Here is a 57,671-nt window from a genome sequence, read left to right as displayed (position 1 = left end):
CAGGCCCAGGGTTCTTGAACATCACCCTGGCCGATACAGCGGTGTGGCAATCCGTCGCAGCGCGCCTGTCCGATGACCGGCTCGGCGTCCCCACCGCCGAAGACGGGCAACGGGTCGTCATCGACTACTCGGCGCCGAACGTGGCGAAGGAAATGCACGTCGGGCACCTGCGGACCACCATCATCGGTGACAGTCTGGCCCGGGTCTTCGGGTTCCTCGGCGCCGATGTCGTCCGCGCGAACCACCTGGGTGACTGGGGAACACAGTTCGGCATGCTCATCCAATACATCGACGAGCACCCCGAATCTCCCTGGCATACAGAGGAACTCGATAGGGAAACCAGCTCGGTGTCGGCGCTCGACAGCCTGTACAAGGCGGCCAGGAAACAATTCGACTCGGATTCAGGCTTTGCGGACCGGGCCAGGACCCGTGTGGTTGCCCTGCAAGCCGGTGACCCTGACACGGTGTCCCGTTGGCGGGAGATCGTCGCGGAGTCCGAGAAGGCGTTCGGCGCGATCTACGACCGGCTCGGTGTGCTGCTCACTCCGGACGACTACTTCGGTGAGTCGTTCTACAACGACAAGCTCGCCGATACCGTCTCCGAGCTGCTGGACAAGGGCGTCGCGGTCGAGAGTGACGGTGCGGTCGTCGTGCTGTCCGAACAGGTCAAAGGCCCCGATGATCAGCCGGCGGTCCTGATGGTCCGCAAACGCGACGGTGGCTACGGCTACGACAGCACCGACCTGGCCACCATCCGGTACCGCATCACGTCACTGCACGCCGACCGGCTGCTGTATGTCACCGACTCGCGGCAGGCTCTGCATTTCCAGCTGGTATTCGAAGCGGCACGGCGGGCAGGCTGGCTCACCGAGGCGATCGAAGTTGCTCATGTCGCTTACGGCACCATCCTCGGGCCGGACGGCAAACCGTTCAAAACCCGTGCGGGCGGGACGGTTCGGTTGATGGATCTGCTCGACGAAGCTGTCGGGCGTGCGCGTGTGGTGGTCGCCGAGAAGAACCCGGACCTGTCGTATGCCGAGCTCGATGCGATCGCCGAGCAGGCGGGAATCGGTGCGGTGAAGTACGCGGATCTGTCGACATCCAGGGTCAAGGACTACACCTTCGACCCGGACCGCATGACCACGCTCAACGGCAATACCGGTGTCTATCTGCAGTATGCCCACGCTCGGGTCTGTTCGATCCTGCGCAAAGCTGATGCCGCAACCTCGGCGATCGTGGATATCGGCGGGCCGATGGAACCAGCGGAGCGGGAACTCGCTTTGTGTCTCGATGGCTACGGCACTGTCCTCGCCGAGGTGGCCGACACGTTGGAGCCACACCGGCTGGCGGGCTATCTCTACGAACTGGCCCGCGTTTACACCAGCTTCTACGACTCGTGCCCGGTCCTCGCGGCTGACGAACCGATACGTTTGAACCGAATCTCGTTGTGCCAGTTGACTGCCCGCACCCTGGCACTCGGATTGGGGCAGTTGGGAATCGCGGCACCGCAGCGGATGTGACCTGCCCGTCGGGTGGACTGGTCAGCGGTCGGGGTGGATCAGTAGCCGTTGCCCAACGCGTTCGTTGCCTGCGCTTGAGCTATTTGCTGGTCCTCGTACTTTTTCACGGAGATTTCGATGGTGTCCCGGATCAACGTCAGCACCTCGATGTGCTCTTTGAAGGCGGTGTCGAAATCACGCTCTCCGCCAATGGCCTTCATGCCGAGCATCTTTGCAAGCTCGTCAGCTGCATTGAACCGGCCGAGACCAGACACCGAGGAGACGTACTGTAGGTCGTTCTTCAGTTGGACAAAGAGGTCGATCTGCTTGTTGCTTGCGTCGCGACAACTTGTCGCGACCGAGGGGTCGAGGTAGAGGCGGCCTGCCTTCGCCTCTTCGTTCAGATACTGCCAGCGGGACTTCTCGTCTTCTGAAGTCATGACACCCCCCTAATTTCGAAAGTTCTATTTGGGAAAGAGCGGGATGATCGCTTCCGCGATCGGTTGCAGTCGTTGGCATGGCGGCACTGACTTCTCTTTGACGCCGCTGTTGAGCATGTCGAGTTGCGTGAATCCAGTCGACGTCGGGAAGACGATCGAGCAGTCTTCGTTAGCGTCGTAGTGGCTTTGCCGGAACTGCACACCGTCGCGGCCTGCGATCACGACGTCCTTGAACTCGATGTTGGTCGACTTCGCCCGCACTTCGTCGACCGTGTGGATCGTTGAAAAGACACCGATGCCAAAGCCGGAGGGGTAGTTAGCGTCATCCCACGCGCAGATCTTCCAGCCTGGCTCTTCTGCCCCGAGGATGCCGGATCGCTTCGACGCCACGTCGAGCCCCAATCTGGTCAACATCGAGTCCGGGATCTGACTGCACGGATCCCACAGTGCCGCGGCAGCCGCCGCTGGGTCAGCCGAACTCGGCTGTGCGTTCCCGCTCTCGGTGGTGGAACACCCCGACACCGCGAGTACCCCACACACCACCGTGGTCACCACTGCAGACCGTCGCCGCACGAGCATCCTCCGTCTTTCCCGATCACTGAGCCATACCGTCCGGCGGACCCCGCTCCAACCCCATGGCCGCTCCGAGTCCTCCCGACACCCGGCCACCCCGTCATTCCGCATAGCCTACGACACCGCCCCACAATTTCACGCTGGCGAGTTCCCGCCGTTCGTGAGACGCCCACAGCCGAGCCATGCTCCGCCGTGTGAGCCCAATGTGCCAAGAAGATGGCACTCCCTCACATCCTTAGACGCACCGAAGCTCCTTCCGGTTCCATCGATTTCACCGCACATACCAACCCTGTCGTATCCGCTACGCTCGGCGATTGGCACTGCGTGCCGCAGGTCTTTCCTGCCGGTTCATTTCGGTGGTGGCGACCTGGTCGATCAGGTTCGACATCGCAGGTCACGGGCCAGGAAGTGCCCGCCGACCGGGGTGGCATCACACGAGGGGCGGGGCACTGAATATGACAGGCGTAGGCGGGGAACTCAGCATTTCCCCGGACAAGATCAAAACCCACGCCACCAACGTCACCTCTGCCGGTTCAGGGTTGACCGAAGCCCTCGAAGCAGCCCAAGCCGTCTCTGCGCCGTCGGATGCGTTCGGGAAACTGTGTGCCTTCCTCGGTCCGTTGTTCGTCGATTCGGTCGAAACCGATGGCATCGACGCGATCCAGGCCGCCATCGATGCCTTCGGTGACACCAGTTCGAACCTGACCGCGGTCGCGGACGCGTTCACAGGCCGTGACACCACCAACGCCGCCGCGCTCAAGACTCAAGAGTCCGGTCTGTAATGGCCGCCAACCCGCTGATCGCTGCGAAGGAAGACACCACCGACTGGTCCACCGGGATCAGCTTGGTCAGCTCGGTCACCGACCTGTCCGACGCGATCTCGGGAGGTTCCTGGATCGAGGTCGGTCTCGGCGTCGCCGGTCTCGGTGCCGAAGCCGTCTCCCTCGTCGTCGACCCCCTCGGGACCTTGGCCGGTTACGGCGTCGGCTGGCTGATCGAACACTGTCAACCATTGCAGGATGCTTTGGATTGGATCGCGGGTGACCCTGCCCAGATCGAGGCTTATGCCAAGACCTGGGACAACGTTGCCGCCCGGATCAGCGAGGTAGCGACCGCCCAGAACGCCGCAGTTACAGCCGATGTCGCGGACTGGACCGGTCAAACCGCCACCGCCTACAAATCGGCGGCGTCGAACACCACCAACTTGCTCACTGCGGCCAACACCGCCGCGACTGCGGCAGCTTCAGCGATCCGTATGGCGGGTGGGATCGTGGCCGCGGTCCGCGAAACTGTGCGTGACCTGGTCGCACAGACTGTCGGTCGTCTTGCGGTGTGGGCGGCGGAGTTGGTGTTCTCGGTCGGTTTGGCGACTCCGTTGGTCGCGGTCCAGGCGACTGCGTATATCGCGAAGACTGTGGCGACGATTTCGAAGTTGTTTTCGAAGTTGGCCAAGACGATGTCGAAGCTGAAGCCGTTGCTCAAGCAGTTGAAGTCGGCGTTCGGTGATATCGCGAAGGCGTTCAAGAAGACCCCGTCGAAGACCTCGAAGAACGCTGACACCACCACCACTAGTCCTGCGGCGACGAAGAACACCGACACCTCGACAACACCGTCGACTACGAAACAGCCGGACACGCCCACGAATCCGGCCAGCACACCTGATACACCGTCGAAGACAACTGACAACCCGGACACCCCAGGGACCACGAAACCGGCGAGCACGCCGGAGACGAGCAAGCTTCCCGACCAGTCCGGCTCCGAGAAGCCGGACCTGAACAAGACCGCGAAGCAAACCACCGACTGTGGTGACCCGGTCGACGTCGCGACCGGTGAGTTCCTCCTTCCTGCAACCGATGTCGAACTCCCCGGCGTGTTGGCGTTGGTACTCACCCGTCGCCATCGCTCGTCGTATCGGTTCGGTCGCTGGTTCGGGCCGTCGTGGGCGGCCACGCTTGACATGCGGGTGACCGTCGACCAAGTCGGAGTCCGATTCGTCGGACCCGACGGCGAGGTGTGGCAGTTCCCCCACACCGTTCCCGACGTCCCGGTCCGCCCGGTGCACAACGGAATCCGCGCGACCATAACGCGCACCGAAACTGGCGGCTATCTTGTTCACGACTCGGACCGCGAACTTACTTGGGGTTTCATCCCGGACCCTGCACTGCCGGGGTTCGGCACTGAAGGCGACGGCTACGCGATCACTGAGATTACCGACCGCCACCACAATCACATCCGATTCCACTACAGCCCCGAGGGCACGCCTACCCATATCACCCATTCCGGTGGCTACCGTGTCGAAATCACCACCGAAGGCGCTCGCGTCACTGGTCTAGCCGTCGTAGGCGCAGATCCAGACGGTGCTCCCGCAACAACCCGAGTTCGTGAATTCATCTACACAACAGGTAATCTCACCACGGTCATCGACGGCGTCGGCGCCGCCACGCACTACCGGTATGACAGCGACGCGCGGATGCTGTCATGGCGTGACTCCCGCGGTACGGAATTGCACAACACCTACGACCGGACCGGACGGGTCGTGAAGCAGGTCGGGTCCGACGGAATCCTGTCCGCGACCTTCGCATACGAAGTCCTTCCCGAATTCCGGCGGGTCCGCACACACCACACCAACTCGCTTGGCGCCACTACAACCTTTGAGTTCGACGAAGACCTGTGTCTTCGGAACCTGATCGATCCGCGTGGCGCGTCCTCGGTCACCGACTACAACGAGTACCGCCAGCCGGTCCGCTATGTCGACGCTTACGCCAACATCACCACCTATCTCTACAACCTCGATGGCGATCTGGTCCTGCTCCGCCGCCCAGACCGGGAAGTGATTTCGATCAGCTACGCCGCACCGCGCCGTCCGGCCATTGTGAGCGATGTCGACGGCACGACGATTACCCGGACATATGACGACGACGGCAACCTCACCAGCATCTCCGATGCCGACGGTGTGACCACCACGTACACCCACCATCAGTGCGGCGCTCCGGCTTCGATCACGATGTCGACGGGCGCCACAACCCATATCGACATCGACGCCGCTGGCCTGCCGATCCGGATCACCGAACCCGGCAACGCGGTCACTGTTGTCGAGCGCGACATGTTCGGTCAGCCCACCATCATTACCGACCCGGTCGGTGGTATCAGCACGCACTGGTATTCCGCCGAGGGAAAGCTGCTCTCCCACACAGACACCGATGGCACGACGCAGTCGTGGACCTATGACGGCGAAGCGAACCTACTTACCCACACCAACCAGATCGGTGCGCTCACCCGCTACACCTACGGCACCTTTGACCTGGTCAGTACCCGCGAAGCGCCCGACGGCGCTATCACCGCCTACTCCCACGACACCGAAGGCAGACTCACCTCGGTCACCAACCCGCTCGGCGACACCTGGACTTACGAATACGATCTGGCGGGCAACGTCCGCACTGAAACCGACTACAACGGATCGGTCACCCAGACCGAGTTCGACCTGCTCAATCGACCTGCCATCATCACGACACCTGCGGGTGTTCAACGCCGCCTCACCTACGATGTCCTCGGCCGATTCACTGGCGTCAGCACCGACACCAGTGAATGGATTACCAACACCTATACCCCGACCGGCCGGCTCGCGACTGCTCGAAACGGCAACCACAACAGCACCATCCACACTGTCACTTTCGAACACACCGCGGCAGGGCGCATGCTCGCCCAACGTGTCGACAGCCAAACCATTGCCTATGACTACGATCGTCACGGTCGCCGAATTGGATACACGACTCCCAGTGGCGCGACAACCACGTACGAACACACGCCGACAGGACAAGTCGCCGCCCTAACCTCACGCGGGCACCGATTCGACTTCACCCACGATGCGATGGGGCGTCAGAATAGCTGGCGCAGTGCGGGGATCGGCCAACACAATACCTACAGTCCCGCCGGCTATACCCTCAGCCGCGAACTCGTCCAGCTCGATCCGCGGACCAGCTCACCCACCCAATTGCTCGAGCGCGACGATTACACCTGGCGTCCGGATGGGTGCGTTACGAGCCAGACCACTACCACGCCCGCATCGAGCCGACGGCGCGACTACACCCTGGATGTTATCGGTCGCATCACCCGCATTGCGAGCCCGGGCGCCGGGACCTCCGAGGAATACACCTACGACGCCTTGTCGAATCTCACCACTGTCGCGGTTCCGGCATCACCGGTACCACCCGATCCCATTGCCGCCGGTTACCAAATGGACGTGCCTTCCACAGACCAGCGTGCGGAGTACCGCAACAACCTCCTCGTCCGCACCGGACGTGCCCGCTACTTCTACGACACGGCTGGTCGCCTTGTCCGCAAAGAAAAGACCCGGATTTCCCGTAAGCCAGCTATCTGGCACTACCGGTATAACGCCTTCGACCAACTTGTCGAAGCAACCACTCCGGACAACACCACCTGGTACTACACCTACGACGCATTCGGTCGCCGAACCAGCAAGCAACACTACGCCAGCAACACTTATACCAAATTCGCCTGGGACGGGGTCCATCTCACCGAACAATCGACCGCAAACTACGCCGGCGCGCGTACCCACACCTGGACCAACCATCCCACAACCCACATCCCCCTGACTCAATCTGTCGACGACAGATTCTGGGCGATCGTCACCAATCTAGAAGGCAGTCCGAGTCACCTCGCTGATCCAGCAACCGGAGAAGTAGGCTCAACGGCGACCGCAACGCTCTGGGGGCAAACGGTCTGGACCGGCCCCGACACCCCGCATCGCTTCCAGGGTCAACAATACGACCCGGAAACCGGACTCCACTACAACCTCCATCGCTACTATGACCCGGAAACCGGCCGCTACCTCACTCAAGACATTCTGGGTCTTACGCCGTCGCCCAACCCCAACATTTATCCAGATAACCCCACGACATGGGCCGACCCTCTTGGGCTAACGCCCTGCCCTGTCAGGGTCTCATCGATGAGCGCGGACTGGGCGACGAAGGGGGCGCATGTGCACATTGGTGGCAAGGAAGTACGTGTGTTTGCCCATCATGACGGGTCGATCGGCGTAGAAGGCTTGCGAATGTCGAACGGTACGCCGAATGATGCTCAGCTACGCCGCGTCGTATCCGAGATATACTCCAATGCCGATCTTCGAGCGGACCTGATTGATAAATCGCGGGCGGCAATGACAGAGATGAACGCGCACAATTGGGGAAACGCAAAGAACAAGGCGGCAGAGATGAACTTCCTCATTAAGGCGCTTGAGCGTATAGAATGATGCATCAGATATTTCTGGATATTCGTCGAGAGTGCGACGTGTGCAAACGAAGAGGAGCGCGAGGTCGATGCTGATGGGGTTTCATGAATTCATTGCAGAAGTAGCGATTTCCGATTCTCTGTTCGGACTCCGCAATGGGGCGAGTGTAAGAAGTGTCGACCAGATAATGGGCGATTCTGAATTTTATGAGGAAGTTGAAAAAAAACGTGCTTGGATGCGACGCGACTACGGGTTGGTTCAAATAGATTTCAATCCCGATAAGGAAGAGGGGTGGGTATCCTTCGGGATAAAGTTGTCAGTGCACCGCCTAGAGTGGGGGACTTCGATCCCCATTCCGGTTGCGGCATTGGTAGCCGATATGCCAGAGAAAATATACTTCGACGATCTACATTCTGTGATCGCGCCGCGCGGCGGCCTGGTGAGGCGTACGGATCTGAACTTCCGCGATGAAATTCACTACCTGACAGAAGCTGGCGCTGACATTGTGGCAACCACAAAATACGAAGGTGGAGAACTGGTGCCGGATTGTGTGTGGGAAGTTAATCTGAAGTCCCGCATGATTGCAAATAAATAATGCTCGATTGCGAGATTGTTCTGTCGTCAGATTTATTCTTGTGAAGGGTTTTGGAACTGAATTCAGTACTACTGGATTCGCTCGTCAGCCGCTCGGTGGTGTCGCGCCAGCGTTTCTTGCGCTGATCGCGGCGTCGATTGCATTGGCAACTCGTTCGGCGGCTTCCTGCCAGCGCCGCAGTTCCTCGACGGCCGGAGCGAGCTGATAGTCGTTGTGGTGTGCCGTCGTCGACAGCTCTGACCACAGCAGTCGCGCTTCGCCGGCCGCTTCCTCACCGATGTACTTGGGTAGCACGAGAAGTTGCGCTCGCACTGTCACTCGCTCCATCTTCGGTGAAACGGCTCGCCACAATTCCCGAATAGCCTGCTCCATGGCGATTCGCAACATCCAGGCGCTGGCTCGGGGCCACATCCCACCAATATCGGATCCTGCGTCCGTGATGAGGTTGTCTGCGGTCCGAAGACGCGAGTTGACGGAGCTCAACGGTTGAGCCACTTGGCGATCCTTTCCGCGCGGTTGATCAGGTCGCCGAGTTCGTCACGGGTGCTGCCATGGGCACCGCTGTTGCACATCCGGACAACGGTCGAGGCCCAGGGGGCGAGCTCGCGGTCGAGGTGGGCGAGAATGTCGGATTCCCTGGTCCGGTCGTAGAACACAGCCAGTGCCAGCTTCTGCACGGTGCGTTCGGCTTTGTCGAGCTGTTCGGTGATGTCGGATTGCCGGAACCCGTGCTCGCCGAGGACTCTCCTGACCTGGGTGGTGGCGGCGGATTCGATCGCGAGTCGGCAGCAGAGCGCGATCATCTCGTCGGCTTCTTCGCGCGGAAGATTACGGGTGAGGCTCAGAGCGCGGGCGTCGTCGATGTAGCGGCGGACCGGGTTGATTGAAACCCGGACTTCGACTACAGATCGTTCCCGGCGCTGAACGTCGAGGACCGTCGCGGGAATCTGCAGGCGCCGCACTGCTTCTGGAAGCCGCAGGTCGTGGGTGAATACGATCACTTGCCTCGTGCGAGCGACGTCGGCGAGCACTCGAGCCAACCCATCGACCTTCGTCGGGTCCATCGACTGGACGGGGTCGTCGATCATCAGGAATCGGAATGGACTCTGTTCAGCTGTGGCTCGGGGGAGAAACAACGAGAGTCCGAGCGAGTGCAGCTCGCCCTGGCTCATGACCCCGAGAGCCGCTCCGGCGACACCGTCGACTGTCACGTCGAGGCTGACCCGTCGAGTTTGTGCCGTGCCTTCCAGTACGACACCGCCGAGCTCGACATTGCTCTGCTGCCGCAGTGTCGTCCAGACCCGCTGCGACAGTTCGGTCAGCGGTCGCATCCGCTCGTCGCGTAGTGCTACAGCCGCGTTCTTGAGCCAGATCTCCGCGGTCTTGACCGTCTTCAGTTCTTCGGCCGCGCCGACGCACGCACTAGCGCTGTCGGCCCAGGTGGCGACCTGTCGGGCAAGGGGTGACCACACGTCGTCGAGCCGAGCCAGTTCGGTGTGAGCACGGGTCTTCAGATCGGCAAATGCCTCGTGAACCCGCCGATGTCGGTCTCGCAGCTGGGCGGGCAGCGCTGCAGGTTCGGCGGTAGCGAGCTCGGCCCATTGCCGCCACGCGTTGACGGCGTCACCCGACTCGATCGGGCAGTTCGACAGGATCGCGGGGAGCGGTCTGATCAGCTGGCGAACGGCGGCCGATGCCGTGCTGTGCTGTCGTTCCGCCTCGGCGAGCTCTGTTGTGCGGGTCCGGATCTCGGCGACGGTCTGTCGAGCATTGCCTCGCCACCGTTCGTCGAGTTCACCTTCGCCGCACACTGGGCATCGGCAGTCGGCGCCATCCGTGAATTCCGACGCCAGCGTCAAGAGCTTCAGCAATTTGGCACTCGACTCGGCGTCCGAGGTTGCGGCTCCGAGGAGGCGACTGGTCGCGGTCGTGAGTTGTGCAAGGGCTTCGGAGACGGCCTCTTCCGTCGGTAGCTCGACGGCTGTCACCGCCGACAGGGCTGATCCGGTTCCGGACGCCTCGCCGGAACCGACCACCGTCCGGGAAATGGCGTCGACATCGACAATGCGTGCCTGCAGCTGTTTTTCGACCACTCGTGCCCGATCGTCTTCGACGATCGCGAGTTCCGAGATCAGTGAGTCCTTGCCGCGCTTGACGTCCTTGAGTGCCTTGTCCAGGTCGAGGCGCTTGCGCTGCAGCGATGCCAGCGCGGTCGTCAGGTCATCGAGGCCGAGCAAGCTGTGTAGCGCGTCATACATTCCGCTCGGTGTCCCGTCGATGAGGGACCCCAGCTCGCTGTAGGACAGGAAGGGTCGGTACAGCTCGAGCGGCTGGGCGAGTTGCGAACGATCCAGTGGGCCGGCCTCACCCGACTTGCGTTTCGCAGTCCACTCTCCTGCGTCGAGAGCTGTGCTCGCACCCCAGCTTCCAGTGATCGTCAACGGGTTGTCAGGGCACTCGGTCTGCAGTTCGACAGCGATTCGTGGTGTCGTGCCCTCGTGCAGGTTTCGCCAACCGTCCTTCCAGATCTTGGACCTGTTCGCCCACCGCTGGTTGTCGCCAGTGAGCGCGAACTCTGCGGCCTCGGCGAAACTGGACTTGCCGCAACCGTTTCGGCCGACCACGAGCGTCAAACCGAGCGAAGGTTGTACGGGTAGACGGGTCTCACGTCCGATCCCTCGGAACCCGTTGACCGTGATCGAGCGGACGAACATCCCTGCCAACGCCCCACCCGCGTCGGACGTCGTGGGGGTAGCGCTCTCGGGGAAGGCTGCCAGTATCGTCTCGGCAACTGCCGTCGGCAACGTCGTGTCGACGGTCACGGCCGCTGTGACAAGGTCGATGAGCCGACCTGTTGAAACATCGGAAGTAGTGGTGGCGGATGGCGATTGCTGCATGGACGATCCCCCTGGTCGAATGAGTGGAGTCCCCACCATCGGTGAGGCTTGGAGCATGCCTATCGCGAGCTGACGAATTTACGGATCTCACCGCAGGTCTACCGAGAGTTGGGCTTCACGCCCTCGGCGAAACCGGTCGGAAATTCTGCGATGGTTCGGCTGCTGAGGTCTGGCGTCATGATCCAAGGTGAGTTGCCGGTCTTCGGCGACACCGTTCGGCGGACACGTTGTTCCTCGGCCGATAGCCATGCCGTCCACATCGCACAGACATAGTTGGCGACCGCCAGCGCACGGAATCGAGGTTCGTCGGCCTCGGGTGCGGCGAGTGCTGCGACCGGCGCAAATTGCGGACAAATCAGTTTCGTCTTTTCTCGCCGTGAATAGTTCGTGGTCGCCTCGAGGATGCGGCCTTGATGAGCAGTGATTCGGTCGAGGAAGTCGTCGAGGAAGTCGATGTGCTGTGCGTGCACCAGCTTGGGTGGGAGTTCGGAGCCCTGAGTGAGAACTACGCACCGATTCGCTGTGAGCGACTGGACCTTCGTGTTGTATTCAGGGTCGTTGTGCTCGATGACCACCGCATTAGTGTGGCGAACGAGGTTTTCGGTGCGGGTGGTCTGCCAGATGGCGGTGACGTCGGCGACCGGTTGCCTATCGACGATTGCGAAGCCGTGCACGGTTTCTCCCTGTGGTTCGGATTGATGGGGGCGCGGCAGTCGTCAGTCGCCGTCTGGTTCCAGCCACCGGACGATCCGTGCAGGAACGGTCCCCGCGGTGGGAATCGCCCGGGTCAGCATTGGTTGGATTCGCCGTACTTCACCACCGACAGCACGGCCTGTCCCTCGCCGATCGGGACGCCCGGCGCCGGGTTTTGTGCCACCACGACCCAATTGCGGTCCAGCACTTGGGCTCGTCCTTTCCCGGTCGCGTCGGTTGAACGGGAGAAGAAGACGCCGGCCGCTTGAATCCGGTTCTGCGCCTCCTGCAGATTCATTCACACCACCGCGGGCATGAGGACGGTAGGAGCAGCGACGGTAGTAGGCGGCGCGACCGGAACAACGGCCGTCGTCGGCGCGGCCGCGACTGCGGTCGTAGTCGGCACCATCCGGATGGGCGTGACCGATGGAGCACCAGTTGTCACCCGAACTGATGATGTGGCAATAGGAGTCGCCGTGTCGGTGCCTTGGCCTACACCGCACCCGGTGACAGCGACCATGGTCACGGCGCTGAATCCCAGTCCACGAACGAGCCTTGCCAACAGACCTGTCGAATTCCACTGTGCGGATTGGTAGTTCATCAAGACTTCTGCCTTCTCTTCGATGTGTATGCCGCCCTCTGGGAGGGCGATTGGACTTCGAGAACATGCTCAGGCGAACGGGGTGCTCACGGTCGTTTCATCGCGTCAAGGATGGCGACGATGATCCAAATCGGCAGCCACAGTCCGCACGTGACAAGTGTCAGGACCAGATGCAGACCGTGATTGACCCCGCGCCGGACGACGATCGGGCCCGCGCCGATCCCGTTGTTCTGGGTGATGGAGACGATCGGCATCGGGTAGCCGGGCGGCATCCCGTATCCATGCGGAACAGGTTGTGGCGCAGCGTGATAGTTGGGTATCGGTGGAGCGGATCGCGGCGGCACCGGGTGCGGTCGAGCGGGTGAGTTGGCGGCCGGGGCCGGGTGACGGGCTAAATAATGATTTGCCGCCAGGGTGGTCGGAGTATGGACCGCAGGCGGGTTTCCGGGGAGGCCATTCGGCGTGTCGATCGGATCGTTCATCGCCGTACTCCACTGAGGTGAGTCAGTCGGGTTCCGTTGAACCGCGCCAGATCTGCGAGATCGCGTACACCAGCCATTCGTGCCAGCGCGATCGCGATGTCGGCGGCGGCGGCCGCGTCGGCACCGGCGTCGTGGTGGTTGTCGAGGGTGATCCCGAGCGCCGCAGCGACCTGATTGAGCTTGTGGCCACCGAGCAGCAGCTGTCGCTTCGACCAGGCGTAGGTGCACCCGTACTGCCATCCCGGCAACATGACGCCGCTGAATTCACAAGCGCGGGTGAGGTTTCCCATGTCGAAGACTGCGTTGTGCGCTACCACCGGTAGGTCACCGATCGTGTCCAGAAGTTCAGGCAATCGCTGCGCGAAGGTGGGCTCCCCGGCCACCGTGCTCGGGGTGATCTTGTGGATTCCCATGTTGCGGGGCGCGAACTCGCCGACCGTCGCAGGTGGGCGGCACAACCACGAATGTGTCGCTACCCGAACGCCTTTGTGAACGACGGCGACGCCGATTGCGCAGATGCTGCCGTGTTTGGGGTTTGCGGTCTCGACGTCGAAGGCCGCGAAGGAGAGGTTGTCAGTCACTCGATTTCCTTTTGGGGTGGGCAGGCGGGGGGCTCGGTCCGCCGCGAGGGAATGGGATGGTTATCGACTGCGCAGCGCCCGTAGCGCCCACCGGACGACCGCGTGGGCCCGGAAACGGAGACGTTTGCCGTGGTCTGAGTAGGTCCGGCCCGCCGGACGTGGTGGCACGACCGCAGTGCCCCGCCGCGCCGGCGATCGCGCGGCGAGCTCGGCAGGGTTCGGCACCCGCCCTGATGCCGGAATATCGGTGAATCGGAGGCTGGTGGGGCGCGGTTCGAGCTGGCTCGTGCGGTATTCGTCCAGGGTCTGACTGGTCAGGTGCCAGCCGTGGCATCCGGGGCACTCGTAGGACCGCTTCTCCCGGCGCTGTGGGCCGAGGTTGGCTAGCACGAGCTCCGCATCGCCGCGATTGAAATACCGACGTTTTCCGCCGGCACACCGAGTGGTGGGTATTCCGGCGTACCGGCGCCGGAGGTCGGCGCCGCTGCGCACCGTGAGTTCACGGGTAGTGCGGTGCGGACGGCGGTGACCGCGATGCTTTCGATGGCTAGCCATGTCTCCCCTTCCCGAACGCTGCGACGTGGCGTTGCCGGTCGCTGTGCATCCGATGCGTGATAACCCCTGTCGCCCACAGTGATTCGTGGACGGGTGCGGCCGATCGGCCTGAGCGGAACTTTACGAGACAGTGAAAGCATTGTCAATCAATAGTTTGCGATTGACTTCCGCTTGCCTCTAGGCAAAGCTGTAGGAACACATAGTGTGTACATGTGGGATGGAGGAGGCTTATGTCGGAGACCGCACCGCTGGTGACCGCCGCGGAGATCTCCCGGTTGGCCGGTGTCACCCGCGCGACCGTGAGCAACTGGCGACGCAGGCATGCGAACTTCCCGGCCGCGTCGGGTGGCAGTGAGTCGCGGCCACTGTTCGACCTGACCGAAGTCCAGCGGTGGCTCGACGCGCACGGGGTCGAGGCGGCGGAAACGCCATCGGCGCGATTGCGGACGTTGCTGCGGACGCACGTACTTCCCGGACAGGTGCCGAGATTGATCGTGTCGCTGCCGGAGCTTCTCGAGACAGAGAGCGCCGCAGTGGAACTCGCGGATATGCCGGCCGCAGTCGGCGCAGCGATCAGGGCGCTGGCCATGGATTCCGGTCCGCGGGCGGTGCTCGACGTGCTGTCCGAGCGTGGGCTGGAGGAGGGGCCGACAACCGGGGTGTATTCGACGCCGATACCGATTGCCCGGCTGATGGTCGAGCTGGTGCTGGCGGCTGGAGTGACACCCGAGCGGATTCTCGACCCCGCCTGCGGTGGAGGAACGCTGCTGGCCGAAGCTGTCGGCACCGGCGCGCACGCGTACTACGGGCAGGACGTATTGCCGGTACAAGCCGAGCGCACGGCTGTCCTGGTCGGGCTACTGGCCCCAGCGGCCGAGGTGACGGTGCATACCGGTGACAGTCTGTTCGACGACGGCTTCGCTGGCCTTCAGGTCGACGCGGTCCTCACCAATCCACCGTACGGGCAACGTGATTGGGGTTCCGAAGACCTCGCGCTCGATCCCCGCTGGGAGTACGGACCGCCGCCGCGCAGCGAATCCGAGCTTGCCTGGGTGCAGCACTCCCTGGCGCATCTGCGTCCCGGCGGCGTCGCGTTGTTGCTGCTGCCGCCCGCGATGGCGATGCGGACCTCCGGTCGGCGTATCCGGGCGGCTCTGCTGCGGGCGGGGGCGTTGCGTTCGGTGATCGCCTTGCCGCCCGGCGCGGCCCAGCCTATGCATATCGGTTTGCAATTGTGGGTGCTGCGACGCCCTGACCCCGCGCTGCCAGTACCGGACGAGGTGTGGCTCGCAGACTGTTCCCTGCTCGCGGGCGTGGAACGCGGCCGGATCGACTGGGAGCTGCTCACCAATGCCGTCGTCGATGCGTGGCGTGGCTTCGAGGAGGGCGTGCCCGGCTCGGCGGTGATCGATGATGCGGCGACGCCGGTGCGGGTGATGGATCTGCTCGACGACGAGGTCGACCTCACGCCCGCCAGGTATGTGCGGGCCGCCCTTGACGCCGCCGGTCTCGCCGACACGGCCCGGCTGGCGCAGGTCCAACTGGCCGAGCGCGTAGACGAGTTGGTCTCTGTGACAAGTCAACTCGGCGACTGGCAGCGGATCGATAGCACCACGTGGCGCACCGCCACCCTCGCCGACCTGGCCGCAGGCGGCGCGCTACGCCGACTACAAGCGCAGCCGCTGCCCGAAGAGCGATCCACCGGTGAGGATGCAGGGCGTCCCGTCCTGGAGGTGCGTGATGTGGTGACCGGTACCGAGCCGACGGGTGTGCTGGGGGAGCAGTCGAGACTGTCCACCCAGCTCATAGAACTCAACGATGTGCTGGTTCCGCGGATCGCCGGAAGCCGATCGGAATCAGTGCGCGCCAGGGTGGCGGGAAAGTCCGATGTGGGCGCCGTCGTCGGTCCCCAGCTCATGGTGTTGCGCACCGAGCCGGCCCGCCTCGATCCCTGGTTCCTCGCCGGGTTCGTCGGCAGCCCCGAGAACTCGCACGCCACCATGGGCACCACGATCCGCAACGACCCGACCCGTATTCGCATACCGTTGCTCCCATTGGCGCAGCAGCAGCGTTACGGCGCTGCCTTCCGTCACCTGCACGACCTGCGGGTCACCGCCCGCCGCGCCGCCGACTCGGTCACCGAATTGGCGGGTCTGCTCGGCACCGGTCTCACAGCCGGCGCACTGGAACCACCGAACACCCCGGGCTCCGAGGAGCCGAAGCCGCAGAGAGGCAGGAAGTGAACACCAACAAGCACTCCGAACTGGCCAACCACGCGTGGTCGGTCGCAGACCTGCTGCGCGGCGATTACAAACAGTCCGACTACGGCAAGGTGATCCTGCCGTTCACCGTGATGCGCCGGTTGGAATGTGTGCTCGAACCGACCCGCGAGAAGGTGCATGCCGTCGCCCAGCAGATGAGTGGCGGCGATGTGGACGTCGACCCGTTCCTGCGCCGCGCCTCGGGCACCGCGTTCTACAACGCCACCGACCTGAGCCTGAAGAAGGTCCTCGGCGACCCCAACCACGTCGCCAAGAACCTGCTCACCTACATCGGCGGCTTTTCCCCGAACGCCGCCGAGGTGCTGGAGAAGTACGAATTCGCCCAGCAGATCCGCAAGCTCGACAGCGCTGACCTGCTTTACAAGGTGATCGGCAAGTTCGCCGACCTCGACTTGCGTCCCGAGGTGGTCTCCAACCACAACATGGGCTACATCTTCGAAGAGCTCATCCGCCGCTTCTCGGAGCAGTCCAACGAGACCGCCGGCGAGCACTTCACCCCGCGCGAGGTAATCGAGCTGATGGTGAACCTGCTCATCGCGCCCGACGCCGAACTGATTAAGATGCCCGGCGTCACCCGCCGCGTCCTCGACCCCGCCTGCGGCACCGGCGGCATGCTCAGCGCCGCTGAAGAACACATCACCGCGCTGAATCCGCAAGCGCGCGTGGAGGTCTACGGCCAGGAACTCAACCCCGAATCTTGGGCGATCTGCCGATCCGACCTGATGATCAAAGGTCAGAACCCTGGCAATATCGCTTTCGGCAACTCGTTCAGCGATGACGGCCACCAGCACCTCAAGGCCCACTACCTTCTCGCCAACCCGCCGTTCGGTGTGGAATGGAAGAAGGTGAAGGAGGCTGTCGAGTGGGAGCACAAGAGTCTCGGTGAGGCTGGCCGGTTCGCCGCCGGGCTACCCCGCATCAACGACGGCTCGCTGTTGTTCCTGCAGCACATGTTGAGCAAGATGAACCCGGCCTCGGCTGGCGGTAGTCGGGTCGCCATCGTCTTTAACGGCTCACCGTTGTTCACGGGCGCCGCTGAGTCCGGTGAATCCAATATTCGCAAGTGGATCATCGAGAACGATTGGCTGGAAGCGGTTGTCGCGCTACCGGATCAGCTGTTCTACAACACCGGTATCTCGACATATTTCTGGATCCTCACCAATCGTAAGGCCCCCGCGAACCAGGGCAAGGTGGTGCTACTGGACGCGCGGGAGTACTCGGAGAAGATGCGAAAGTCGCTCGGCGACAAGCGTAAACGAGTGTCAGATTCGCAGATCGAGGACATCACGGTGCTGTACCGCGACGCCATCGATGCGGCAGCCGATCCGGAGCACGCGCAGCACGGTAAAGTGAAGGTGTTCGACAATAGTGACTTCGGGTACCGGCGGATCACCGTCGAACGCCCTCTCACGTTGCGGTTCGAGCTCACGGAGGAAGCGCTCGACAAGCTGGAGAGCTCCGGTCCGATCGGAAAGCTCTACTCCGATACCGCAGCCTTCCGGAAGCTGTTGCAACCGTTGGCCGGGACCGGATGGAAGACCAAAACCGAAACTATCAACACGCTGAAAGACGCAGTGGTCGGAGCCGGCGAACCATGGCCCTCCGGCGCGCCATTCGCCAAGGTCCTCCGTGATGCCGTCGGAATCCGCGACGCGCATGGGGAAGTTCAAATGATCAAAGGCGAACCCGAACCTGACCCGGAGCTGCGCGACTATGAAAACGTTCCGCTGAAGGAAGATGTCGAGGAGTACCTCGCACGCGAAGTTATTCCACATGTTCCACATGCGTGGATCGACCACAGCAAGACCAAGGTTGGCTATGAGATCCCATTCACGCGGCACTTTTATGTGTACGAACCTCCGCGGCCATTGGCGGTGATCGACGCTGAATTGCGTACGCTGGAATCGGAGATTAAGATGCTTCTCGAGGGGGTGACTCGTTGAGCGGCGGCAACATCGCGCCGTGGCTGGTGGCCGCCCGTTGGCCAACCGTGCCGATCCGACTTGTTGCACGGTTAGGCTCCGGGCACACGCCGAGCCGCAAGGTTCCGGAGTATTGGGAAGACTGCACGGTTCCTTGGGTCACCCTCGCGGATGTTTGGCAGCTCAGGGGTGGCGGCGTGGACGTAATCTCGACAACCAAAGAGAAGATCAGCAAGGTTGGGATGGCGAACTCATCTGCGACGTTGCATCCGGCTGGCACTGTAATCTTGTCGCGAACAGCATCGGTTGGGTTTTCGGCGATAATGGGTTCTGCGATGGCGACCAGTCAGGATTTCGCAACATGGACATGTGATTCTCGGCTGGACTCCCGATTTCTCCTTCACGTTCTCAGGGGTATGGCGCCTGATCTAAAGCGCGTCGCGATGGGGTCCACTCACAAGACGATCTACATGCCAGACATCGAGCAGCTTCGAACCCCATTGCCTCCGCTGGAGGAGCAGCGCCGCATCGCAGATTTCCTCGACGCCGAAACCTCCCGCATAGACCAGATAGTTCGCATTCGCCGAGATCAACTTTCGCTAGTCGATAGCTCAGAGGTAAGTCGCGCATTCGATGCAATTCGAGGGCGCAATGTGGATGGTCAACGGAAGGAGAGTGGACTTCCGTGGTTGGGCTCGGTACCGCAGGCCTGGAGAATTGCCGCAGTCAGCTATTCATTTGACGTCGAACTGGGCAAGATGCTGAACCAGGACAGAGTGGCCGGGGAGTATCTCCGGCCGTACCTCAGGGTCGCGAACGTGCAATGGGACCATCTCGACATGGAGAGCCTCGCCTATATGGATTTTCCTCCGGCGGAGCAGGAACGCTATCGTCTTCGCGCCGGAGACTTACTTGTGTGCGAGGGTGGTAGTTGGCCAGGGCGTGCAGCGCTTTGGGATGGCTCGATCAACGAGATATACTACCAGAAGGCGCTACATCGGATTCGGGCTCGTGGCAACGATCTGTCGCGCTGGTTGTATTACTGTTTGCTGGTGGCAGAACGGCTCGGAGTATTTGCGGTCCAGGGAAATACCAGCACGATGACGCATTTGACTCGTGAACAGCTGAAACCGCAGCGATTTCCTTTTCCTGATCCAGGTTTGCAGGCGGTGGTCGTTGCAGAGTTGGATAGCGCGCATCGGCGTGACGTATCGATGAAGTCGCTGCTGATTCGTCAGATGGAACTTCTCGCGGAACGCCGCCAATCGCTCATTACGGCCGCGGTAACCGGCCAATTCGACGTCTCCACCGCCAGTGGCAGAAATACCATCCAGGGGGTATAACCGCATGAGTCCAGTCCATAGCGAACTCGTCTTCGGCGACGCCATTGTCGCCGCCATGCTCGATAGTGGTTGGCGCGTGGGCAATCCGCATGAGTATCGCGCGGACGTGGGCTTGGATATGGGTGAACTGTTCACCTTCATCGCCGCTACCCAGCAGCCGGAGTGGGATGACCTTGTTCTCTACTACGGCGGCGACGCCGATGAAGCCCAGCGTGGTTTCACCCGGATGCTGGATCAGCAGTTGAACTCGAAGGGCCTGATCGAGGTTCTGCGGTCGGGCGTGAAGGATCACGGGGTCCGTATTCGGGTAGCGTATTTCAAGCCGAACCTAGTGACCTCCGAGGATGCCCTCGACAGCTACCGGGCGAACCGGCTGACGGTGGTGCGGGAGCTGCCGTATGCCACCAAGCTGGCCGACAAGGGCAACCGTCTTGACCTGGCCTTGCTGCTCAACGGAATCCCCGTCGCCACTGCCGAGTTGAAGAACCCCCTCACCGGTCAAACCGTCGAGGACGCGAAGAAGCAGTATCGCGAGGAACGGGATCCGAGCGAGCTGATCTTCCGGCAGCGGGTGATCGCGAACTTTGCGGTCGACCCGCTGCTGGCATTCGTCACCACCCAGTTGAAGGGCAAGAACACCCGGTTCCTGCCGTTGAATACCGGATCGGAGGGGCCGGGACAGCCGGGTGGGGCGGGTAATCCGAGTCCGGTGGACGGCAAGCACGCGACAGCGTATCTGTGGGAACAGATCTGGCATCCGGACAACTGGCTGGACCTGCTGGAACGGTTCGTGCATACCCAGTCCTCGTCCGGCCCGTCGGGCAAGTCGACCCGTTCGACGATCTTTCCGCGCTATCACCAGTGGGATGTGGTCAAGAAGCTCACCACACATGCCGCGAAACATGGTGCGGGACATAACTATCTAGTGATGGCCTCGGCCGGCTCCGGGAAGTCGAACACCATCGGCTGGCTCGCACACCGTCTCACCGATCTGCACACACCGACTGACGCCGCCCAGCTCGATCCGGCGGCGCACGCGGCCGGATTGCAGCCGGGAACACCGGTATTCGACAAGATCATCGTGATCACGGACCGGCGCAACTTGGACAGCCAGCTCAGCGAAACCGTGGGCGGGTTCGAACGGGTGCATGGTCTGGTGGTCAAGATCGACGAGAAGCTGGGCGCCAAATCGGGGCAGCTCGCGAAAGCTCTCTCGCAGGAATCCGGGAAGATCATCACGGTCACCTTGCATACCTTCCCCGCGCTGCTGGACTACCTGAAGCGCACACCGACCGAACTGCTGGGCGGGCGGTTCGCGATCATCGTGGACGAGGCGCACTCCTCACAGTCCGGTGATGCGGCGACGGCGGTGCGGGCCGCGCTGCGCGACCTCGGGCTCGACGCTGACGACGAAGACTCGGGCTCCGTCGAACTGACGGTGGACGAACGGTTGCGGCGCAAAGCCGAGGACCGCAGCCAGGCGGGCAACCTCTCCTACTTCGCGTTCACCGCGACACCGAAAGCCAAGACACTCGAGGCATTCGGCACGTTGGTTGGCGACAAATATCAACCGTTCCACACCTATTCGATGCGCCAGGCCATCGAGGAAGGCTTCATCCTCGACCCGCTGCGCAACTACACCACCTACAAGACTTTCTACCGTCTGGTCAACGACAACCCCGACGACCGCGAGGTGCCCGAAGCGAAGGCGAAATCGCTGCTGGCGCGGTTCGCTGTCACCCACCCGTCGACGGTGCACCAGCAGGCACAGGTGGTTGTCGAACATTTCATCGCCCACACCCGCGGTCGGCTCGGGGGTCGCGCGAAAGCCATGGTGGTCACCGACTCTCGTAAGAGCGCTGTCGCGATGACCCGCGCCATCCGCGACCATCTCGACCTCACCGGCTACGGCCAGCAGTACCCGGATCTCGGCGTGCTCGTTGCCTTCTCGGGCCCGCTCGACTTCGAAGGGGAGGAGACGAGTGAATCGAAGGAGAACGGCGGGCTCTCCGAATCCCAGCTGCCCAAGGCCTTCGGCTACACCCGCGCCGACGACATCGCCACCCGCTCCGGTGGCAAAGGCCAGCAGGAATACCGAATCTTGGTGGTCGCCGAGAAGTATCAGACCGGGTTCGATCAGCCGCTGCTCACAACCATGTATGTGAACAAGTCACTCAAGGGCATCGCGGCGGTGCAGACGCTCTCGCGGCTCAACCGCACCCAGGAACGCAAGACGCAGGACGACCTGGTGGTCCTCGACTTCGTCAACGACGGTGAGGACATCCAGAATTCGTTCCGGCCGTATTACGAACAGGCCGAGTCGATGCCGACCGACCCGAACCTGCTCTACCTCGCGCAGGACAAGGTACTGGTCCCGCCGATCCTGCTGCAGGCCGAGATGCGCGCCTTCGCCGACGCCTATTTGCAGGCTGAACAGCAGGCGGCCGGTTCGCAGGCGAAATGGCAGAAGCTGCACGCCGAGCTGTATGTGCACCTGGCTCCCGCAGTGAACCGCTTCGCCGAACTCCTACACAGCGACGACGAAGACGACGTGGACCAGGCGGAAGCCTTCCGATCCGACCTCAAGGACTACGTCCGCAAGTACGGGTTCCTCGCCCAGATCGTGCCCTACCGCGACATCGACCTCGAACTGCTCCACCTCTACGGCAAGCACCTGCTCAATATGCTGCCCCGGCGGTCCGACGGTGGCGTTGATGTCGGCGAGGTTGATCTCAGCTACCTGAAACTGCAGAAGACCGGCGAACTCGACCTGAGTCTCAGCGCCGACGGCGCGGTGGTGCTGCCCGGATTCGGCGATGGCACCGGTGGTGCGCAGGAACCGGAGAAGTCGCTGCTCTCGGAACTGATCTCGCAGTTCAACGAGCGATTCGGCACCGAATTCACCGAGGCCGACGTCGCCGCACCGTTCCAGCAGGCGCTCGACGACCCCGACCTGCAGCTCGCGGCCCTCGCCAACAGCAACGAAGAAGACTTCCAAGGCAAGTTCGAGGAAGTCTTCGAGAACAAGATGATCGACAACTACGCCACCCAGGTGGACCTCGGTAAGCGGTACTTCAGCAAATCGGACCCGAAATTCAAGGCGACCCTCGATCGGCAACTCGGTCGGGCTGCGTGGCGGATGATCAGAAGGCAACATGGTGACACAGGGGCGGCATGAGCCGCGATAACGCAGCAGGGGACTAGATGCGGGAACTGATCGACAAACGCTACGAGCTGACCGCGCTGATCAGCTCGGGCGGCATGGGCGCGGTGTGGCGGGGCTACGACATCGTGCTTGACCGGCCGGTCGCGATCAAACGGATCCGGGTGGACCAGGTGGAAACCGGCGAACTCGCCAAGGAGTTCACCGAGCGATTTCGCCGCGAAGCTCGGGTCACCGCCCGCATCAGGCACCACGGAGTGCCGCAGGTGTACGACGCGGTGCTCGATGCCTCGTTCGAAAATGTCTACCTGGTCATGGAATTGATCGATGGTGTCACCCTGCGCGACTACCTCGACCCCGATGCCCAGCTGCCACTGTCGTGGGTCGCGGCGGTCACGGCGCAGATCGCCACCGTGCTCTCGCACGCGCATGCCTTACCGGTCGTGCACCGAGACCTCAAACCCGACAACGTGCTCCTCACCCGCGACGGCTCGGTGAAGGTGATCGACTTCGGGATCGCCGCCATTCTGGATCAGAGCGCGGCCAAGATCACTCGAACCGGTCAGCAGATCGGCACGCTGCGCTATATGTCGCCGGAACGTATTCACGACCACCCGGTGACGCCCCGCTCCGATCTGTACTCGCTGGGATGCCTTATGCATGAAATGGTGGTTGGAAAACCACTTTTCGAGCACGATTCGCCCTACGAGGTGCAACGTATGCACATCGAGGTAGCTCCGTTGGGCCTGCGTGAATTCCGCGGCGATGTTCCCGTAGACTTCGAGCGACTGGTGCTGGCCCTGGTGGCCAAGGATCCGCGCGACCGCCCTGCCGATGCCTACGCGGTCTATGAACGCCTGCTGCCATTCCTGCCCGCGCCGGGAGCCCCGATCCCACCCGGTGAGCTGTATCTCCCGGGACTGCCCGACCCTACTCGGATCTTCCGCCGCCCCAACGCCCCACTGGAAACTTCGCAGGTCGAGCCGACCCAAGTGTCCGCCGCTCCCGTGCAAATCACCGCGCCGCTGACACCACTGCACCTGCGCACTGCGATCGACACCGCCCTGCATCGATACGAGGAACTGGTCGAGGCCGACCGCTTCGCGCAGGCCGCGGATGCCTTGATAGCGGTCATCAACAGTGCCGCCGACGCTCGGGGTGCCGACCACGTCGATGTGCTCGAGCTCCGCCGAAAGGTGGTCGGCGCGTGGGTTCTCGGTGGCGAATACCGCCGGGCTCGAACAGAATTGGAATCGCTCGCCGAGGCCTACCGGCGCACAGAAGGCCGGTTCAGCGAGTCGGCGTGGGAGATGCGTTCGATGGCTGCGAGTTGTCGCATGCAGATCGGCGATATCGACGGCGGTTTCGCGGTCATGAACCAGCTGCTGAGCGATATCGTCGCCGCGGGCGGCGACTGTAGCGAGGCTGCCCTGGAAATGCGGCTGTCGCTCGGTGAGCTGTACTTCGATGCCGGTGCGTCCGCCGACGCGCGCCGGATACTCCAGCCGCTGCGCGATGATCTGCTGGTATTGCGTGGCCCGGATAATCCATTGTCCGCGCAGGTTTCGGCGTTGCTCGATGAGCTCTGAGGAGAGGCGAGTGTGACTGTTCCGGTCTCGAGCGGCGCTTCACATCGGCACCTCGTCGGACTGCAGCTGCTTCAGCTCGGCGGGGCTGAGGCGCTGGGTCGAATCAGCGCGGCCGTATGGGGAGAATCGGACTCCCTCGGCTTCGAGGAGGTGGAGCGGCCGACCAGGAAGCGTCGTACCAGCAGGGACTCGATGGACAGCAGTGCTCGGGCCACGCAGGATGAAAATCGCTCACCGCTGGTCCAATGACTTCTTCGCCCGAACCATCTTGTCGAGCAGCTGTTGCTGCCACACCGCTTGCTGTTCCCGCGAACCGATGTAGCCAGCCGGTCCGGTACTGCGATGGTGGGTCCTATGTAGCATCCGATTGGTTCGCGGGTACTGCTGCGCGAAGTGGCCCCATGCTTGTCGGGGTAAGTCGCCGAATATGAAGATTGACCGCAGGCGGGGCAACCGAGCGATCACCTGAATCAAAAGATCTGCTCCTTCCCTGAGCATTCTCGCTTGTTCGGTACCGGAGTGACTCCGGAAATTTCCGACATACCAGGGGTATATATTCCACGGGACGCAGTCGCGGCGGTCGATTCCGGAAAATTCGAGCGCGGCTGAGATCCGCTCCGCCGCCACGTCGGTGTTGTCGGCCGACAGGAATCCAGAGCCTTGCGCGACATCGTCGCGAGTCTGGCGTCCGGGCGATAGCGTCAATAACATCAGTCGTGCCTGAACTCCACCGAACTCAGGGGATACAAGCGGCACGAACCGCTCCGGATACCGATTTCTGAGCTCACCCACATAGCTGTTGAGTTCGGTGATATGGGGTTCGCGTGCCAACGCCTTGGTGGCAGCTCGATGCTCCGGGTGCCGCATCTGCCGAAACCTGGACTCCATTCGACCTCCCACGTCGACGAAATCGGATCACCGAGTACCTGCGATTGCTGCAATCATCCAACGCCGGCGGTAAGGCGTGGTTGGAAAGGTCACTACTCGGCGTCTTCCGTGGAATCCTCGAGTTGGTCGAGAACCCGCCCAGCCAGATCCGCCAAGGTTTCTCCGCTTTGTGTCATCCACCGGGTCGTGCCTTGGTTGGCGACCGGTCGACCCGTCCATTCGGCGAGCTCCCACATGTGCGCGATAAGACCAGACGGGGAGTATTGGTTGCCGTCGGCCGCCCACAGGACGGGGCGCTGCCGGTGCGCGACCCACGTTGCCCGTGTGCGCTTGGGATCCGCAGCCAGCCAGCTCGCCAATGCCGCTGTCTCCACCGGGAAGTTGTCTGACAGGACGAGTACAGTGCCCTCGGCCAGAATCCCCTTGTCTATCAACACTGTCACGGCGTTTGGGCGGCGGCGGGGTCGTGGTGCGGTGCTCCTGCGGTACTGACGTGCCTTCGCATCCGAGAACGGTGTGTCGCCGGACAAAACGTACTCAGCAATCTCTCTGCATCGGTCGATGTCCGAGCACACCGCCTGCAGGCGCGCACGGTCCCCGAAACGCTCGTCAATTGTCGTCGCCACTTGTGGAACCAGCTGCTTCACCAGGTCTGGAACTCGTCCGATCGCCTGAGCGGACCATGCCAGATCGGGATCGGCCTCATCGAATCCGTCCGCGTCGAGTTTCCGGAACACGAGATGGGTCAGCAGATACATACCGTGATCCATCAGAACCACCCCACGGCGCGCAAAATGACTTCGCAATTGATGCAAGGTGCGCTGCACGGCGCGCAGGATCAGTACCGCGTTCCACAACTGGTAGACGCTGGGCCGCGGACGGAACAGTACATCGTGAATGCCCTGAGAACCGCGCTCCCACAACACATCCAACGTGGTCGCGATTCGCGCCGCGTATTGACTGTCAGGGTGAGCGCATGCCAGCGCGCACGCTGCCTCCACCACCGAACAGCCCGCGTCCGCAGGCGGCTCGAGTTCACCCCGCCGCACGCTGTATTCGAGTCCGAGTTCGGCGCGCATCTCCTCCATGATTGCCGCGTGCAGGGGCTCTAGAGCGATGAAGTCGCGTGCCTCGACCCGGTTCTGACGGTTGGTCGCCTGCGTTGTTCGCTTGGCGAAATCTTTCGCCGCGCCGGTAACGATGATGCGCACGCTGACCTGCGCCTCTCCGGCCGCATCGTCGTGGCGAACAGCTTCTGCAATCGACTTCACGGTTTGCGCGCCGTTGACGACGCTTGCTCCACGCAGCATCAGTGACAGTGGCCGATTATGCGGTGATCGCATGTTGTGTGCGGTTCGTTCGACTTCCTCGCAGAGCACTGTGACGCCGTTGTTGAAGTACCAGAAGTTTGCGGGCTCCTCAGTCAATGTCGTGATCAGCTCATTGTTGATAGGTGTCCGACCGAGAGGATTTCGAATGTTAGCGCTGAAGAGATCTGATCCGGTTTCGACCCAGCGAGCGATATCTGCGGCGTTCACCACGCCATGGAAGGACGGATGCGGCGATCCGATCTCGAACCACGGGAACAGCTCCACGTCCAGATTCACCGGCGGCGGCGTCAAATCGCTTCGGATCGACTCCCACACCTCGCGGGCAAGGATGATCCGATGGTCGAGGACGTTGCCGTGTCGATTGAACTCTTTCTCTCCATTGACCAACGCGTCGGTAAAGCCGGCTGTTACCTCGTCGGCCCGCATCAGCACAATGACTTGAGTAACAGGAACCGGCCGCCGGTTCATCTCAGCGTGGGCGTGTGCGGCGAGTGCGCGGCCGCGGGGGTTGAACGGCTCGAAGTCGCCATCGTCGATCAGCCGCAACCCCGCCAGCAACTCCATGACCGCCGAACGATCGCTGTGTGCTTTACCTGCCTTGCTCCATTTCGCCTGGACGAGGTAAATGTGCGGGTCCGTGCCATCGACCACCGCGATCGCGTCGATGCCCTGGTCGGACGCCCCGTCGATCACTGTGAGGGCGGCCTCGTGGTGACTGAATCCGGTGACGACCCTGACGGCCTGGGCGGTGAGCGCGCGTGACAGCGCGCGCGGTTCGACCTCCGCGGGTGGCCGACCGTCGAGATCGCTGATATCCAATAGCGCGGAGTCGATATAGATATCCCGGAGTGCCCGATCGACCTGGCGAACCTGGGTCGGCATGGTGACTTCGCCGTGTGCGCTGGTCAATCTCATCCCTCCTGACGGCCATCGGCCCGTGATCCCGAACTTGCAGAAATCCTGCAACGAGCATCGACCCCTACTGCACGTGCCCGTACTCACATCCTGACAGATGGACCAGGGCGCTGCGCCGAGTGGCTCGGATCCTATTCGCCTCGGCGACAGTGAATCTGGCTCGGTGAGGAGTCGAAAGGAGCCAGTCGACAACCTGGAGCCGGTCCACGATGGCTAACCCTCCGGATCGGACGATTGGTCGTCCAGCTACTCGGTCGGTACTTGTCAATGCCCACATCAACTTGGTGGCAGACGCTCCTGAAAACGCGAAAGTTGTTGTGGGGCAAGACGCCGGGTAGCGGAAGCTGACTCAATCCTTGTCGGACCCGTCGCTCGGTTGCTGCCTTCGTCCATCGCGAGTTCGCTACCGAGTAGCCCGTCCGCGAGCGTGTACCGAGCGTTCTCCTTCGAGTGGAGCGCCGCCCGCAGGGACTCGATGCGCGATTCCCGGTCGACCAACGTGGTGACGATCGACTGTTGTTCTACCAGCGAAGGGATAGGGACGGCGAGTTCGGCCAGGCTGCAGCGCTGATGGTCGGTGCGATGTGGGCCGAAGCGGTTGTCCGATTCGTGCTGTGGTGGCTCGACTCAGTAGAAATTCCAGCAGGTAGCGCGGATCAATGGCGGGCAGCCCCTCGTCGTTGATCTTGGTGCACTTCGGCCATCGAGTCCGCTATTGATGCGGCACGCACACAGCTGACCATCACCGGCGCGGAGGAGACTACTGCCGCGACACAACGGCTGCGTAGGTCCGGGCTGCCGGGTCCGGGCGAGCATGTTCCCTATCCGACTCCTTTTCCCACGCCGACAACCCTGATTGCCCGACCGCGATGACCAGGCTATCGCTCAACCCCATGCTCTCCGGCTCTGCTCGATTCGGAACATGCTGTCCCGCAATACATATCCCGCACAGCCATCCATCACGACTTATTCGTCGCAAGGATGCTGATAGGTCTCTGGACGATCAGCTGGCCGTCAGCTGTCCGCGAGTTCTGGTTGACCGCATCGAGTTGCTTGTGCGACGAGCAGGTTGCGAAGTTGTTCGGGGATTTCTGTGCGGATGCCGGACAAGCCTTGCCAGATGGTGGGAACTTGCGTGGTGATGGTGCCTACAAGGGTTTCCAGGTTGTCGGCTTCGTTGAGGAGGGTGAGGGAGCGGGATCGAGCGGCGAGGTCCTGGCGGAGAAGGATTTGTATCAGGGTTGTGGCGCAATCGGCTGTGGGGGCGGCTTGGACTGCGGCTCGGAATTCGTTGTCGGTGAGGGTGTTTATGGTGTTCGCGAGGGTGTCGTGGGTGGTGGTGGGGAGGTCGTTGAGGAGGGGGAGGGCTTCGGGCCAGAGGTTGTGGGTGGCGGTGGCTTCTATGGCGGCGGTGAGGTAGGCGGGGCGGTGCATTACCGGGAGGGAAGCCAGGCGTTTGCGGTCCGGGTCGGAGAGGGCGAGGGCTACTGGCAGGAGGGTGGGCCAATGACTTTCGGCGTGGGCTTGCTCTATGAGGGTGGTGAGGGAGTCGTCGGGTTCGGTGGCTACTCGGGCGGCGACGGTGTGGAGTTGGGTGGGGGAGAGGTGGGTGGCTAGGGGGAGTAGGGAGAGCCAGAGGTTTTGGGTTAGGGCTAGGTCGGCGATTTTGGTGAGGAGGGTGGGGTTTTGCATGGCTGGGCGTTGGGCCAGGCGTTGTAGGGGGTGCGGGGACATGCCTGCTGCTACGGGGAGGAGGGTGTCCCAGGCGTCGACTTCTTCTACTGCGGCGATTAGGCCGTCGATGACTTCGTCGTCTTGGGCGGCTACGACATCTGCCAGTTTTGAGCGTTCGGTGGGGCCGAGGAGGGCTAGCAGGGTGATTGCTTTGGGCCATTCGCCTGCGTCGTGGGTTGCGCGGATGACACCGGGGACTCGGTCGGTGACGATGGTGAGGAGGCGGTCGGCTGCTGAGGTTTCCTCGAGGTAGTAGCCGACCTGGAGGATGTCGAGGTCGGAGGCGTGGGGGAGGGCTGCGCGGAGGACCGAGTCGGGGACTGAGCCTGCGAGGTTGCCCATTGTCAGGTAGTCGCCGCGGCTGATCAATTCGCTGGCGACGGCTGCGGCCATCGGGCCGGGGACCTGGGCGATCAGTTCGACTGCTCGGCGGGGGTCGAGGGTGAGGGTGGCGTCGGCTAGGAAACTGGGGGAGAGGGCGCTGGCGATGGCTACGGCGCGGGCTGGGTCGACGGAGCCGGCGAGTGCGGCGGCGAGGACGGGGCCGAAGGCGGCTTCGGTGATCTTGGCGGCGATGGGGGCGGGGACCAGTTTGGCGGCGGCGCCGACTCGCTGCATGCGGCGGGCTTCGCGGCGGGCGGTGAGATCGGTGATCTGGTCGCGGAATTCGCGGAGGGCCGCGGGTGGGAGGGTGGCGAGGAAGGCCAGGTCGGCGGGGTCGCGGTCGAGGACGCGGGCCAGTTTGGCTAGTTCGACGGTGGTGTGGTGGGTCGCGGTCATAGTCCGAGCACCTTCTTCACGGCGGGGCGGGCCAGGCGGGGGATGAGGCGCATGCCGGTGTCGAGGGCGTCGTCGAGGGCGGCCTTGCGGTGGTCGAGGGCGGCGCTGACGTAGTTGTCGAGGAGGGCCAGCTCGTCGGGGGTGAGGGCGGCGAAGTCGGGTGGCGGTGGGGCGCCGAGTGTTGCGGTGAGTTGGCGCAGGGCATCCGACACGGACCGTCTCCTTCGATGCGATGTCCGGAAGTTCGTACTGCCGGTACGGACAACGATACTGCCGGTACGACTCATCTTCTGTAAAGAGTCCTTTGCCCTCGGTGCGTGGATCACCTCAATCGTACTGCTGGTACGTGTATGGTTCTCGACCGTGACCCGCGCCAGTCGACGACCTCCGCCGGTGAGCCGGGATGTCATCGTCGACGCCGCGATTCGGGTGCTCGATCGTGACGGGCCTTATCCGAGCATGGATGCTTTCGCGGTCGAGGCCGGGATCACGAAGCCGCGGCTGTATCGGCAGTTCACCGACAAAGGCGACCTTTACGCGGCCATCGGTATACGATTCGCCGACTCGGCGTTCGCCGCGACGGGAACGGACCTGACCCTGCTGTTGCAGCCACCCAACGTCGCTATCGATCGCGCGCTCACTGACTATGCCGTCGGAATTCTGGCCCACCCCAATGTCTTCCGGTTCCTGACACAGACGAGTGCGAATCGTGAGGGCGCGACAGGCCAGTACGACCTCGCCAGTGCGGTGGCGGGTCGCTTCGCGGAAAGGGCTCGGGCGGTGGCGGGCTCGATTCCCCTGGATGCCGAGGGAATCGAATATCTGGCGCGGGCGATCGTCGGTGTGATGATCGTGCTGACCGATCTGTGGCTGAGTGACGCGAAACCGGATTCCGCAGAATTCGTCAGCAGGGTGCACGAATTGGTGTGGGGGATGATCGATGCGTTTCTGCGCGGGCGAGGGATCACGGCGGAACCTGGGGTGCCGATCTTCGTCACCCTGGCGGCATTGAGCCCGGACGAAGCCTGAGACACGCGACACGAGACCGGACACAACCGGCGGCATCGGCACTCGGCGTTATAGCTGACCGGTCCGACTACGCAGCCCGCCGCCGGCCACAGCCGTCACCTCATGACTGGCGGACTGTAGTCGTTCGTGGCTGGCGGTGAGGCTGCGACGTCGGGCGTGCGTTCCGATGCGGTGATCGGAGTCCAGGTCATCGTCGTCGGCTAGTCGATGGGATGGGTGGTGACCTGTCGGGGTTGGGCCGCTGGGGGACTCAGCCCAGGCGGCGGATGTCGCCGCGGACTCGGTAGAAGCCGCCGCGGGCGGATTCGGAGACGGCGTCGACGACGTAGCGGGCGCCGGCTAGGCGGATGTCGCGGGGGAATTGGACGTTCCAGCCGGGGTCGTAGCCGGGGGAGATGACGTGGACGCGCAGGGAGTCGCCGTGTTGGAGGCATTCGACGATGACGCCGGTGCCGACGTCGGTGGTGAGTTCGAGGGTGGTGCTGGGGGCTACGGCCGAGAATTCGGGGGCTTTCACCGAGCGGGTGGTGGGGAGGACGCCCTGGTCGGCGTCGCGGATGGCGGATTCGCTGACGTCGAGGCAGGACAGGGCGCCGGAGGTGGTGACCAGGTAGAGCTTTTCGTCGTGGTACTGCATGGAGTAGGCGGAGCCGCAGCCGGTGGCGAGTTTCCACAGGCGGGTGCCGGTGGCGTCGAAGCAGTAGACCGAGGAGTGGGAGTCGCCGGCGAAGACATAGCGGCCGTCGGGGGAGGCGGCGCAGGAGAAGACGGCGGCGTCGCACTGGTAGGTGCGGGTGGCGGTGCCCTGCTTGGTGATTTCCTCGACCTGGTTGTGGGAGGTGCCCGCGTAGACGGTGTCGGATTCCTGCCAGCCGAACAGGACCGCGCCACGGGTGGACGAATTCCACTGGGAGCGGCCGGTTTCCAGGTGGTACCTGGTGACGCCGGCGCTGTGGCCGTGGTAGACGCCGGTGGGGTCGACGCGGACCATCCAGCCGGAGTTGCCCTTGCTGCGGGCCGACCAGAGGGATTCCTCTTCGTGGTCGATGACGGTCAGGCCGCCCGCGGAGTCGGAGGCGGCGAGGATGCCGTCGTGGATGTCGAGCCAGTAGACGTCGTCGGCGGAGACGTCGTAGGCGGCGCGGGGGACTTTGCCGGACAGGTCGTAGACGCGGCCGTCGTCGCAGCCCGCGTAGATCCAGAAGTCGTCGGCGACGATGCATTTGACCGCGTCGGGCAGTCTGTAGCTGTTGGTGACGACGCCGGCGGGGGAGAGGGTGAAGACCTCGCCGTCCTCGTTGCCGACCCAGCAGCGCTGCTCGTCGACGAAGATGCCGAAGGCGGCGGCGCCGGAATCGAAACGCCACAGCACGGGGGCCGACTTGGCGGTGGAGCGCTGGCTGGTGATGCTGCGACGGGTGACGGTGCGGCGTTCGCGCGCGCCCATGACGGCGGGGGCGTAGCCCTTGCGAACCTTTTCGCCGATCTTTTTCTGCGCGGCCGACTTCGCCTTGTCCTCGGTGGCGAAGGAGCTCGCTTTGGACTGACCCTGCTCGCCGATGCGTCCGTAGCGGATGTTGACGTTCGTTCCGGTGACGACTACCTCGTAGAACTTGTGCGAGGAGCCCGCGTCGTCGGACAGTTCGAGATAGGTGGTTTCGGCGGTCATGCGTCCTCGCTGAGCTCGTGGAGATCGAATGCACGAAAAGTAGCAAGGGGCACCGACATTCGGTGCGGTGCTCGTCAGAGGTGGTATGTCCGGCAGCCGGTGGGGTGGACGGATGCAGTCCGAGTGCGCTGGACCGCTGCCCGGCGAACAAGCCGATAGCGCGCGTCGGAAGTTCGACCCGACTACAGAATCCGGCTCCCAGATGGTGGGATCGAAGGGTTTCCACGCAGACGCGGGATCGCGGAGGACCTCGCGATGCCGATCCTTGACGGGTTGGTCCCGGAGAGGTGGGAAACCACTGCGCCGATCATCGCGACAGGCCGTCTTTGTAACGACACGCGGCGAAAGGATTGCGGGATCGCGCTGGGTGATAGATGCTGGTCCAACTGTTGGTGCGTATCTGGGCGTGACTTTTCCGCGACCATTTCGTAATCTTACGGTGACCTGCTCTCGACAATGACTGGTGATAGACAACGTGACTGCTTCGCATCGCAAACCGTCGGCTCCCAAGAGTCGGCTGCCGCTGGCCGTATGCAGTCTCGCGGCGACTGTTCCCGGCATGTTGATGATGGTGATGCGGCCGGGTGCGCAGGTCGAGGCGGTGGCCTCGGTCGAACCGCTGTCGACGTCGGCCATCGAGGTCGACCCGATCGCCGCCGCGCCGACGCACGATGCGCCGCAGCCGGGGCCGATCGTCCGGGCGGATGACGAGATGGCGGCGTTGTCGGCGCTGAAGGTGAAGGTGTTGTGCGGGACGGAGTTCAACGGGACTCTGCCGCATGTGGCGCAGGTCGGTAACCTGCTGCAGAAGATGTTCGGGGTCTCCGACATCGGTGGTGCGCACGGTCGCTATGACGGTGACCACGGCGCGGGGCAAGCGCTCGACGTGATGACGGGCAACCTCGCGCTGGGCAATACCATCGCCGACTTCGTGCTGGCCAACAAGGCGCGCTTCGGTGTCACCTACGTGATCTGGCAGCAGCGATACAACGACGGCAACGGGTGGTCCTACATGGAGGATCGCGGCAGCCCGACGCAGAACCACTATGACCACGTGCACATTTCGTTCGAGTCGTCGGGCGCGACCAACATCGCCTGCTGATCGCGCGAATTCAGGATTTCGTCGCGAGCTCGGCCAGAATCGGTTCGGCCTGGTTTCGCAGGAGTTCCAGCTGACGTTCCGGGGGGAATCGTTCAGGGTCGAAGACTGCCTGGATGCCGATACCGTCGATGAGGATCGTGAGGGACTCGGCCGCGTTGCCGAGGTCGGGGCCCGGCCGGTAGCCGACGGAGGTCAGGACCAGTTCGAGTGCCTCGCGCCAGGCTCGGTAACGCGCGCGTTGTTCGTCGGCGAGCTCGGCGTCGTGGGTGGCCCAGTCCCAGAAGGCGATCCACACCTGCCATTCGATACGACGGGTTCGGTCCATCGGCAGGCACTGGCTCAGTAGCTCGTACAGATCGGCGGACTCGGGGGCCATGCGGGTGACGCGGTCCGCGACAGCGGTGGATGCCGCGCCGAGCGCCGCTTGCAGCACAGCGCGTTTGTCCGCGAAGTAGTGCACGACCATGCCGGTGGTGCATCCGGCCTCGGCCGCGATGTCGCGGACGGTGGTGTGCGCCAAGCCTTTGGTGGCGATGACCTGGCACGCCGCAGCGCTGATCGCGCGGCGACGCTCTTCGTGATCGACGATTTTCGGCATTGACACGAGAGTTTACATACCCGGTATTATGTAACCGTGGTTATGCAAAAACTGCGAGTGGTGAAGCGAGTGATGTTGGTGACCGACCTGGGCTTCCTCGCCTACTGGGTCGTCACCGCGCTGGGGCTGATCAGTGTCGGGTCGGATGAGTTTCTCCAGCAGTGGAACTGGTCGTTTCTCGGACTCGATGCCGCGGCGATCGGGTTGGGGCTGGCCGGGCTCGCGCTCGGCAGGCGCTCGGCCTACTCGATCCCGCTGATCATCGTGTCGTTGTCGCTGACCTCCGCCGCAGGGCTGATGGCGCTGAACTTCTACGTGATTCGGGGCGAGTACAGCCTGATGTGGTGGATTCCCAACCTCTGGCTGTTTCTGTTTCCGGTCGTGGCGCTCGCCGGGATCGTCCGCGCAGGAAGCGAAATTGGAACGCGTTCTAGCAATACTGTCCGTCGGGTGGGCTGTCCTCCTACGGTGTGAGGAGGTTCGGTTTCTACGAAGGAGAATGCGGATATGGGACGGTTGGCCGGCAAGGTTGCGGTGATCAGTGGTGGTGCGCGCGGGATGGGGGCGGCGCATGCTCGGCGGTTCGTCGCCGAGGGGGCCTCGGTGGTGATCGGCGATGTGCTCGATGACGAAGGCGCCACGGTGGCAAAGGAACTCGGGGACGCGGTGGCCTATCGGCATCTCGATGTTCGTGAGCCGGAGCAGTGGGCGGGGATCGTGGCGGCCGCGGTCGAGGAGTTCGGTGGGCTGCATGTGCTGGTGAACAATGCGGGGATCGTCAATGGGAACCTGCTGGTGGACTTCGCGTTGGACGAGTGGCAGCGGATCATCGATATCAATCTGACCGGGACGTTTCTCGGGATGCAGGCGGCCGTTCCGGCGATGAAGGAAGCCGGTGGCGGGTCGATCGTCAACATCTCCTCGGTCGAGGGGATGCGGGGGAGTCCTGGTCTGCACGGGTACACGGCGACGAAGTTCGCGGTGCGTGGGCTCACCAAGTCGGCGGCGCTGGAGCTCGCGCCGCAGGGAATTCGGGTGAACTCGGTGCATCCGGGCCTGATTTCCACGCCGATGACCGAGGGGATCCCGGCGGACTTCCTGCAGATTCCGCTCGCGCGGGCGGCCGAGCCGGATGAGGTGTCGGCGCTGGTGGCGTATCTGGCCTCCGACGAGTCCTCGTATTCGACCGGCGCGGAGTTCGTAGTGGACGGCGGTCTCACCGTCGGCGTACCGCACAAAAGCTTCTGACCTGGCGCGCAGAGCGTTACGGGCGATCTACTCGCCCGAACGGGTGATTTCGGCGCGCGAAAGCGAGGAAGATGGAAGGTATGGCCCCCAACAGTGCGAAATATCTGATCAGCAACGGCACCGACGACCGGGTGTCGCTTTTCGATGACGGGCGCGTGAAGGTCTGGTCGACCACCCATTTGTGGACCGAAGAAGCTCGCGTGCGGCACAACGCCCTCGGCGAGACCGTGCTGCTCGGCATCGGGCGCACCCTCGGTGAGCCCGGCCCCGTGGATCGGCGCCAGCAGTGTGACGCGGAGTTCGAGCTCGACCCTGAGAAGGGTCACACGGTGGCTGCCACCGTCGGCGCGGACAACGGGACGTTCGTGCAGTTCTTCCATGACGGCAAGATCGCGGTCGGCAACGACGGCCGCGATGTGGCGACGGTGTTCAACGCCGGCCGGGAAACGACGTCGGCTCGCGGGACGACCGGCGTCGGTGGGTCGGTGATGGTCACCTTCGGTGGCAGCTACCGACCGAGGACCAAGCGCGAGAGTGACTTTCAGGTGGAATTGAGCGAGGCCACGGCCCCGCGGCCCAACCGGCTGTACAAGGACGAGTTCCTGGTGAAGTAGATCCGGCGAACCGGGGCGACCGATCTGGTCGCCCCGGCTCCGGTTCGTCAGCCGTAGTAGCAGACGTAGTGCAGGGTGTCGACGACCTCGATGTCGAACGAGCTGTCGCCGGGGACCTTGAACGACTCGCCCGCACGGTAGGTGATGGGCTCGGTCGTACCGGCCAAGGTCACGTTGGCCTCACCCGCGACCAGCTCCATGATCTCCGGAGCATTGGTGGTGAAGGTGAGCGACGACGGCTGGATCACGCCGACCGACACCGAGGCGCCATCGGGCAACTCGAGGCTGTAGCTGACGCACTTGCCGTCGAAGTAGACGTTGGCCTTCTTGCTGACGGAGACGTTCTCGAACTTCGACATGGGTCCTTCCGAGGGGGTGAGGGGACCCTTAGTCTAGGTCAGCTGCCGAAGCGGGCCAGGACCGAGCTGGCTTCCTGGGAGGCGGTGCCTTCCTTGGCGAGGTGGGCCATCGCTTCGGGGATCTCGCGGCCGTGGTGGGCCATCGCCTGGGCGTAGAGACGGCCTGCCCGGTACGAGGAACGGACCAGCGGGCCCGCCATCACACCGGCGAAGCCGAGTTCTTCGGCGACCTTGGAATGCTCGACGAATTCCTCCGGCTTCACCCAGCGGTCGACCGGGTGGTGGCGGGGGCTCGGACGCAGGTACTGGGTGATGGTGAGGATGTCGCAACCCGCTTCGTGCAGGTCGCGCATCGCCTCGGTGACCTCTTCGGGGGTTTCGCCCATGCCGAGGATGAGGTTGGACTTGGTGACCAAGCCGGCCTCGCGGGCGGCGGTGAGCACGGCGAGGGAGCGTTCGTAGCGGAAGGCGGGGCGGATGCGCTTGAAGATGCGCGGCACCGTTTCCAGGTTGTGCGCGAGGACTTCGGGGCGCGAGGAGAAGACCTCGGCGAGCTGGGCCGGGTCGGCGTTGAAGTCGGGGATGAGGAGTTCGACGCCGGTCGCCGGGTTGCTCGCCTTGATGGCGCGCACGGTCTCGGCGTAGAGCCACGCGCCGCCGTCGTCGAGGTCGTCGCGGGCGACGCCGGTGATGGTGGAGTAGCGCAGGCCCATCGACTGGACGCTCTCGGCGACGCGGCGGGGCTCGTCGCGGTCGAGGGCGGCGGGCTTGCCGGTGTCGATCTGGCAGAAATCGCAGCGGCGGGTGCACTGCTCGCCGCCGATGAGGAAGGTGGCCTCGCGGTCTTCCCAGCATTCGAAGATGTTGGGGCAGCCCGCTTCTTCGCAGACGGTGTGCAGGCCCTCGGACTTCACCAGGCTCTTGAGCTCGGTGTATTCGGGGCCCATGGTGGCGCGGGTGCGAATCCACTTGGGTTTGCGCTCGATCGGTGTCTCCGCGTTGCGCGCTTCGATGCGCAGCAGCTTGCGTCCGGCGGGGGCAGAGGCGTCGACGGAAGTCACCGGACCGACTCTACGCTCGGGGCCTGTGCGTTCGCCGGGGCGGTGGTGCGATCAATGTCATGGGGCTGAACGGGAATTTCACCGTCGAGCGCGGCAACAATCGCGGCGGACACGAGGGGCTTGAGCTCGGCGACGGTGACTTCGCGGCCGAGTTCGCGGGTCAGCGTGGTGACGCCGGCGTCCTTGATGCCGCAGGGCACGATCGCCTGGAAGCCGTCGAGGGCGGAATTGCAGTTCAGGGAGATGCCGTGCAGGGCGACACCGCGCTGCACGCGCACCCCGATCGCGGCGATCTTGCGCTCGGCGAGCAGTTCGGTGGCGGGCAGCCACACCCCGGAGCGGCCGTCGATGCGGCCGCAGGTGATGCCGAGCCCGGACACGACCTGGATCAGGGCCTCTTCCAGGCGCCGGACGTAGTGGACGACATCGACGGGCTCGGCGAGGCGGATGATCGGATAGCCGACCAGCTGGCCGGGCCCGTGCCAGGTGATCTTGCCGCCGCGGTCGACCTGCACCACCGGGCTGCCGTCGATCGGCAGATCCTCGGTCTCGGTGCGGCGGCCCGCGGTGTAGACCGACGGGTGCTCGAGCACGAACAGCCGGTCGGAACCTTCGCCAGCGGCGCGCTGATCGGCGGTCTGCCGTTGCAGTTCCCAGGCGGCGTGATAGTCGATGAGTCCGAGATCCTCGACCACGATCGGGGTCGTATCGAATCGAGCGGACGCGGTGGGGCGCGTGTCGTTCACCGTTCTGACGTTACGCCGGGGGTCCGGTGCGGCCAAAGAGGGTCTCAGGGTTCGACCGGGAAGTTGCGCTGCATCAGGGTCAGGTCCATCCAGCGGCCGAATTTGTGGCCGACCTCGGGGAGTTCACCGACGGTGTGGAAACCGAAGCGTTCGTGCAGGACTATCGACGCGCTGTTGGTGGACTCGATGGCGGCGATCATGGCGTGCACGCGACCGGAATCGATGGCGCGCGCGATCAATTCGGTGAGCAGGGTGGTGGCTACGCCGCGGCGCTGGAAACCGCTGTCGACGTAGACCGAGTTCTCGACGGTGAAGCGGTAGCCGGACTTGGGACGCCATTGGCCGTAGGAGGCGTAGCCGGCCACCTCGCCGTCGATTTCGGCGATCAGGATCGGCATGGCGGCATCGGTACGGGTGGCGAACCAGGTGAGGCGGTCGTCCAGGTCCACTTCGTCGGTGTCCCAGATCGCGGTCGACTCGGCGATGTTGGTGTTGTGGATGGCGAGGACGGCGGGGAGGTCGGCCTTGTCGGCGTCGCGGATCAGCATCAGCTCACCCTCTGCCGACAGCGGCGGCCAGCGCGGCGCCGATGGTCGGGTGCTGGTAGGTGTACCCGGCCTCTTCCAGCACCGCGGGGATGGCGCGTGGGCCGTGCAGGATCGAGTCGGCCAGCTCGCCGACCAGGGCTTGCAGGGCGAAACCGGGGACGATGAACGGGGTCGGCCGGCGTAGTGCGCGGCCGAACGCGCGGTTGAATTCCGCGTTGGTGACGGGGGCGGGGCCTGCGACATTGATCGGGCCGGAGAGCTCGGGGTGAGTGAGCGCGAAGACGATCGCGCCGACCTCGTCGTCGAGGGAGATCCACGGGAGGTACTGGCGGCCGCTGCCGAGGCGTCCGCCCAGACCTGCCCAGTACAGCGGGTGCAACTTGCCGAGCATGCCGCCGTTGCGGGCCAGCACCACGGCACTGCGCAGCAGCACGATGCGCGCGCCCGCTTCGGCGGCCGGTTCGGTGGCGGCTTCCCAGTCCCGGCACAGGGTGGCCAGGAAATCCGTACCGGCGGGCGAAGTCTCGTCGACGATCGCGTCACCGGTCCCGCCGCCGTAGTAGTGCGAGCCGCTGGCGTTGACCAGCGTCGGCACACCGGTAGCGGCCACCGCGGTGGCCAGGACATCGGTGGGAGTGATGCGGCTGTCACGCAGCAACTGCTTGTAGCCGCCGTCCCAGCGACGGTCGGCGATGCCGGCACCGCACAGGTTCACGACCGCGTCGGCCCCGCGCAACGCCCGCTCGTCGAGCTGGGCGCGCGCGGGATCCCACGCGAATTCGTCCGGTGCGGCGGGAGTGCGCCGCACCAGGCGAGAGACCTGGTGCCCGTCGCGGCGCAGTGCCGCGACGAGCGCCGTCCCGATCAGGCCGGACGAACCGGCGATGACCACCTTCATGAATTCCTCGACTACAGGCCGAGATCGGCCTCGAACGCCGAATCTTCCAGCCGGTGCTTGATGGTGGAGACGAACCGGCCCGCGTCGGCACCGTCGATGAGACGGTGATCGTAGGTGAGCGGCAGGTACACCATCGAGCGCACGCCGATGGACTCGCCACCGGCCTCGTCGGTCACCACCACCGGGCGCTTCACGATCGCGCCGGTGCCCAGCATGGCCGCCTGCGGCGGGACCAGGATCGGGGTGTCGAAGAGCGCGCCCTCGCTGCCGATGTTGGTGATGGTGAAGGTGCCACCGGACAGCTCGTCGGGCTTGAGCCCACCGGTGCGCGCGCGGTTGGCGATGTCGGCGATCGCGCGGGCCAAGCCGGCCAGCGACAGGTCGCTGGCGTTGTGGATGACCGGCGAGAGCAGACCCTGCTCGGTGTCGACCGCGATCCCCAGGTGCACCGACGCGTGGTAGGTGATCTCCTTGGTGTCCTCGTTGTAGGACGCGTTCACGTTCGGGTGCACACCGAGCGCCTCGACGACGGCCTTCGCGAAGAACGGCAGGTACGTCAGGTTGACGCCCTCGCGCGCCTTGAACGAGGCCTTGGCGAGCTGGCGCAGATGCGCGATCTTGGTGACATCGGCCTCGTGGACCTGGGTCAGCTGCGCGGTGGCCTGCAGCGATTCGCGCGTCTTGGTCGCGGTGATCTGGCGGATCCGGCTGGCCTTCTGCGTGGTGCCGACGAGGGCGGCCAGCTTCGGGGCGGCGGACTGCTTGGCCGCGGGCGCGGGTGCGGCGGCAGCGGCCGGAGCCGGAGCGGCGGCGGGCGCCTTCTTGGCCTCGGCGGCGGCGAGCACGTCCTGCTTGCGGATGCGGCCGCCGACACCGGAACCGGTGAGGGTCGACAGGTCGACGTTGTTCTCGTCGGCCAGCTTGCGGACCAGCGGGGTCACGTACGGGGTGCTGCCGTTGGACGACGCCGGGGCAGGAGCGGACGCGGCAGGCGCGGGTGCCGGAGCGGGCTTGGGAGCCGGTGCCGGAGCGGGCTTCGGCGCGGGTGCCGGGGCCGCGGCGGCGGGCGCAGGCGCGGGTGCCGGGGCAGGCTCAGCCGCCGGGGCGGGCTCAGGTGCCGGGGCGGGAGCCGGTGCGGGCGCGGCGGCCGCGGGCTGGCCGCTACCGATCACACCCAGCTGACCACCCACATCGATGACGTCGTCTTCCTGCGCCGTGATCTCGAGCAGCGTGCCCGCGACCGGCGACGGGATCTCGGTGTCGACCTTGTCGGTGGACACCTCGAGCAGCGGCTCGTCGACGGCGACGGTGTCACCCACGGCCTTGAGCCAGCGGGTCACAGTGCCTTCGGTGACCGACTCGCCCAGTTCGGGCATCTTCACGGGCGTGCCGGAAGCAGCGGACGCGGCAGGCGCGGCGGCCGGGGCGGGGGCCTCGGCGGCGGGTGCCTGCGCGGCGGGTGCGGGCTCGGGTTCGGGGGCCGGCTCAGGCGCGGCGGGTGCGGCAGCAGGCTCAGGAGCGGTGGCGGGGGTCTCGCCGGCATCGCTGATCACGCCGAGCTCACCGCCGACCTCGACGATGTCGTCTTCCTGGGCGACGATCTTGGAGAGCACGCCCGCGGTCGGCGACGGGATCTCGGTGTCGACCTTGTCGGTGGAGACTTCGAGCAGCGGTTCGTCGACCTCGACCGTGTCTCCTTCCTGCTTCAGCCACCTGGTCACCGTGCCCTCGGTGACGCTCTCACCAAGGGCTGGCATCTGGACGGAGAAGGCCATGTCCTCTGACTCCTCTGAGTGTGTACCCGGCGGACATCCGTCGCGGGTCGCGGCTTTCGTCCACCCCGCCGGTCTCGGCGGAGCACCCGGGAAACGTTGGTTCTTGTTCCGGCAACCATCCTTGCACTCGTCTGTCGCGGGTGTAGCGCAGGGCGGCGATCCGGGCGAAGCTGGCACCATGGAATGTACGGCGGTGAGCAGAATTCCGCCGGAATGTAGGAGGTCGAGCCGGATGGGTTTGCTGGATCGTTTCCGTGGTGGGCGCGGTGCGAGCAGGTCAGGCGCTCGCGAGACCGCGTCGGAAGTGAGCGCCTTGGCGGACTGGGCGCGGACGCGGCGCGGCGTCGAAGCCTTCGTCGAACCCAAAACGACTGTGACCGATGTCACAGCAGTGCTGGTGGCCGCGGACGGTGAGTGGACCCGTCGCATCGTCGGTGAGAAGGGCGCGCGGCGGTTGGCCGGCGCGTTGAAGATCCCCGTCTACGACGTGAACCGCACCGGCTACCCGCAACGCATGCGCGACTTCGATGCCCGCCGCCGCATCGAGGAGCGGCGGGCTCGCGAAGCCGAGTTGGGGGAGTGACTACTCCGCGCCGATCTCCTCGATCACGGTGATGAGCGTGCGCACCGGGACGCCGGTACCGCCCTTGCCGATGTAGCCGAACGGGCCGCCCGTGTTGTAGGCCGGACCCGCGACGTCCAGGTGGGCCCACTGCACGCCCTCGGGCACGAAGTCCTTGAGGAACAGTGCGGCCGAGAGCATTCCGCCCCAGCGGTGCGGCGCGACATTGGCCAGGTCGGCGACCTTGGAGTTGAGGTCGGCGCGCAGCTCCGCGGGAAGCGGCATCGCCCAGCCGTTCTCGCCGACCGAGCGCGAGATCGCGGCGACGCGGTCGCGGAACTCGTCGGTGCCCATCACGCCCGGGGTGCGCGTGCCGAGCGCGACCATCTGCGCACCGGTGAGGGTGGCGACGTCGATCAGGTAGTCGGGCTCGTCCTCGATCGCGCGCACGATCGCGTCGGCCAGGATGAGACGGCCCTCGGCGTCGGTGTTGATGACCTCGACGGTGGTGCCGCCGTACTGGGTGAGCACGTCGCCGGGGCGCTGTGCGGTAGCCGAGGGCATGTTCTCCGCCATCGGGACGGTCGCGGTGACGGTGACCGGCAGGCCGAGCCGCGCGGCCAGCAGCACGGTGGCGATGACCGCCGCGGCGCCCGCCATGTCGGAGGTCATGTTCTCCATGTTGGCGGCGGGCTTGATCGAGATGCCGCCGGTGTCGAAGGTGATGCCCTTACCGACGAGCGCGATCTTCTTCGGGCCGCCCGCGTAGGTGATCCGGATCAGGCGCGGCGGACGCGAGGAACCCTGGCCGACGCCGATGATGCCGCCGTAGCCTGCCGCGGCGAGCGCGTTCTCGTCGAGCACCTCGACCTCGAGGCCGGCCCCGACGGCGAGGATCCGGGCCCGCTCGGCGAACTCGGCGGGGTAGAGCGCGCTCGGCGGGGTGTTGACGAAATCGCGTGCGGTGGCGATCGCTTCGGCGACCAGCTGTGCGCGCAGTAGCTCGAGCGTGCCGAATTCCGGTCCGGGCACCAGCAATTCCAGGCGCACCACCGGGCGCTCGTCCGGCTTGGGCGCGCTCTTGGACTTGAACGACGAGAAGGTGTACGCGCCGAGGTAGAACCCTTCGGCCGCCGCACCGAGATCGATGCCGGACAGGGTGGTGGCGACGAGTTCGGTGCCGCTGAGCGCGCGCCCGGCCACACCGGCGCTGCGGCGTACCTGTTCGGCGTCGACCTTGTCGGCCGCGCCGAGTCCGACGGCGAGCACACTGGTGACGTCGGCCAGCGCGGCGGGCGCGGGCACCCGGGTGAGTTCCTCGGGCTTGCCCTTGGCGCCGACCGAGCCGAGAGCGTCCAGCAGTTCCGCGCGAACCTCGGCGGTGAGCACGTCGCCGAACAGGTCGGCGGGCACGATGGCCGGTCCGTTCTCCGAGGACGTCAACCCGATCACCAGCACGTCGGTGTCCGCGGCGATGGTTTCGGTGCGCGCCAATTCCGGTCCGAGTGAACGATCTGCAACAGCTGTCATTGCCCCAGGTTATTCGGTCGCTATCGGTGCTCGCATCACGAGTCCGGGTGGACGGGTGTGCGGCACATCGGTTCGGCTGTCCCGAAAATACTGGGAATTACTGGACAATACTGGTAGCTGTGGATACGCTCCGACTCGTGACGGACTCGGCCGAGGAGCTGGAGGTGCGCATCTCCGGTTTGCGGGCCGAGGTGCGACGGGCGGCCGCCGGTGGGGATCGGGCCGGGGCGCGGCAATTGCGCGCCGAACTGCGTCGGGCCGAGTTGGCCTGGGACGCGGCGGTTCTCGGTTCGATGCCGGAAGAGGCGTCGGAGGCGCCGGGGGTGCCGGTGCGCGAACATGTGCATCGCGCGTTGACCTTGCTGTCGGTGCCGTCGTCGCCGAAATTGGTGCTCGCCACCCATGACGCGTTCTTCTCCGGCGAGCTGCTGCCCGCCCGGCTGACCAGCCTGCGCCGTGACGAGGAGCGTTCCTTCCGGTCGGCGCCGTACGCCCGGCCGTACTACCTGTGCGCGGCCCTCACCACCGATCTGCTGGCCCCCGCGCGCGGTCTGATGGCGGTGAGTTCGTGGCCGCTGGAACGGCGGATGGTCGGCCCGTTGAGTCCCCGGGTCGGGCTGCTGGTGTCGGCTATTCGCTTGGCCGAACATCTTTCGGCGCAGCCTGCGGGGGAAACGTCGGGTTTGCGCGTACTGTGGCGGCTCGCCGTGTCGATTCCTGGCATCTCCACCGCCCCGGATTCGCTCGACCCGGCGAAGGTGATCGAGGCCGCGCGGCGTGAGCTCGCGGTGCACGAGGACGAGGACGCGAGGCAGCGCAATTCGGCCGCGTGTCGGGCGGCGGATCAGCTGGCGGATCCGGCCGCACAACTATTCGGTGTTCGGCTCGGCGTAGCCGATCGGCGACGAATCGAGGTGAAATGAGCACTCTCGCAGCACAGTTGGACGAGTTGCGCGGCGAAGCCCCCGCGACCAGACACAATGCCCGCACCATCGCCGCGCTGACGGCCAATCCCGGATGTGCCCGCCGCGCCCTGCTCGACGCGGCCGCGGTGGACAAGACTGTGATCGCCCAATCGCTGGGGTTCCCGCCACAATTCGGTCAGTCCCAGTTCGCCATTACGCGCGGCAACGCTTTCGAGGCGATGGTGAAGGCGAACGGTTGCGCGGAACTGCTCGCCCTGTTGCGTGACAAACTCGGACTCACGATTCCCGAAGTCGCCTACCACGACCTGAATTCGGTGGGGGAGAACACCGGCAACGCGGTGCGGTATCAACGCACCAGGCAATTGCTGAAGAGCGCGATCGCGGCGGGCGACGGCACCCTGTTCGACCACCCCATGCTGCGGCTCGATATCGCCGGTGCGACGGCCTATCTGGAACCCGATGTGGTGGCCGTGCAGTTGGACGGCAAGTTCCATGTGGTGGAGGTCAAGGCTTTCCCGGTGATCGACGGGCAGGCCGATCCGGCGCAGGTGGCGGCCGCCGCGCGGCAGTCCGCGGTGTACGTGATCGCCTTGCGTGAGTTGATGGCCGAGATCGGTGAGTCACCGGAGATCGTGTCGCACAATGTGATTCTGGTCTGCGCGAAGGACTTCTCGAATCGGCCGACCGCCGAACTCGTCGATCTGCGCAAGCAACTCGCCACGGTCTCGCGCCAATTGACCAGGCTCACCGCGATTCCCGACCTGCTCGACCTGCTGCCACCCGAGGCCACCTTCGCGCCGGGGGAGAACCTCGAGAAGACGATCGCCGCCATCCCGGCCCGCTACGCGCCCGAGTGCATGTCGAGCTGCGAGCTCGCGTTCGCCTGCCGCGACGAGGCCCGCACCTGCGGTTCGGTGGACGCGCTGGGCCGCGGGGTGTGCGATGTGGTCGGTGGCATCGAGAACATCCACACGGTCCTGGGCCTGGCCGACGGGACGCTGGAACCCGGCCCCGAGCACGCCGACATCACGGCCATGCTGCGGACCGCCCATCGGCTGCGGTGGGAGATCGCCGGATGAGCGTCCTGGCGGCCCTGGCCAAGGCCGAGGCCGTGCGGGCAGGCCGCGCGCAGGCGACCGCGGCGGTGCGCCACATCCACCTCGCCGAGCGGCCGCTGGTCGCGGTGCCGTTGCGGTTGGCGGGGGAGGCGGCGGCGCCGGTGGCGATCATGATCGGCACCTCGGCCGGCGACCAGAACGTGCTGACGGTGCCGCAGCCGCGCGACCGCGTGCTGCGGTTGCGGTTCATCGAGCAACTGGCTGATGTTGTACTGCCGTATCTTTCGACGTTTCTCGTCGAAACCGAGGAGCTCACCAGCAAGGCGGGTGAGACCTACACGCGGTGTCTCGACGCGCCCCAGATGTGGACACCGAACCCCGGCGGCGTGAATTTCCTGAAACTGCTGGGGCGTTCGGTGCGATTTCACCGGATCGATGGGGACAACCCGGTGCCGGAGTCGATTCCGCTGCTCGGGCGCTGGCTCACCTGGTTCGGTGATCGCGCCGAACATCCCGGTTCGGCGGTGCTGCCCGCGATGACGACCGCGCTGTCGTCGCATTGGGCGTCGGGCCAATCCAGCCTCGAAGACGGCAATCTCGCGGCCCTGCTCGGCTGGATCGATCCGCCGCCCGGGTCGACCGGCGCGGAAGCCGCTGCCCTGGCCGAGGACCCGCTGCTGTCGCCGCCCGCGGGTCCGGCCACCGATCCCGGATTCGACAACGAGGAACTCGCGCCGCTGATCGCCGCCTACAACGCCGCACTCGACGACTCCGCCAGATCTGTCGCGGCCGAACGGCTCGAGCGCTCGCTGCGTGGCCAGCTCGAACCCACCTGGCAGCTGATGTGGCGTTCGATCGAGCTGCTGAGCGCACTGCCCGAAGGCGCCAGCGTCGAGAACCGGTGGACCGATGATCGCGGTGCGTTCTCCCGCTTCGCCGCCGATGTCGCGGAGGGTATTCCGCAGGCCCGCCGCGATTCCGCCGTTCCCGCGGTGCGCAGACTGCTGGAGCGGGAACGGGCGCTGGAAGCCCTGCAGGGGCAGTGTGCTTTCGATGATCCGCTGCGCATGCTCGAGCACCGTGTCAGCGGAGCGGCTTTCCGCGGCACCGTCACCCACAGTGAGCCGGAGCGCCTCGATCGTTCGGGATCGCGTCCGAAACTGCGCCCGCACATCCACATTCGCACCACCGACCCCTTCATCGCCGTGGCCGGGGAGGAACTGACCTGTGTCGAGCGGCCGAAACAGTCGGGGCTCGTCGTCGAGATCGACGGTGACACGATCGTTCTCGAACTGTCCGGCGGAATGGGGCGCAAACTCGTCGCCGAGCCGGGCAGCGTCCCGGAGGAAGGCGATGACCTCGGTTTCGCCCGCTTCAAACCGGCACCGTTCAACGGGATGCTGAATCTGCCCGCGCGCGAGGAGACGCCGTGGACCCACGGGGGCCCGCCGCCGGAATGGACTCCGCCGACCGACGAGGAAGGGGACGAACTCCAGTGACCACACCCGATGAGGCCGTCGCCGGAATTCTCACCGACCTGCGCGACGAGAGCCATCGCGCGATCGTCGTCGACTCCCCACCGGGGGCGGGCAAGTCCACGCTGGTCGTGCGCGCGGCTCGCCAGCTCGCCGAGGACGGCGACCAGCGGATGATCGTCGCCCAGACCAACGAGCAGGTCGACGACCTCATCGACCGGTTGGCCGCCGCCGACCCCGCACTGCGGATCGGGCGGCTGTCCAGCGCGGCCTACGTCGTGAGCGATCGGGTGGATCGGCACGGCAATGTCCGGGTCGCCAAGCAACCCGGCGACCTCGCCGACCGCACCATCGTCATCGGCACCGCGGCCAAGTGGGCCACCATCACCGAGGGCAGCTGGTCGCACGCGATCATCGACGAGGCGTACCAGATGCGCTCGGACATGTTGTTGCGCATCGCGAATCGGTTCGATCGCGGGCTGTTCGTCGGCGACCCGGGACAGCTCGACCCGTTCGCGACCGTCGAAACCGCGCGCTGGGCCGGTCTCACCTGGGATCCGACGATGAGCGCGGTCAGCGTGATGCTGGCCAACAACGATCACATTCCCACCCACCGGCTGCCGGTGTCCTGGCGGCTGCCCGCCACCGCCGCACCGGTGGTGTCGAAGGCGTTCTACCCCTTCACCGAATTCCAGTCCGGCACCGGACTCGGGGACCGGCGCCTGGACTTCACGACCCGCGGTCTGGGTGGGCCGGTCGACGCGGTGCTGGAGGAGGCGGCCGAATCCGGTTGGGGCTGGTACGAATTGCCTGCCCGGCACACCCTGCGCACCGACCGTGACGCCGTCGCCGCGATCGCCGCGATCGCGGCCCGGCTGATCGAACGCGGCGCTACCGCCCACTCCGAATCCGGCAGCCGCCCGGTGACCACCGAGCGGGTCGCGATCGGCACCGCGCACCGCGACCAGGCCGACGCCATCCGCACCGCCCTGCGCGGTACCTGTGCCGAACCCGTCACTGTCGATACCGCCAACCGGCTCCAGGGTCGCGAATACGACGTCACCCTGGTGCTGCACCCGCTCTCGGGCCGCCGCGACGCCAGCGCCTTCCACCTGGAGGCGGGCCGGCTGTGTGTGCTGGCGTCCCGGCACCGCCACGCCTGCATCCTCGTGGGCCGCGCGGGCATCCCCGAACTCCTCGACGCCCACCCCTCCGCCGACCCGGTCCACCTCGGGGTGCCGGTGAAGTTCCCCGACGGCTGGGAGGCGAATCAAGCGGTGCTGAGTCATCTGTCAAGCCATCGGGTGCGAGCGGCGGCGCTGTAAACCGCACCTGGCGTTCAGATGCTGTGAGTTAGCCTGATACACCGTGTTTTTCGACAATTCGCGACTTCGCGCACACGGTCGGGCCGTCGGTTAGTCTCACGGCGAGACACGCGTGGTGGGTGGCCCATTGGCGGCACCGGTACGCAGCGGGGCGCCCGGGCGCTCCGGGGAGCGGAAAGATTTCAGATTTGAAGATCAGGCGTACCGGTGTTCGTGGCCGGGTCAGTGTGCGTATCCGGTTGTTGTCGATGGTGCTCATCTCCAGTGTCATGCTGTTGGTGGTCGGTGGTGGCGGAGCTGTCTATCTGGTGAATTCGGCCAGGGATTCCACCGACTGGGCCGAATTGGCGAGCAGTACCACCGGGCCCGCGATTCTCATGGTGTCGGCATTCCAGGAAGAGCGCAGGCTGTCGCTGTTGCGGCTGGCCGGTGACGTGTCGTCGGCGCCCGCGCTGGCCACTGCCAAACAGCGTTCCGACGAGGCGCTCGCGGCGGTGATCGCGAAAGGCGACGCGGCTCGCGCGCTGAATCCCGAGGGTTCCCGCGAGGACATCGAGGGATACAACAAGCTGTTCTCCATGGTGCCGACCGTGCGCACCGGCGTGGAATTCCTGCGGATTTCCCCCGATGAGGTTTTCGGGTTCTACACCGGGGTGATCGGCACGATCATCGCCGCGTCGATGCTGGCGGCCCGGGTCGCGCCCGAGGCGAAGGTCGGCATCGAATTGGGCTACGCCGTAGAACAATTGCGTGCGGCCGAAGCGCTGTCACAAGCCGACTCGCTCGGTTCCGTCGCAGTGACCACCGGCGAGATGAGCGCTGCGCAGCTGGTCGACTTCGGCCGTCGGATCGGCGAATTCCGCGGCGAGGCAGCCTATTCCGCGACGGTACTGAAAGGCCGCCGCCTGGCGCAGCTCTCGGAGATCACCGCAGGCCCGCAGTGGCAGCAGGTCATCGCGATGCAGGACGCCATCCTGTTGCGCGGACCGATATCCGTACGCGACGGGGAGGCCGGGCTCCCGATCGGTCTGGCCGACTGGCAGGACGCGTCGAAACACGTGGGCCTGGCCTTGCAGAAACTGTGGGAAGACCAGAGCGGGGACGCCCACGTCATCGCCAGAGAGCAGGGCGAACGCGACACCGGCAGCGCACTGCTCGGCGGTGCGCTGATCGCGCTCGCCGCGGTGGCCGCCTTCCTCGTCGCGCTGGTGATGGCGAATCGGTTCATCGCGCGGATGCACCGATTGCGCCACGACACCCTCGAACTCGCCGACGAGCGGCTGCCGGAGGTGATGCGCCGGGTCGCGACGGGGGAGACCGTCGAGACCGCGGCGGAGGGTTCGAGCCTGGACTTCGGTACCGACGAGCTCGGCCAGGTGGCCGCGGCGTTCAACCGCGCCCACGTGGCCGCGATGTCGGCCGCGGTCGCCGAGGCGCAGACGAAGGCGGGGATCAGCACGGTCTTCCTCGACATCGCGCACCGCAGCCAGGTGGTGGTGCACCGCCAGCTCGCACTGCTCGACCGTGCCGAGCGCGACGAGAGCAACGCCGATCAGCTCGATCTGCTGTTCCAGCTCGACCATCTGGCCACCCGTGCCCGGCGTAACGCCGAGAACCTCATCATCCTCGGCGGCGAACAGCCGGGCCGTCGGTGGCGCAAACCGGTCCCGCTGTTCGAGCTGGTGCGCGGCGCGATCGCGGAAAGCCTGGACTACACCAGGATCGCGGCCAAGCAGATGCCGGATGTGCGCGTCTCGGGGCACGCCGTCGCGGACGTGATCCACCTGCTCGCCGAGCTGATGGACAACGCGACCGCCTTCTCCCCACCCGAGACCCAGGTGGCGGTGTCGGGGATCGTGGTCGGTCGTGGGGTCGCGGTGGAGATCGTCGACCAGGGTCTGGGCATGTCGGAAAGCGATGTGGCCGAACGTAACGCGATGCTGGCCGACCCGCCCGCGTTCAGCGTGGGCATGCTGGCCGGAACCTCGCGGCTCGGACTGTTCGTCGTGGCCACGCTGGCGGGCAGGCACGGCATCTCGGTGCGGCTGTCGGAATCGGTCTACGGCGGCGTGCGGGTCGTGGTGTTGATCCCGTCGGCGCTGGCCGAGGCGTCCGATCCCGAGTCGGCGATCTCCGGCCAGTTCCCCGCTGTCTCGCCGCGACCATGAGCGACGAGCGCGAACACTGGTACGAGGACGAGGCTGGTCCGTTGGTGCGCCTCTACGCCGTCACCGGCGGGCGCGCCAAGGCGCAGCGCCCCGACCTCGAGCTCACCACCCTGCTCGTCGACGCGCGCTCGGGCGCCCGCTCACGTCTGCTCGCGCCCGAATACGACGCGATCGTCGAGTTGTGCCGCACGCCACTGTCGGTCGCGGAGGTCTCCGCCCACCTGCACCTGCCCCTGACCTCGACGAAGCTGCTCATCGGCGACCTGATCGACGAGGGCAGGCTCCATGCCAGGGCGCCACGAAACCAGATGAGCACCGCCCCGGACCTGGACGTCCTACGGGCGGTGCTCGCCGGGATCAAACGGTCCTAGGCCGGCTCGTCAGGCTTTCGCCACCGATACCGGCCGCGTCGACAGTGTCGCGAGTTCGGAATCGAGATCGGCGGGCTCGGCCGGTCGGCGCGGAATGGTCATCGCTGTCCCGGCCGCCACGAGCGCGACAGCGGCGCCGATCAGCAGGCCGACATGGAACCCCGCCTCCGACGGCACGGCGTGCCCGGCGAAGTCGGTCGTCATATTGGCCAGCACCACACCGACAACGGCGGCCGACACCGACGTACCGAGCGAGCGCATCAGCGTATTGATGCTGTTGGCGGAGGCGGTTTCCGACAGCGGCACCGCGCCCATGATCAGGGCGGGCATGGCGCCGTAGGCAAGGCCGACACCGATATTGGTGATGCAGACCATCGTCATCAGACCCCAGGTCGAACCCATCAGCACGGCCGAGGAGCCATAGCCGACCGCGATGATCAGTGCCCCGACCGCGAGGGTGACCTTGGGTCCGCGTGCGGCCGACAGTTTCGCGCCCGCCGGTGACAACAACATCATCATCAAGCCACCCGGTGCCATCCACAGACCCATGCCGAGCATGGTTTGTCCCATGCCGTGACCGGTGGCCGCGGGCAACTGCATCAACTGCGGCACGATCAGTGCCTGGCCGTACATGGCGAAGCCGACCAGGACGGAGGCGGCGTTGGTCAGCAGCACCTGCGGCCGGGCCGTGGTGCGCAGGTCGACGAGCGGGTCGGAAGTCCGCAATTCCCACCATCCCCACGCGGCCAGGGTCACCGCCGAGGCGGCGAACAGCCCGAGCGTGGTGGCACTGGTCCAGCCCCACCCGGCACCCTTCGACACCGGCAGGAGCAGGAATACCAGTCCCGCGCCGAGTCCCGCCGCGCCGACGAAATCGAACCGTCCACCCGCGTCACCGCGCGTGGCCTCGGCCGGAACGAGGGTTGCGATGAGCACCACGATCAGGACGCTCAGCGCGGCCGCGGCCCAGAACAGGACCCGCCAGCTCGCATACTGCGCGACCGCGGCCGACACCGGCAGACCCAACGCGCCACCGACCCCGAGCGACGCGCTCATGAGCGCGATCGAGGAGCCCAGCCGCTCCGCGGGAAGCACATCGCGCATCAGGCTGATTCCCAACGGAATCAAACCGACCCCCATGCCCTGGATTCCGCGTCCGATCAGCATGGGTACCAGCGAGGAGGACATGGCGGCGATCGCGGCGCCCACGATCAGAAATCCACCGGAGACCAGCAGCATGCGGTGTTTTCCGTAGAGGTCACCGAGCTTGCCTGCGACCGGGGTGAACACCGCGCCGACGAGCAGCGTCACCGTGATCACCCACGAGGCGTTGGCGGCGCTGGTATGGAGCAGTTGCGGGAGTTGGCCGATGATCGGCACCACCGCCGTCTGCGTAATCGCGGCCACGGTGCCGCCGAAGGCGAGGACGCCGACGACCACCCCGGGTCGTGCCGTCTTTTCCGAGATACCCACGTACCGCTCCTATCGACAAACAGGCAAATTATGTACAGAGCACAAGATATGCATACTGCATCAGATGTGTATAGTACACATCATTGAGCGCGCGAACTCGATCGAGAAGTCGTGAGGTAGGTCGCAGTTGCGCTAGTGATCCGCGGGCAGGGCCGTGATCGGCCGTGGCCAGTACTCCCCTGACCGGCGTTCGATATCGGTGTTGAATCGTCGCAGGTAGCCGACGAAGGCGGCGATATCCTCGGCCGGCCAGTCCTCGAGGATCGAATCCAGAGCGTCGACGATCAAGGCCCGTTCGGCATTCAACCGTCGCTCACCCTTGGACGTGACCCGGAACTTCCGCGCCATCCCGCCCTCGGGATCCGGCATCCGCTCGATCGCGCCGGTCCGCATCATGGCGGCGGTCTGCCGATTGAGAGTCGAGGCATCCAAGCCCAGTGCGTCACTGAGCTGACCGATGGACATCAACCCACCCATCCGCAGCCTGCTCAGCAAGATATAGGCGCTGCGGTCCATGGCGTCGGGCCCCCGGCGCGATCTCAGGCTGTGGCGACCCAGGAGCATGGTCTCGAACTCGACCAACTGCGTCGCCTTGTCCATCTCAGCCCTTTCCGCGAATTCGCGCCGGCCCGGCCGCGCGGTGGATCACCACATGTGTACCGACCACACTACGTGTCCACTGCACATCGACACCACTAGCCCAGCCGGGCCGCGAGCCGTTTCGCGTTCATGTAGCCGATCGCCTCGATGGTGACCATCGGGTTCACACCGGGGGCGGTGGGGAAGCTCGACCCGTCGGCCACCACGATGTTCGGCACATCCCAGGTGGCACCGTCCGGGTCGGTCGCCGAGAGTTCCGGCGTACCGCCCATCCTGGCCGAGCCCATGATGTGCAGCGCGCCCATCGAGCAGCGGCCGGGGCCGTAGCCCGCCTTCTTCGCCGCGGCGTCGAATTCGGCGAGCGAACCGCGGGTGCCCGGTTCGAAGGAGATGCCCGCCTGATGACCGGAGAAGATCCGTTGCGCGCCCGCGGCTTCCAGGATGGAGGCGGCGCCGACGATGCCGGTGTGCAGGTGCGCGGCGTCGTAGTCGGACAGCTGGTATTTCACCACCGGTTCGCCGGACTTGTCGATCGAGACGGTGCCGGGGTCGCGGTCACGGGTGATGATGCCGATGGAGTTCGTGCGCGCGAAATCGAGCATGGTGGCCCGATGTTGCGCCGCGCCGCGCCAGCTCATGAAACCGGTGGCCAGACCGGGATGGACCGGGCCGGTCTCGTAGATCACGCCGTAGCCGTTGCCGTCGAGGTTCGCGTGGTGCCTGCTGATGCGGGCCTGCAACGCTCCTTCCCACGGGCGGACGTCGTCGTCGAAGACGCCGAAGACCGCCGCGGCCGGGTGCAGGCGCAGATACCGGCCGATGTTCTTGTTGCGCAGACCGGATCGTCGCAGCAGCGCCGGTGTCTGGATCGCGCCCGCGGCGACCACGACCGCCTTGGCGCGCACCGTGATCTCGACGCCGGAGGCGGTGACCGCCGAAACCGATTCGGCCCGACCCGCTGTCACGGTGATCGCGCGGACGTCGGCGTCGACCACCAGGCGCGCACCGTGCTCGGCCGCATCGGCGAGCCAGGTCTTGGTCGCCGACTGCTTGGCGCCGAGGCGGCAGCCATAGCCACAACGCCCACACTCGATTCCGGCGTCACAGGCATCGCTGACATTGCGCGGCAGGGTGTCCACCTCCCAGCCGAGCGCGCGCGCACCGCGCTCGAGAATGCCGTCGCGCGCCGAGAGCGGTGACTTGCTGTCGGTGACGCTGATCCGTTTCTGTACAGCGGCCAGCGCATCACCGAACTCGTCCTCGGCGAACTGCGGCACGCCGGTCTCGGCCCATTCGGTACGGACGGTGTCGGGCGTCGGCAGCGAGGTGCTCCAGTTGACCACGGTGCCGCCGCCGAGGCAGGTCCCCGCGACGAGGGTGATCTGGCCTTCCGCCGATGCGGCGGGTCCCGGTGCGTACAGGCTGGTCAGCGCGTCGAGTTCGCCGTCACCGAAATCCTGGTCGTCGTAATAGTTTCCGCGTTCGAGCACGACCACGTCGAGGCCTGCTTCGGCCAGCACCGCCGCGGCGGCACCGCCACCGGCGCCGGAGCCGACCACCACCACATCGCATTCGAGCGCGGTGGATTCGGTGAATCGCAGCGGTGACAGCGGCGGCTTCGGTGCGGTCTCGAGCCGGCCGGCCGGCGCCGGATAGCCGATCTCCGCCCACAGCGGATTCGTTCCGGTGGGCCCGGGACTCACGTTGTAGGCGAGCAAGGAAGCCTGCTTGAGCGCCTGGAAGATCGCCCGGGCGGGGGCGAGGCCGGAGTCGGCCAGGCGCAGCAGGGCTGCCTCGCGCTGCTCCTGCGAGAGCGTGGAGAACCGGCGCGGGCCGCGGCCGGTGAACAGGCCGAAGAGGCGAGAATCCCACAGTCCCAACAGCGTTGCCAGCTGCTTCTGCTCGGCCTCGCGAGGATTGCGCCCGAGGATACGGAAGATCGTGTCGACCGCGCCGATATCGGTCGCGGCGGGTAGTCCGCGCCCGTCGCCAGGGAGAAATGTATCGCAGATCATGCCCAGCGCGGCCCGCTGTTCGGCTGTCGGTTCCATGCGGAAACCACCCCTTTTCACTCTGGGGTGATTTCTATCACGGGACACGCGACCGCGCTGGGGGTCAACAGGTTTCGGGCCGGGCGATGACAGCGCCCGGCCCGGCCTCCTCGATCAGTCGGCGGTGAACTGGATCGTTTTGAGCGACGGAGTCGACAGGTCGACATCGGCGCGGGTGACCGACTGCGTCGCCGAATCGTTGCGATAGGCGGTGAGCCGGTAGCGCCCGGGCTGTAGTCCGCGGAAACTCACCTGCCCGTTGGCCCCGGTGGACATGTGCCGGTGAATATTGTCGCCACAGGCGTCGATGCCGGTGAGGACGATCTTGCCGCCCGCGATCGGCATGCGGTTCTTCGCGGTGATCAGCACCGCGTCGATCTGGCCCGCGGCCGCCGGGCTCGCCCCGCGGACTCCCTGGCCGTTCTGCCGTGCCTGTCGTAGTTCCTCGCAGGGCGCCGCGTCCTGCGCGATCGAGTCGTCGGCGCCGGGGTGAGCCCCCGTGGCGGTCGCCGCCGTCCCCATCAGAGCTGTTGCCGCCAATCCGATCGCCAAACACTGGGAAATGACAAATCGTGGCATCGCGCCGTCTTCCTCCTACTTCCTGGCCTGACCTGAAAGTGCACGTGGACATTGCTGAGGTAACGCTCGGGCGGCAACAATACTGACGGGAATTCCGGCGCTGAAACCGGTGTTCCATAGAGGCGGTTGTGGCCGTTTTGTGCGACCGTTGAGCCCTCATGAAGGAGGATGTGTGAGCGACACTCGTAAGGCGATTCTGGCCGGTGGATGCTTCTGGGGCATGCAGGATCTGATCCGCCGGCAGCCCGGCGTACTGGCCACCAGGGTCGGCTACACCGGCGGGACCAACGACAATCCCACCTACCGCAATCACCCGGGCCACGCCGAGGCCGTCGAGATCGAATACGACCCGGCGCAGACCGACTACCGCGCGTTGCTCGAGTTCCTGTTCCAAATCCACGATCCGACCACCAAGGATCGCCAGGGCAACGATCTCGGCGACAGTTACCGTTCCGCGATCTTCTATCTCGACGACGATCAGCGCCGCGTCGCCGTCGATACCATCGCCGATGTCGACGCCTCGGGCCTGTGGCCGGGCAAGGTCGTCACCGAGGTGACCCCGGCGAGCACGTTCTGGGACGCCGAGCCCGAGCATCAGGACTACCTGATTCGCTACCCCGACGGCTACACCTGCCATTTTCCTCGTCCCGGCTGGAAACTCCCGAAGCGCGAGAACACCGGCAAGTAGCGTTTTCCATATGTCATGATCGGCTGTGTCGGCGTGACCGTGACGTCGGATCGGAGTACTCATATGAGCGGCAGCGACCGTCTCGAACGATGAGGGGAAGCGATTCGGATGACATATGGACAGCAGCAACCCGGTTATCCTCCGGCGGGACCGACGCTCAGTGTCGGTGACGCCATCGGGTACGGGTGGACGAAATTCAAAGACAACGCGCTCGTGTGGATCGGGATGGTGGTCGTCGCATTCCTGATCCAGGCGGTGATCAGCTTCCTGTTCGGGCTCGGAAACTCCGGCGACACCGATTATGACGGCGGTGTCAGTTTCGGGTTCGGGCTCTGGCAGATCCTCGGCACCATCGTGAGCACGGTGATCGGATATCTGATCTCGGCGGCATTCGTGCGTGGCTCGCTGCACGAAACCGATGGCAACAAGCCCGGATTCGGGTCGTTCTTCCAGTTCACCAATGTGGGTGCGGTGATCATCGCCGGCCTGCTGGTCGGTCTGGCGACCGGCATCGGCCTGCTGCTGTGTGTGTTGCCGGGCCTGGTCGTCGCGTTCTTCACCTGGTGGACGATGCAGTTCGTGATCGACCGTGACCAGGACGGTGTCACCGCGATCAAGTCGAGTTTCTCGGCGATCTCGAGCAACGCGGGAACGCTGCTGCTGCTGGCGCTGGCGCTGTTCGGTATCAACATCGTCGGTGCGCTGCTGTGCGGCCTCGGCCTGCTCGTCACGATCCCGTTGACGATCATCGCCTCGACCTACGCCTACCGGCTTGTCACCGGTGGGCCGGTCGCCGGCGCGGCGAAGACCCCGGAGCCGGGATACCCGCAGCAATACGGCGGGCCCGCAGGGGGATTCGGCGGGCAGCCGGGGTACGGCGGTCCGGAAGGCGGACAGGGTTACGGCGGTCCCGGTTACGGCGGTCCAGAAGGTGGACCGGGTTACGGCGGGCCTGCGGGCGGTCCTGGCACCGGTGGTCCGGGCACGGGCGGACCGGGTTACGGGGGTCCTGGCACCGGTGGTCCGGGCACGGGCGGACCGGGTTACGGGGGTCCTGGCACCGGTGGTCCGGGCACGGGCGGACCGGGTTACGGGGGTCCTGGCACT

48 protein-coding genes (1 of these 48 cut by a window edge) are annotated in these 57,671 nt (G+C 65.1%); 23 read left to right on the top strand and 25 right to left on the bottom strand.

Annotation, left to right across the window (positions count from 1 at the left end):
• Positions 1-1,520 carry the 3' portion of an arginine--tRNA ligase gene (gene argS, locus ACWGCN_RS22035; protein ID WP_452458291.1) on the top strand. The gene continues 247 nt to the left of window position 1, outside the view, so only the last 1,520 of its 1,767 coding nucleotides appear in the window; the start codon falls outside the window, past its left edge; its stop codon occupies positions 1,518-1,520.
• Between the two features lie 38 nt (positions 1,521-1,558).
• Here the strand turns inward: argS and ACWGCN_RS22030 are convergent, their stop codons facing one another.
• The gene (locus tag ACWGCN_RS22030; RefSeq protein ID WP_378992426.1) at positions 1,559-1,939 is read right to left on the bottom strand and encodes a hypothetical protein; all 381 of its coding nucleotides are present in this window, start codon (positions 1,937-1,939) and stop codon (positions 1,559-1,561) included.
• Between the two features lie 24 nt (positions 1,940-1,963).
• Positions 1,964-2,491, bottom strand: a complete 528-nt coding sequence (locus ACWGCN_RS22025; RefSeq protein ID WP_452458292.1) for a DUF3558 domain-containing protein — start codon at positions 2,489-2,491, stop codon at positions 1,964-1,966.
• 380 nt (positions 2,492-2,871) lie between these two features.
• Between ACWGCN_RS22025 and ACWGCN_RS22020 the strand changes: the two genes are divergently transcribed.
• The 3 genes from ACWGCN_RS22020 (at position 2,872) to ACWGCN_RS22010 (ending at position 8,355) form a co-directional block, all read left to right on the top strand.
• Positions 2,872-3,294 carry a type VII secretion target gene (locus ACWGCN_RS22020; RefSeq protein WP_452529083.1) on the top strand — a complete coding sequence of 141 codons (423 nt, stop codon included), beginning with the start codon at positions 2,872-2,874 and terminating at the stop codon, positions 3,292-3,294.
• Positions 3,294-7,781, top strand: coding sequence for a DUF6531 domain-containing protein (locus tag ACWGCN_RS22015; protein WP_452458294.1), 4,488 nt, complete (start codon positions 3,294-3,296; stop codon positions 7,779-7,781). Before ACWGCN_RS22020 ends, ACWGCN_RS22015 begins: the two co-directional genes overlap by 1 nt.
• A gap of 67 nt (positions 7,782-7,848) precedes the next feature.
• Positions 7,849-8,355 carry a hypothetical protein gene (locus ACWGCN_RS22010; protein ID WP_452458295.1) on the top strand — a complete coding sequence of 169 codons (507 nt, stop codon included), beginning with the start codon at positions 7,849-7,851 and terminating at the stop codon, positions 8,353-8,355.
• A gap of 84 nt (positions 8,356-8,439) precedes the next feature.
• On the opposite strand, the gene ACWGCN_RS22005 is transcribed toward ACWGCN_RS22010, so the two are convergent.
• The 6 genes from ACWGCN_RS22005 to ACWGCN_RS21980 form a co-directional block, all read right to left on the bottom strand.
• Complete coding sequence (locus ACWGCN_RS22005) at positions 8,440-8,850, bottom strand: hypothetical protein (protein WP_452458296.1); 411 nt, start codon at positions 8,848-8,850, stop codon at positions 8,440-8,442.
• The gene (locus ACWGCN_RS22000) at positions 8,835-11,252 is read right to left on the bottom strand and encodes an AAA family ATPase (protein WP_452458297.1); all 2,418 of its coding nucleotides are present in this window, start codon (positions 11,250-11,252) and stop codon (positions 8,835-8,837) included. The genes ACWGCN_RS22005 and ACWGCN_RS22000 overlap by 16 nt, the downstream gene beginning before the upstream one ends.
• A 98-nt stretch (positions 11,253-11,350) precedes the next feature.
• A complete protein-coding gene (locus ACWGCN_RS21995; RefSeq protein ID WP_452458298.1) occupies positions 11,351-11,926 on the bottom strand; it encodes a hypothetical protein in 576 nt (191 codons plus the stop codon).
• 113 nt (positions 11,927-12,039) lie between these two features.
• A complete protein-coding gene (locus ACWGCN_RS21990; RefSeq protein ID WP_379313771.1) occupies positions 12,040-12,243 on the bottom strand; it encodes a PASTA domain-containing protein in 204 nt (67 codons plus the stop codon).
• Positions 12,244-12,632: 389 nt separating this feature from the next.
• On the bottom strand, positions 12,633-13,028 hold the full coding sequence (locus ACWGCN_RS21985; protein WP_452458299.1) for a hypothetical protein: 396 nt from the start codon (positions 13,026-13,028) through the stop codon (positions 12,633-12,635).
• The gene (locus ACWGCN_RS21980; RefSeq protein ID WP_452458300.1) at positions 13,025-13,609 is read right to left on the bottom strand and encodes an exonuclease domain-containing protein; all 585 of its coding nucleotides are present in this window, start codon (positions 13,607-13,609) and stop codon (positions 13,025-13,027) included. Before ACWGCN_RS21980 ends, ACWGCN_RS21985 begins: the two co-directional genes overlap by 4 nt.
• A 785-nt stretch (positions 13,610-14,394) precedes the next feature.
• On the opposite strand from ACWGCN_RS21980, the gene ACWGCN_RS21975 reads away from it, so the two are divergent.
• Genes ACWGCN_RS21975 through ACWGCN_RS21955 form a run of 5 tightly spaced genes read left to right on the top strand, consistent with a single transcriptional unit; the run spans position 14,395 to position 24,463 of the window.
• Positions 14,395-16,407: an N-6 DNA methylase gene (locus ACWGCN_RS21975; RefSeq protein ID WP_452458301.1), complete on the top strand. Its 2,013-nt coding sequence runs from the start codon at positions 14,395-14,397 to the stop codon at positions 16,405-16,407.
• Positions 16,404-18,389: a type I restriction-modification system subunit M gene (locus tag ACWGCN_RS21970; protein ID WP_452458302.1), complete on the top strand. Its 1,986-nt coding sequence runs from the start codon at positions 16,404-16,406 to the stop codon at positions 18,387-18,389. The genes ACWGCN_RS21975 and ACWGCN_RS21970 overlap by 4 nt, the downstream gene beginning before the upstream one ends.
• Positions 18,386-19,711: a restriction endonuclease subunit S gene (locus ACWGCN_RS21965; protein WP_379313764.1), complete on the top strand. Its 1,326-nt coding sequence runs from the start codon at positions 18,386-18,388 to the stop codon at positions 19,709-19,711. Before ACWGCN_RS21970 ends, ACWGCN_RS21965 begins: the two co-directional genes overlap by 4 nt.
• 4 nt (positions 19,712-19,715) lie before the next feature.
• A complete protein-coding gene (locus tag ACWGCN_RS21960; protein ID WP_452458303.1) occupies positions 19,716-22,889 on the top strand; it encodes a type I restriction endonuclease subunit R in 3,174 nt (1,057 codons plus the stop codon).
• A gap of 26 nt (positions 22,890-22,915) precedes the next feature.
• A complete protein-coding gene (locus ACWGCN_RS21955; protein WP_452458304.1) occupies positions 22,916-24,463 on the top strand; it encodes a serine/threonine-protein kinase in 1,548 nt (515 codons plus the stop codon).
• Between the two features lie 231 nt (positions 24,464-24,694).
• Here ACWGCN_RS21955 and ACWGCN_RS21950 read toward each other — a convergent pair whose 3' ends face one another.
• From ACWGCN_RS21950 to ACWGCN_RS21935, 4 genes are all read right to left on the bottom strand, one after another.
• A complete protein-coding gene (locus ACWGCN_RS21950) occupies positions 24,695-25,330 on the bottom strand; it encodes a hypothetical protein (protein WP_452458305.1) in 636 nt (211 codons plus the stop codon).
• 113 nt (positions 25,331-25,443) lie between these two features.
• Positions 25,444-27,591 carry an AIPR family protein gene (locus tag ACWGCN_RS21945; protein WP_452458306.1) on the bottom strand — a complete coding sequence of 716 codons (2,148 nt, stop codon included), beginning with the start codon at positions 27,589-27,591 and terminating at the stop codon, positions 25,444-25,446.
• A gap of 1,020 nt (positions 27,592-28,611) precedes the next feature.
• Positions 28,612-30,111: a hypothetical protein gene (locus ACWGCN_RS21940; RefSeq protein ID WP_452458307.1), complete on the bottom strand. Its 1,500-nt coding sequence runs from the start codon at positions 30,109-30,111 to the stop codon at positions 28,612-28,614.
• Complete coding sequence (locus ACWGCN_RS21935; protein ID WP_449970755.1) at positions 30,108-30,323, bottom strand: hypothetical protein; 216 nt, start codon at positions 30,321-30,323, stop codon at positions 30,108-30,110. Before ACWGCN_RS21935 ends, ACWGCN_RS21940 begins: the two co-directional genes overlap by 4 nt.
• Between ACWGCN_RS21935 and ACWGCN_RS21930 the strand changes: the two genes are divergently transcribed.
• Entirely contained in the window at positions 30,298-31,140 is an 843-nt protein-coding gene (locus ACWGCN_RS21930; RefSeq protein ID WP_452529082.1) for a TetR/AcrR family transcriptional regulator, read from the top strand. The genes ACWGCN_RS21935 and ACWGCN_RS21930 overlap by 26 nt on opposite strands.
• A gap of 250 nt (positions 31,141-31,390) precedes the next feature.
• Here the strand turns inward: ACWGCN_RS21930 and ACWGCN_RS21925 are convergent, their stop codons facing one another.
• Positions 31,391-32,809, bottom strand: a complete 1,419-nt coding sequence (locus tag ACWGCN_RS21925; RefSeq protein WP_452458309.1) for a WGR domain-containing protein — start codon at positions 32,807-32,809, stop codon at positions 31,391-31,393.
• 475 nt (positions 32,810-33,284) lie between these two features.
• Between ACWGCN_RS21925 and ACWGCN_RS21920 the strand changes: the two genes are divergently transcribed.
• On the top strand, positions 33,285-33,911 hold the full coding sequence (locus tag ACWGCN_RS21920) for a hypothetical protein (RefSeq protein WP_378636434.1): 627 nt from the start codon (positions 33,285-33,287) through the stop codon (positions 33,909-33,911).
• 10 nt (positions 33,912-33,921) lie between these two features.
• Here the strand turns inward: ACWGCN_RS21920 and ACWGCN_RS21915 are convergent, their stop codons facing one another.
• Positions 33,922-34,509, bottom strand: a complete 588-nt coding sequence (locus ACWGCN_RS21915; protein WP_452458310.1) for a TetR/AcrR family transcriptional regulator — start codon at positions 34,507-34,509, stop codon at positions 33,922-33,924.
• A gap of 60 nt (positions 34,510-34,569) precedes the next feature.
• On the opposite strand from ACWGCN_RS21915, the gene ACWGCN_RS21910 reads away from it, so the two are divergent.
• The 3 genes from ACWGCN_RS21910 to ACWGCN_RS21900 all read left to right on the top strand — a co-directional run bounded on the left by ACWGCN_RS21910 (position 34,570) and on the right by ACWGCN_RS21900 (position 36,371).
• The gene (locus ACWGCN_RS21910) at positions 34,570-34,983 is read left to right on the top strand and encodes a DUF5360 family protein (protein WP_378992459.1); all 414 of its coding nucleotides are present in this window, start codon (positions 34,570-34,572) and stop codon (positions 34,981-34,983) included.
• A gap of 33 nt (positions 34,984-35,016) precedes the next feature.
• On the top strand, positions 35,017-35,757 hold the full coding sequence (locus ACWGCN_RS21905; RefSeq protein ID WP_358117638.1) for a glucose 1-dehydrogenase: 741 nt from the start codon (positions 35,017-35,019) through the stop codon (positions 35,755-35,757).
• 80 nt (positions 35,758-35,837) lie between these two features.
• The gene (locus ACWGCN_RS21900; protein ID WP_378992460.1) at positions 35,838-36,371 is read left to right on the top strand and encodes a hypothetical protein; all 534 of its coding nucleotides are present in this window, start codon (positions 35,838-35,840) and stop codon (positions 36,369-36,371) included.
• A 47-nt stretch (positions 36,372-36,418) separates the two neighbouring features.
• Here ACWGCN_RS21900 and ppnP read toward each other — a convergent pair whose 3' ends face one another.
• Genes ppnP through sucB form a run of 6 tightly spaced genes read right to left on the bottom strand, consistent with a single transcriptional unit; the run spans position 36,419 to position 41,758 of the window.
• A complete protein-coding gene (gene ppnP, locus ACWGCN_RS21895) occupies positions 36,419-36,730 on the bottom strand; it encodes a pyrimidine/purine nucleoside phosphorylase (protein WP_378992461.1) in 312 nt (103 codons plus the stop codon).
• 38 nt (positions 36,731-36,768) lie between these two features.
• Positions 36,769-37,791 carry a lipoyl synthase gene (gene lipA, locus ACWGCN_RS21890; RefSeq protein WP_452458311.1) on the bottom strand — a complete coding sequence of 341 codons (1,023 nt, stop codon included), beginning with the start codon at positions 37,789-37,791 and terminating at the stop codon, positions 36,769-36,771.
• Entirely contained in the window at positions 37,788-38,537 is a 750-nt protein-coding gene (lipB, locus tag ACWGCN_RS21885) for a lipoyl(octanoyl) transferase LipB (protein ID WP_378992462.1), read from the bottom strand. The genes lipA and lipB overlap by 4 nt, the downstream gene beginning before the upstream one ends.
• Positions 38,538-38,581: 44 nt before the next feature.
• Positions 38,582-39,085, bottom strand: coding sequence for a GNAT family N-acetyltransferase (locus tag ACWGCN_RS21880; RefSeq protein ID WP_378992463.1), 504 nt, complete (start codon positions 39,083-39,085; stop codon positions 38,582-38,584).
• Between the two features lie 4 nt (positions 39,086-39,089).
• Positions 39,090-39,983 (bottom strand): TIGR01777 family oxidoreductase, encoded by an 894-nt coding sequence (locus ACWGCN_RS21875; RefSeq protein WP_378992464.1) that lies wholly within the window; start codon positions 39,981-39,983, stop codon positions 39,090-39,092.
• An 11-nt stretch (positions 39,984-39,994) separates the two neighbouring features.
• Entirely contained in the window at positions 39,995-41,758 is a 1,764-nt protein-coding gene (gene sucB, locus ACWGCN_RS21870) for a 2-oxoglutarate dehydrogenase, E2 component, dihydrolipoamide succinyltransferase (RefSeq protein WP_452458312.1), read from the bottom strand.
• Between the two features lie 232 nt (positions 41,759-41,990).
• Between sucB and ACWGCN_RS21865 the strand changes: the two genes are divergently transcribed.
• On the top strand, positions 41,991-42,341 hold the full coding sequence (locus ACWGCN_RS21865) for an oxidoreductase (RefSeq protein ID WP_378992467.1): 351 nt from the start codon (positions 41,991-41,993) through the stop codon (positions 42,339-42,341).
• Here the strand turns inward: ACWGCN_RS21865 and ACWGCN_RS21860 are convergent, their stop codons facing one another.
• Complete coding sequence (locus tag ACWGCN_RS21860) at positions 42,342-43,850, bottom strand: leucyl aminopeptidase (protein ID WP_378992469.1); 1,509 nt, start codon at positions 43,848-43,850, stop codon at positions 42,342-42,344.
• A gap of 137 nt (positions 43,851-43,987) precedes the next feature.
• On the opposite strand from ACWGCN_RS21860, the gene ACWGCN_RS21855 reads away from it, so the two are divergent.
• The 6 genes from ACWGCN_RS21855 (at position 43,988) to ACWGCN_RS21830 (ending at position 51,173) form a co-directional block, all read left to right on the top strand.
• Complete coding sequence (locus ACWGCN_RS21855; RefSeq protein ID WP_387447657.1) at positions 43,988-44,773, top strand: hypothetical protein; 786 nt, start codon at positions 43,988-43,990, stop codon at positions 44,771-44,773.
• Positions 44,770-45,855, top strand: a complete 1,086-nt coding sequence (locus ACWGCN_RS21850; RefSeq protein WP_379312959.1) for a hypothetical protein — start codon at positions 44,770-44,772, stop codon at positions 45,853-45,855. The genes ACWGCN_RS21855 and ACWGCN_RS21850 overlap by 4 nt, the downstream gene beginning before the upstream one ends.
• Positions 45,852-47,333, top strand: a complete 1,482-nt coding sequence (locus tag ACWGCN_RS21845) for a hypothetical protein (protein WP_378992474.1) — start codon at positions 45,852-45,854, stop codon at positions 47,331-47,333. Before ACWGCN_RS21850 ends, ACWGCN_RS21845 begins: the two co-directional genes overlap by 4 nt.
• On the top strand, positions 47,330-48,634 hold the full coding sequence (locus ACWGCN_RS21840) for an AAA domain-containing protein (protein ID WP_452458313.1): 1,305 nt from the start codon (positions 47,330-47,332) through the stop codon (positions 48,632-48,634). Before ACWGCN_RS21845 ends, ACWGCN_RS21840 begins: the two co-directional genes overlap by 4 nt.
• 188 nt (positions 48,635-48,822) lie before the next feature.
• A complete protein-coding gene (locus tag ACWGCN_RS21835; RefSeq protein WP_378992477.1) occupies positions 48,823-50,802 on the top strand; it encodes a sensor histidine kinase in 1,980 nt (659 codons plus the stop codon).
• Entirely contained in the window at positions 50,799-51,173 is a 375-nt protein-coding gene (locus ACWGCN_RS21830) for a DUF742 domain-containing protein (RefSeq protein ID WP_379312956.1), read from the top strand. The genes ACWGCN_RS21835 and ACWGCN_RS21830 overlap by 4 nt, the downstream gene beginning before the upstream one ends.
• 9 nt (positions 51,174-51,182) lie before the next feature.
• Here the strand turns inward: ACWGCN_RS21830 and ACWGCN_RS21825 are convergent, their stop codons facing one another.
• The 4 genes from ACWGCN_RS21825 to ACWGCN_RS21810 all read right to left on the bottom strand — a co-directional run bounded on the left by ACWGCN_RS21825 (position 51,183) and on the right by ACWGCN_RS21810 (position 55,876).
• Positions 51,183-52,646, bottom strand: coding sequence for an MFS transporter (locus ACWGCN_RS21825; RefSeq protein ID WP_387447653.1), 1,464 nt, complete (start codon positions 52,644-52,646; stop codon positions 51,183-51,185).
• 132 nt (positions 52,647-52,778) lie between these two features.
• On the bottom strand, positions 52,779-53,246 hold the full coding sequence (locus ACWGCN_RS21820) for a MarR family winged helix-turn-helix transcriptional regulator (RefSeq protein WP_378992484.1): 468 nt from the start codon (positions 53,244-53,246) through the stop codon (positions 52,779-52,781).
• A 95-nt stretch (positions 53,247-53,341) separates the two neighbouring features.
• Positions 53,342-55,297, bottom strand: a complete 1,956-nt coding sequence (locus ACWGCN_RS21815; RefSeq protein WP_452458314.1) for a GMC family oxidoreductase — start codon at positions 55,295-55,297, stop codon at positions 53,342-53,344.
• Between the two features lie 114 nt (positions 55,298-55,411).
• Positions 55,412-55,876 carry a carboxypeptidase-like regulatory domain-containing protein gene (locus ACWGCN_RS21810; protein WP_378992486.1) on the bottom strand — a complete coding sequence of 155 codons (465 nt, stop codon included), beginning with the start codon at positions 55,874-55,876 and terminating at the stop codon, positions 55,412-55,414.
• Positions 55,877-56,048: 172 nt separating this feature from the next.
• Here ACWGCN_RS21810 and msrA point away from each other — a divergent pair, with 172 nt between their 5' ends.
• Together msrA and ACWGCN_RS21800 are read left to right on the top strand one after the other, a co-directional pair.
• Complete coding sequence (gene msrA, locus ACWGCN_RS21805; RefSeq protein WP_379314177.1) at positions 56,049-56,564, top strand: peptide-methionine (S)-S-oxide reductase MsrA; 516 nt, start codon at positions 56,049-56,051, stop codon at positions 56,562-56,564.
• Between the two features lie 108 nt (positions 56,565-56,672).
• On the top strand, positions 56,673-57,671 hold a 999-nt coding region (locus ACWGCN_RS21800; RefSeq protein ID WP_452459585.1), incomplete at its 3' end, for a hypothetical protein.

The sequence above is a fragment of the Nocardia sp. NPDC055050 genome (genome assembly GCF_053608345.1).
Note: the sequence above shows the minus strand (reverse complement) of the source record. Positions and strands in the feature narration are given on the sequence as shown.

Bases quoted from the DNA above. Each gene is read 5' to 3' on its own strand.
- ACWGCN_RS22030 (WP_378992426.1), bottom strand. From the start codon at position 1,939: ATGACTTCAGAAGACGAGAAGTCCCGCTGGCAGTATCTGAACGAAGAG.
- ACWGCN_RS22015 (WP_452458294.1), top strand. From the start codon at position 3,294: ATGGCCGCCAACCCGCTGATCGCTGCGAAGGAAGACACCACCGACTGG.
- ACWGCN_RS22010 (WP_452458295.1), top strand. From the start codon at position 7,849: ATGCTGATGGGGTTTCATGAATTCATTGCAGAAGTAGCGATTTCCGAT.
- ACWGCN_RS22000 (WP_452458297.1), bottom strand. From the start codon at position 11,252: ATGCAGCAATCGCCATCCGCCACCACTACTTCCGATGTTTCAACAGGT.
- ACWGCN_RS21990 (WP_379313771.1), bottom strand. From the start codon at position 12,243: ATGAATCTGCAGGAGGCGCAGAACCGGATTCAAGCGGCCGGCGTCTTC.
- ACWGCN_RS21985 (WP_452458299.1), bottom strand. From the start codon at position 13,028: ATGAACGATCCGATCGACACGCCGAATGGCCTCCCCGGAAACCCGCCT.
- ACWGCN_RS21975 (WP_452458301.1), top strand. From the start codon at position 14,395: ATGTCGGAGACCGCACCGCTGGTGACCGCCGCGGAGATCTCCCGGTTG.
- ACWGCN_RS21960 (WP_452458303.1), top strand. From the start codon at position 19,716: ATGAGTCCAGTCCATAGCGAACTCGTCTTCGGCGACGCCATTGTCGCC.
- ACWGCN_RS21955 (WP_452458304.1), top strand. From the start codon at position 22,916: ATGCGGGAACTGATCGACAAACGCTACGAGCTGACCGCGCTGATCAGC.
- ACWGCN_RS21950 (WP_452458305.1), bottom strand. From the start codon at position 25,330: ATGCGGCACCCGGAGCATCGAGCTGCCACCAAGGCGTTGGCACGCGAA.
- ACWGCN_RS21940 (WP_452458307.1), bottom strand. From the start codon at position 30,111: ATGACCGCGACCCACCACACCACCGTCGAACTAGCCAAACTGGCCCGC.
- ACWGCN_RS21925 (WP_452458309.1), bottom strand. From the start codon at position 32,809: ATGACCGCCGAAACCACCTATCTCGAACTGTCCGACGACGCGGGCTCC.
- ACWGCN_RS21915 (WP_452458310.1), bottom strand. From the start codon at position 34,509: ATGCCGAAAATCGTCGATCACGAAGAGCGTCGCCGCGCGATCAGCGCT.
- ACWGCN_RS21905 (WP_358117638.1), top strand. From the start codon at position 35,017: ATGGGACGGTTGGCCGGCAAGGTTGCGGTGATCAGTGGTGGTGCGCGC.
- ACWGCN_RS21900 (WP_378992460.1), top strand. From the start codon at position 35,838: ATGGCCCCCAACAGTGCGAAATATCTGATCAGCAACGGCACCGACGAC.
- ppnP (WP_378992461.1), bottom strand. From the start codon at position 36,730: ATGTCGAAGTTCGAGAACGTCTCCGTCAGCAAGAAGGCCAACGTCTAC.
- ACWGCN_RS21880 (WP_378992463.1), bottom strand. From the start codon at position 39,085: ATGCTGATCCGCGACGCCGACAAGGCCGACCTCCCCGCCGTCCTCGCC.
- ACWGCN_RS21875 (WP_378992464.1), bottom strand. From the start codon at position 39,983: ATGAAGGTGGTCATCGCCGGTTCGTCCGGCCTGATCGGGACGGCGCTC.
- sucB (WP_452458312.1), bottom strand. From the start codon at position 41,758: ATGGCCTTCTCCGTCCAGATGCCAGCCCTTGGTGAGAGCGTCACCGAG.
- ACWGCN_RS21865 (WP_378992467.1), top strand. From the start codon at position 41,991: ATGGGTTTGCTGGATCGTTTCCGTGGTGGGCGCGGTGCGAGCAGGTCA.
- ACWGCN_RS21860 (WP_378992469.1), bottom strand. From the start codon at position 43,850: ATGACAGCTGTTGCAGATCGTTCACTCGGACCGGAATTGGCGCGCACC.
- ACWGCN_RS21850 (WP_379312959.1), top strand. From the start codon at position 44,770: ATGAGCACTCTCGCAGCACAGTTGGACGAGTTGCGCGGCGAAGCCCCC.
- ACWGCN_RS21845 (WP_378992474.1), top strand. From the start codon at position 45,852: ATGAGCGTCCTGGCGGCCCTGGCCAAGGCCGAGGCCGTGCGGGCAGGC.
- ACWGCN_RS21830 (WP_379312956.1), top strand. From the start codon at position 50,799: ATGAGCGACGAGCGCGAACACTGGTACGAGGACGAGGCTGGTCCGTTG.
- ACWGCN_RS21820 (WP_378992484.1), bottom strand. From the start codon at position 53,246: ATGGACAAGGCGACGCAGTTGGTCGAGTTCGAGACCATGCTCCTGGGT.
- ACWGCN_RS21815 (WP_452458314.1), bottom strand. From the start codon at position 55,297: ATGGAACCGACAGCCGAACAGCGGGCCGCGCTGGGCATGATCTGCGAT.
- ACWGCN_RS21810 (WP_378992486.1), bottom strand. From the start codon at position 55,876: ATGCCACGATTTGTCATTTCCCAGTGTTTGGCGATCGGATTGGCGGCA.